The organism is Rhabdaerophilum sp. SD176 (assembly GCF_030143245.1).
GTDB lineage: Bacteria > Pseudomonadota > Alphaproteobacteria > Rhizobiales > Beijerinckiaceae > Rhabdaerophilum.
This window is the reverse complement of the sequence record NZ_JARJNS010000003.1, coordinates 112,663-170,333: the sequence shown is the minus strand read 5'-3', so window position 1 is coordinate 170,333 and position 57,671 is coordinate 112,663. Positions and strand designations below refer to the sequence as shown.

Sequence of the window (57,671 nt, the reverse complement as noted above, 5' to 3'; positions counted from 1 at the left end):
GCAAAGCTGCGCGGAGGTCGCGGCATGGCGGGAAATGTCGATCAGCCGGTTATCGGCGACACGGACCAGCGCCGGTCCATCCTGATCAGGCAGCCAGACCCGGCCGATCAGGCTGGCCTTGGCCGCATCATGTGGCATGGCGGAATGCTGGCGCAAGGCCGCATGAAGTTCCTTGGACATGGTTCATCCCCTGGGAAGTGTTGTTGTACCGAACCTAGCAACGAGGCCGCCCAGGAAGCCAGTGCCGAGAACGAGCCTGAACAGGAATTCCTCAGGATCACCCTTGCTTCGTCCGGGCGGGCGAATAAGGCTGGCGGGAACAGCAGGGCTGCGGCCCATGACAAGCGATGAGGTCATGATGATCGAAGGACACAATCTCCGCGTCGATGGCGCCCGGCTCTGGGCCAGCCTGATGGAGATGGCGAAGATTGGCGGGACAGAGAAGGGCGGGTGCAACCGTCAGGCGCTGACGGCGGTGGATGCCGAAGGCCGCGCGCTGTTCCGGGCCTGGTGCGAGCGGCTCGGTTGCACCGTCGATACAGATGGGCTCGGCTCGATGTTTGCCCGGCGCGAGGGTCTCGAGGACCTGCCGCCCGTGGTGATCGGCTCCCATCTCGACACCCAGCCCACCGGTGGCAAATTCGACGGAGTGCTCGGGGTGCTGGCCGGGCTGGAAGTGCTCCGCGTGCTGCACGAAACCGGGTTGCGTACGCGCCGGCCGATCGAACTCGTGAACTGGACCAACGAGGAGGGTTGCCGCTTCCAGCCGGCGATGCTGGCCTCGGCGGTGTTTGCAGGCCTCGCCGATCATTCCGAGACCCTCGAGGCACGGGATGCTGAGGGCATCCGGCTCGGCGATGCGATGGCCGGGATCGGGCTCGATGCCAGCCTCCCGGTCGGCGGCAGAGCGATCGCGGCCTATCTCGAGTTGCATATCGAGCAGGGGCCGATTCTCGAGGCTGAGGGCGCGGATATCGGTTTCGTCGTGACCGGGCAGGGCCTGCGCTGGTACGACGTGACCGTGACAGGCTTCGAGAGCCATGCCGGCTCGACGCCGATGCCACGCCGCAAGGACGCGCTGCTCGCTGCCCTGCCGATCATCCAGGGAATCCGGGAGATCGCCCTGTCCCATGCCCCCGCAGGACGGGGAACAGTCGGCGAGATGCGGCTGCTGCCGAATTCCCGCAATGTCATTCCGGGGCAGGTCCAGTTCTCGGTGGATGTGCGGCATCCTGAGGCCGCCATCCTCGCGCAGATGGACGAGGCTGTGCGCGCGCTGGTGGAGCGGGTCGCGGCAGAAACCGGACTTGCCATCAGCCTGACCGACATCGCCCACAGCGCGCCGGTCCCGTTCGATCCCGCCATTCTCGCCATCGTGCGGGAAGAAAGCGCCGCGATGGGGCTCAAGGGGCGCGACATTGTCTCCGGTGCCGGGCACGATGCCTGCAACATGGCCCGGACCTTCCCCAGCGCGTTGATCTTCTCGCCTTGCAAGGACGGGGTCAGCCATAACGAGGCGGAAGACATGACGCCGGCCTGGGCCGAAGCTGGCGCGAATGTGCTGCTGCGAGCCGCCCTGCGGCTCGCCAATGCGCCCTGAGCGTATCCGGCTGGCGGATTTCTGATCGCACTGCCCAAGCCTTGATCAGTCTGTCGACAGGCTATCTGCTCGCGCCGGAGACATAAGGCCCCGGTCAATTTCAGGGCCGGCAAGGCTTTGACGGGGTCGGGCGCCGGGATTCAGCGAGACCACCGGGAATACCGACGCATCGGGCGCTATATGGCATATCGGTTGCTTTTCTCCCCTGATCACAAGGCATCCATGCCGGGGAGAATGTCATGGCCATGTTCAGGAATCCGTTCGACCATCGTTTCCGGTTGTCCAGCAAGGGCTGCTCCTGCGGTCAGCATAGCAGCGAGGCGGAGCATGCTGCCGCCACCGCCGATGGGCTCGCCGCCACGTCCGACGAGGCGCTGCGCCTTCGCCGCAGCGTCGAAAATGCCGTGATGCGGGCGCTGTTCCCGGTCGACGAGCAGCGCCGGAATTTCCTGAAGGTCGTCGGGGCTTCGACGGCCTATGCGGCGATCAACACTCTGTTCCCGATTGCCGCAGCGACGGACGTGCTGGCGCAGGGCGCGCCGCTGGAGAAGAAGGATCTCAAGGTCGGGTTCATCCCGATCACCTGCGCCACGCCGATCATCATGGCCGCGCCGATGGGCTTCTACGCAAAGCAGGGACTCAATGTTGAGGTGATCAAGACCGCCGGTTGGGCTGTCGTCCGCGACAAGACACTCAACAAGGAATACGACGCCGCGCATATGCTCTCGCCAATGCCACTCGCGATCTCGCTGGGCGTCGGGTCGAATGCGATTCCCTACACGATGCCGGCAGTCGAGAACATCAACGGCCAGGCCATCACCCTGGCCATGAAGCACAAGGACAAGCGTGATCCGAAGAGCTGGAAGGGCTTCAAGTTCGCGGTGCCCTTCGACTATTCGATGCACAATTATCTGCTGCGCTATTATCTAGCGGAAGCAGGGCTCGACCCGGATACCGATGTGCAGATCCGCTCGGTGCCGCCGCCCGAGATGGTGGCCAATCTCCGCGCTGACAACATCGACGGCTTCCTCGCGCCGGACCCGGTGAACCAGCGCGCCGTGTTCGACGGCGTCGGGTTCATCCACATGCTCTCGAAGGAGATCTGGGACGGCCATCCCTGCTGCGCCTTCGCCGCCTCCAAGGAGTTCGTGACAACCTATCCGAACACCTATTCGGCCCTGCTCAAGGCGATCATCGAGGCGACCGCATTTGCCACGAAGACCGAAAACCGGAAGCAGATCGCGGAGGCCATCGCGCCAGCCAACTACCTCAACCAGCCGGTGACGGTGGTGGAACAGGTACTGACCGGGACCTATGCGGATGGCCTCGGCCAGATCAAGCGCGATGCGAAACGAATCGATTTCGACCCGTTCCCCTGGGAGAGCTTCGCCGTCTGGATCCTGACGCAGATGAAGCGCTGGGGCCAGATCAAGGGCGATGTCGACTATGCGGGTGTGGCGAAGCAAGTCTTCCTCGCGACCGATGCGACCCGCCTGATGAAAGAAGCCGGGCTGACGCCGCCGACCGCCACGACCAAGACCTTCTCGGTCATGGGCAAGGTGTTCGACCCGGCAAAGCCGGAGGAATACATCGCCTCCTTCCCGATCAAGCGGATCTGAGCCATGCGGCAGACCAGCCTCCGGCTTCGGGCCGGGATCGTCTCCCTGGCGATCCTGCTCATCTTCGGGCTCGCCTGGCATCTCGCCGTGTCGGGCACAGGCCCGGCGCAGCAGATGGACCCCGAATATGCCAAGCTGATGGGCCAGACTGCCGTGCAGGGCAAATCCGCCATGCCCGGCCCGCTCGATGTGCTGGGCAAAATCTGGAGCCACCTCAAGGAGCCGTTCTATGACCGGGGGCCGAACGACAAGGGCATTGGCATCCAGCTCACCTACTCGATCGGGCGGGTGCTGGTCGGCTATGGCCTCGCGATGCTGGTAGCCCTGCCGCTCGGCTTCCTGATCGGCATGTCGCCGCTCATGGCGCGCGCGCTTGATCCTTTCATCCAGATCATGAAGCCGGTCTCGCCGCTCGCGTGGATGCCGCTGGCGCTCTACACGATCAAGGATTCCTCGATCTCCTCGATCTTCGTCATCTTCATCTGCTCGCTCTGGCCGATGCTCATCAACACGGCGTTCGGTGTCTCGAGCGTGCGGAAGGAGTGGCTCAATGTCGCCCGCACCCTCGAGGTCGGGCCGATCCGCCGGGCCTTCACGGTGATCCTGCCGGCGGCCGCGCCGACCATCGTCACCGGGATGCGCATCTCGATCGGCATTGCCTGGCTGGTTATCGTGGCGGCGGAGATGCTCGTGGGCGGCACCGGCATCGGCTATTTCGTCTGGAACGAATGGAACAACCTGTCGATTACCAACGTGATCACCTCGATCCTCGTGATTGGCCTTGTCGGGATGATCCTCGACCAGGCCCTCGCGCGCGTGGCCCGCGCCGTTTCTTTCCCGGAGTGAACCATGAGCGCGAAGTTCATTTCCATCGAGGGAATTACGCGGCGCTTCCAGGCGCCGGATGGCGGCCAGACCACGGTATTCGAGGATATCTGGTTCGCCATCGCCCGGGGCGAATTCGTCTGCATGATCGGGCATTCCGGCTGCGGAAAGACAACCGTGCTCAACATCCTCTCGGGCCTCGACCTGCCGGATGACGGAGCGGCCATCGTCGACGGCAAGGCAATCGAAGGCCCCTCGCTCGACCGGGCGGTGATCTTCCAGAGCCACGCGCTGCTGCCCTGGCGGACCGTGCTCGGGAATGTCGCCTATGCGATCTCTTCTCGCTGGCCGAAATGGAGCCGGAGCCAGGTGGAGGAACAGGCCAAGCGCTTCATCGAGAAAGTGGGGCTGAAAGGCGCGGAGGCCAAGAAACCGGCGCAGCTTTCCGGCGGCATGAAGCAGCGCGTCGGCATTGCCCGGGCGTTGTCAATCGAACCGAAGATCCTCCTCATGGACGAGCCCTTTTCTGCACTGGACGCGCTGACGCGCGGCACACTCCAGGACGAGGTGCGCCGGATCTGCCTTGAGACCGGCCAGACTGTGTTCATGATCACCCATGATGTGGACGAGGCGATCTACCTTGCCGACAAGATCGTGCTGATGACGAACGGGCCGGAGGCCATGGTGGCGGAGATCGTCGAGAACCCGTTGCCCAAGGAGCGGGATCGCAACCAGATCCACCGCCATCCCGCCTTCTACGCGATCCGCAACCACCTGATCGATTTCCTGGTCAGCCGGTCAAAGACGTTCAAATCCGAAATCCCGGCCGATTACGACCGCCGGAAGCCGCCGGTCATCCTGCCGCAGAACCAACCACAGCCGTTGCCGCCCAGCCATGAGGCCGGGCGGAAGGTGGCCTGAATCCTCTCTTTGTCCAACAACCGGAGTCTCCCGATGAAGCGTGCCGACCTCACGGAAAAAATCCTCGACATCAAGCGTGAGAAGGGCTGGACCTGGAAATACATCACCGACGAGATCGGCGGCATGTCGCCCGTTCTCGTCGTGGGCGCCCTTCTTGGCCAGATGAAGCTGGTCAAGCCGCTGGCCAGGAAGGCTGCAATGCTGTTCGGCCTTTCGGAAGTCGAGGAGCGGATGCTCAACGAAATCCCGTATCGCGGCACCGGCACTCCCATGCCGCCGACCGATCCTCTGATCTACCGGTTCTACGAGATGGTGATGGTCAACGGCCCGGCGTGGAAGGCCCTGATCGAGGAAGAATTCGGCGACGGCATCATGTCGGCGATCGATTTCAATATCGAGATCGTGCGCGAACCGAATCCGCGCGGAGACCGCGTCAACATCACGATGAGCGGCAAGTTCCTGCCCTACAAATACTACGGCAACGAGCAGGGCATTCCGGAATACGGCTACCGGGAGGACTGACCGTCTTCGGGCGGGTGCAGGATCAGCCGGTTCCGGCGCCTCTCACGCGGCGTCCCCGGCCGATTCATCTGCATGGCGCGGGCAGGCGGTCCTCTCATGATCATGCCGGCCGAACATCCGGCGCAGCCATGACGACCGGCTCGCCCAGTGCCGCAGGTGCCAGGCACCGGCAGCCGGCCAGCCTCGCCATGACAGGGGCAGGACGAGATCGTCCAGCGGCATCTCGACGGCACCGAAGCGACGCTTGTAGTCGTAATTGCCCATCGTGAAGTCAAAGGTGCGGATGCCCCGTTTCTGCGCCTCGGCAATGGCCAATTCGGTGACGACAAGCCCCAGCGCATAATTCGCCCAAGGGCCGAATTCGTTCGCAACCCGCAGATAGACCAGTTCCGACCCAGCCTTGACCGCGAAATTCGCGGCAACCGTCTTGCCATCGACAGTCAGGACGGCCATCTGGACCTTCCCGGCCGGCAACCCCCGCTCGATCAGGCGGCGATAGAAGTCGCGGATGGCCGGCTCATCGAGGCAGTAGTCGAGTCCCTTCTTCTCGATCCGCACGCTCTGCAGGCGTTCCAGATCCGCAAGGACGCCAAGGCCCTCGGTGACGCTCTCGACCATCCGGCGTTCGGCACCGGGAACCCGGTTGAACTTGCGCCCCATCTTCTTGAGCTTCTCCCGCTTCTTCGGCGAGAGCGAGGCGAAATAAGTATTCCAGCAGGTCGGCAAGCTGAGGACCCAGCCGGAGAGCCGGTTCCTGCGGCTCGCGTGATGTCCGTGGATCGGATTGGCCATACCCCCGACGACCGGTGCAATCCGGCAGACATGCAGAAGATCCGCAGCGGGCAGTGCAGGCCGGATCAATTCCCACAGAGCGTCGCCCCGGGGCAGGCGGTTTACCGACGATCGCCGCAGCATCGGCGCGGCATAGTCGGATACGCCGAGATCAGGGCATTCCAGCATGCGGATGTTGCCCACATTCCTGCGAATCAGGGGCAGCGCCATCAGGATGGCCCCGCCCGCATCGCGGACAAGCACCAGAAAATTCTCGATCCCCGGCCGTGAGCCGAAAACGTCAAACCAGCTCGAAAGCCAGAGCCTGCTCTGGAAGGTCGAGCCTTCCAGCCCCTCGAGCAGGGCCTCGACCTCCCGGAAATTCCGGAAGCCGATCGCATCGACATCGAGAACCCCTGCCACGGCAAACTCATCGGTTGCCTCGGCCGCTACATTCGAGGGCGCCGAAACCGAGAACGTCATTTCAATCCCTTGCCACACATCGAAACCCTGCCTTCGCGGTGCGCGACACCGCTTATGCGGCATCCATTTTGAAGAAATCCCGAAAGATGTTCATGGCTCATCGAGGCAATTTCCCGATACGGTCAACAAAATCAAAATCCGGCTCTGAAATCCTGATTGAGGAGCACCTCCGGCGCTGCTCAATTCTGTGTCCGTGAAGAAGAGGAGCCATCATGCGGCCCCCTCCGTGCAGATCGACGCTGCCGCCGGCTGCAACCGGCTGGTGAGGTGATCCGCAAGGCGCAAGGCGAAGGCAATGATGGTCAGCGTCGGATTGGCCTGGCTGGATGTCGGGAAGACGGCCGAGCCGGCAATGTAGAGATTGTCCATTCCATGGACGCGGCCATCGCCGTCGACTACGCCGTCCCGGGGCGAGCGGGACATGCGCGCCGTACCGATATGGTGGCCGCCATAGGCACCCTCGCGCAGCATGGCATCCGGGATTTCCTCCTCGCGATAGGTCAGTTCGCCGAGCCGCTGATCCGCAAGGTCCCGCCGCAGCAGGTCAAGCGCGACGGAAACAGTCCGGAAGTCGAGCGGCCGATGGCGCCAATCGACGCGAGGGCGCGGCATGCCGAGCGCATCCCGCTCGTTCGACAGGGTGACCCGGCTTTCCGGGTTGGGCACCTGTTCAGCGTGGATATCGAGACTGTACACCCCGTTGCGCGGCTCGACCACGAGGGACGGGAATTTCCGCTCCGCCAATGTCCGGCGCCGGACCCAGTTCATCAGGAAGCCGGCCGTCGCGAAGGGTTCCCGCAGGACATTGCCGGCATGACGCAGGTAGCCGGAGAACCCGGGGCTTTCGCTGCCATGGAGACGCTTGGAATATTCATAGCTGATGAAAGGCTTGGCCAGATAGATGGCGGAAAGGATGCCGCGCCCGTGGGCCGGGTCCGGCAGGCGGGGATGATGCAACCGCATGACGACGTTGCCGATGCGATGCTCCCGCTGGACATCCGGCAGGAGGGACAGCCGGCGGCGGCAATAAACGCCGTCCCAGCTCCTTTCATAACCGTGCCAGATCTGCGTCCGTGCCGGATCAAACCGGACCGACCCCATGGTTCCGGCAATGTGGCAGAGGTAGTTGCGCCCGACCTGATCATGCGTATTGCCGATGCCGGACGCCTCACCGCCCTGCGACGAGAGCAGGAGACGCGGCGTTTCGAGGCCACCGGCGGCGATAACCGTCGCCTCGGCAGAAACCCGGATCTCCTGCCCCGTCAGCGTCCGCACGACCACGCCGCTGGCCCTGCCTTTCGAGGTCAGGATCTCCGTGGCATGGCCGTTCAGGAGTGCGGTGATTTTGGGGGACTGCTCGATCCGCCGGCGGTAGCGCGGGCCGAAGCGGGTCGGGCAGGAAAACCGCTCGATCGAATCCTGGCTGAAATTCGAACCGCCAAGGCCATCGATCATCGGCCGCATGCCGCCTTCAACGGCGCGAGCGGCGGAGAATTCGGGATCGCCGATCTCCGCCAGTTCCGCAGCCGCCGCGTAATGCGGAGCGATATCGTCAAACCCGATCGGCCATTCGGCTCCCTCGATCCAGTCCCGCGGTTCGAAATCGATCGGATCGAACGGCATCGCCCGGCCGCCCCAGGTCGAGGAGGATCCCCCGAACTGCCGATGGCGATATTCCGTGGTCGGGCTGTGCAGGGCCGGATCGGCCACTTCGCCGGCATAGAGAGCCTGATGGCGTGGCTCTGCCGCATGCGCGCCGCCCGCGACCAGGACGACCTCGACACCGGATTGGGCAAGACGCAAGGCCAGCGAGATCCCGGCGGGTCCGGCACCGATGATACAGACCTGCGTGGTCAGGACCCCGCTCGATCCGGGCGCCTCGGCATCGACAATCATCGCACGCGCTCCGCAGCAATCTCGCCCGAAGGATCCGCCCGGACACCGAACCGGCGCGCGTAGATTGACAGCATATCGGCCAGGAAGGCCTCCAGCGTGAACCGGGCGCGAAACCGTTCGAGGCCCTTGTCGGACAGCGATTGCTGCAGCACCGGATCCATCATCACGTCGAGCATCCGATCGGCCAGCGCCTGCCGGTCGCCGGGCGGAACGAGCAGGACTTCCCGGCCCTGCTCCAGAAACTCCGGGATCGCCCCGACCGGTGTCGTGATGACCGGCGCGCCGCAGCCCAACGCCTCGAGGATCACCAGCGGAAGCCCCTCGTGATAGGAAGGCAGGACCATCATGTCGACGCTGGAAAGCAAGCGCCGCACATCGGCCTGCCCGACCCATCCGGTGAATTCCGCCCGACCTGCCAGGCCAAGCTCTCCAGCCAGCGCCGAGTAGCGGGCCACGTCACCATGGCCGGCAACAATCGCCCGCCAGGGCGGGGCATCGCTGGGCAGGAGAGCAAGGGCGGCGAGGAAATCGGAAATGCCCTTGCGCTCGGTCAGGAGGCCCAGAAAGAGGATCATACGGGTCCGGCCGGGCTCTGCCGTGAAGGTCCGAGGCGTCGGCACGACCGGAACACCGTTACAAAGGATATCGATCTTTCCCGCATCGATCCCGAGATCACGGACCAGCCATTCCTTCCAGAGCCTGCCGAGTACGACAATCGCACTGGCCTGCCGGAAAGGGAGGCGCAGCAGCCAACGGCGGATCGCCGGGCCTTCCGCGTGGAACTCGACCAGTTCTGCCGCATGAAGATGCAAAAGGGTCGGGGCGCCAACCAAAGCGGAAGCGAGGATGATCACGCCCTTTCGGAAAGCGCTGCCCTTGTCGCCGAAATTGACGTGGACGAAAGCGAGGCTGCCGTTCAGCCGGGCCCACCAGATCGTCAGGATGGCGCGCAGGAGAAGCAGGAGCGAATAGGCCACACCCCGTTCGTCGCGCGTGACCAAAGCCTCGAACCGGAACGGGCCGTTACGGGCTGCGTCCGATTCAAGGATGTAGTCCTTGACGCGGCCCATGCCGCCGCCGACGCCGCCTCCGGGTGCAACGATGTAAATGGTCTTCACGGCTTTCCGGTCCTGGTTGATGCCGCCTTCTGCGCAGCCTTCGCCCCAGCCATGCGGCCGAAAGTAAAATCTTTCGTGCAATCCGGGGCGATACCGATGCAATTGTCGGCATTATCGTTGCGAAAAACTTGCCGGGGTCCCTGAAAGGCGAGTGCCCAGCCCATCAGCGGACCGGGGCTGTCTGCAAGGCCCGCCGGATGGCCGTGGCCATCGGCTTCTCGTTGAGGCGATCATCGAACGGAAGGGAGCGCGCCGGGAAGCGGAAGCCCCGCTCCTTCGCCACAGCCGGCTCGCGATACCATGTGTACCGGTCCGACAGGTGCCACGGAATGAGAACCTTGACGGCCCGGTTCTTCAGGACAGGCTCGAGAAAGCGCATGGTCCAGTCTGCGACCTGCTCGTCGCGCTTCGCGATCTCCTTCGGGAAGGTCAGATCCTCGATGTCGAACTCGGTGAGATAGATATCGAGTTTCCGCCGCGCGATCTCCTCAAGGAAACGCAGGAACGGGTCGATGTCGAAGGCAAGGCCCGGGCGGATATGTGCCTGCAGCCCGATGGCATCCAGTTTGACCCCCTTGTCGAGCAGCCGATCGATCAGGGGCAGCATGGCCGCCCGGACCTTGCGGCCCAACCGGTCATCCTGTTCGGTGAAGGCTTCGTTGAGCACCAGCTTCGCCAGCGGATCGACGCGCGCGAGACGCCGGAAGGCCCTCTCGATATAGGCCTCGCCCATCGCATCATACCAGGGCCCCGGCCGGAACCCGCCCGGTCGGCCGGCATCGGGCCAGAAGGGTTCGTTGACCGCATCCCAAGATTGCATGGCGCCGGCATAGCGTCCGCCGACCACATCGATATGCTCATCGAAGATCCGTTCGATCTCCCGTCCCGATTTGCCCTTCAGCCATGGGGCCGGCCAATCATTCCAGAACATGGCCGCGCCCCGGAAATACATGCCGTGAGCGCGCGCGAATTCGAGAAGTGCATCGGGCTGCGCGAAGTCGAAAGTTTCCTCGCGCGGGCGAAGATAGTCGAATTTCAATGCAAGTTCCGTCGCCAGAAGGCGCGAATGCTGCGCCTGCAGCGCACCATATTCGGGATCCTTGATCACCTCCCAAGCAGCCGCCGAGCCGAAGAGGATGCCCGCCCGCCGGGCCTCAGCCCAGAGCGGCAGGCGCTGGCCGAGCGCTGGCGCAACCGAGGCCGCGAGAGAGGCTGCCGCCCCGAGTTGCACCATCTGGCGACGATTGATCGACCGGCTGAAATCCACGCGATGCGCTCCGAGAGGGCTCCAAAAGACAGAAACCAGCCTACGGGAAATTCCCTACCTGATTGATCCGGTGGCGGCTTCATTGCGCGATTTCAGCCGGCTCCAGTGAAGATTTCCCTGCGATACCTGAAGGATTCCGGTATCGAATCATGAAAATTTTAGGAGATCGGCGGTAAGCAGCAGCCATGTTCACACCCTGCTTCCGACTGCCTCACCAAGAGGTACCCTGCTCACTTGGCCGGCCGCGATGCCCGCTCGGATCGTCCAGCCCGCCATGCTCCGTCGGAAGGCGCATGCAGCACCGAGCCGCCGGCGGAAAAGGCGGAAAAGGAACAGCGGCATGAAGGTCCTAGTGGTTGGTGCGAACGGCTTTGTCGGCCGTCACGTCGTTGATGCCCTGAAGGCTTCCGGCCTTGCCGAACCTTTCCGGGGTGTCAGGAAGGCGCGTCCGGGGGCTGCTCCGGTGCGGCTCCTCGATGCGACAGATCCTGCCTCGGCACAGGCCGCCTCCGCGGGTATGCAGGCGGTAGTCAACTGCGTGCTGGGCTCTCCCGACACGATGATCCGCAGCACCGAAGCGCTGATCGCCGCTGCGTTCCACCATGGCGTGCGCCGCTTTGTCCATCTCTCCAGCATCGCCGTCTATGGCTCGCTTGAGGGGATGATCGACGAGGATAGCCCGCAGGGCGAAGGGGTGAATGCCTATGGCGAGGCCAAGATCCGGTGCGAAGCACTTGTCCGCGCCGCCCAGGACCGAGGCCTTGAAACCATCATCCTCCGGCCCGGCCTTGTCTGCGGGCCGGAATCCCATCCATGGACCTTGCGAATCGGCCGCCTGCTCCGCCAGCGCCGCCTCGGCGATCTCGGCGCCGAAGGCGACGGCTTCGCCAACCTGATCGCGGTCGAGGATGTGGCCGCGGCGATTGCCCGTGCGCTGTTCTGCGAGGCGAGTGGCCGGAGCTACAATCTGGCCATGCCGGATCCACCGCGCTGGAACCGCTATCTGCTGGATCTCGCGAAAGGACTCGGCGCAACACCGGTCCATCGCGTGCCGGCTTATCAACTCAGGCTTGAAAGCCGGCTTGCCGTGCTGCCCCTGAAGTTCATGGAAAAACTGGCTGGCGCCAAACCGTGGCTGCCGGAAGCGATTACGCCCAGCCTCGCGAGGCTGTTCAGCTCGGATGTCCGGTTTTCCGCCGCCGCGACGGATGCCGATCTCGGATTCGAACGGACCGGCTATGAGACCATCATGGCGCAATCCATTGACTGGCTGAGGAGCGTGCGATGACGGCGCCCGTTAACGCCCCCTTTGAAGCGTTGGAACGGGAGAGCATCCGGATCGGCCCGGTATCGGTCGCGGCGCTGGCGCGCAATGAGGCGATTGCCGGCCTGCACCGGATCATCACAATCGGCAGTCACGCCAAGATCGCCTTCGCCAATGCGCATTTGGTTAACGTGGCCTATGACAACCCGGCATTGGCCAATGCGCTTGGCGAGTTCCTTGTCCTGCCGGACGGAATCGGCGTCGATATCGGCGCAAGGCTGGTGGGCGGGCGTTCGTTCCCGGCCAACCTCAACGGGACCGACCTGCTGCCCCTTCTGCTGAAGGCCGCCCCGACATCGCTGTCGGTGGCCCTGTTCGGCGGCAAACCCGGAATTGCCGAACGGGCAGCGGCCAGCCTTTCGGAGCTTACGCCACAGCATCGATATGTCGTGCTTTCAGACGGTTATGGCGGCGAGCGTCGAACCGCCGAGGTCCGACAAGAGCTGGAGGCGAACCGCGCGGACATCGTCCTGGTCGCACTCGGCAATCCGTTGCAGGAATTGTGGATCCACCAGAATTTGGGCCCCCGCCATTGCGGGCTGGCCTTCGGGGTCGGCGCCCTGTTCGACTTTCTTGCCGGCGAAGTTGTCCGGGCACCGGCTTTTGTCCGCTCGTTGCGGCTGGAATGGGCCTTCAGGCTCATGCAGGAGCCTGCCCGACTCTGGCGTCGGTATATTGTCGGCAACCCGTTGTTCCTGTGGCGGATGGTTGCCCAATCCATGCAGGCGCGATCAGGCCGATCAGGCTGAGGTTTCCCGGAGGATTTCCTCCGCCATCGCGAGATAGGCGTCGGTCGCTGCCTCGATCGAAAACAGCGAAGCGCGAGCCTGCCTCGCAGCCGGCACGCCCGGCTCCAGCAAGGCGGCATCGAGCGCGCGGGCCATGGCTTCGTGATCCCCGATCGGGACCAAGGTCCCGAACTCGCCATGGCCGAGAATCTCCGCCGGGCCCGCTGCCGCCGTGCTGACCACCGGCAAACCATGGGCGAGTGCCTCGGCGACGACATTTCCGAAGCTTTCGAGCCTCGAGGTCAGCGCAAGGACCCGCGACCGGCGATAGGCAGCTGCAGGATCCTTGAGATAGCCGGCGAACGAAACACGTCCGGCGATACCGAGGCTTGCGGCGAGACGTTCCAGTTCCGGCCGCACCGGGCCATCGCCAACGAGTTCGAGCACGGCCTCGGGGTAGCTGACCTTTGCGAAAGCACGGAGCAGGGTCGGCAGATCCTTGTCCGGATGCATGCGACCAACAAAGAGGATCTGCGGCGGTCGTACCGCCAGATCCGCAGCATCGACCGCAGGCCAGCCAACCGGCGAATAGACCGGGTTATAGATGCGGACGGTGCGCGAGGACGACGCATGGTAGCGCCGGACCAGCTCATTCCTCAGCCCGTCAGATACAGCGACCGCCCGGCCACAGAGCCGCGTGAAGATCGGCGCGCCATGATTGCCGAGCCGTGACAGCAGGCGGTTTTCGGATTCGAAAAAGCCGTGGAAGGAAATGACTGCCCGGCGGTGCCGGCCGGTCGCAAGCGCGGCCAGCATATGCTTGAGATTGGCGACACCGAGCCCGGAGAAGGAAACATCCGGCCGTTCCCTGCGCAGAAGCGCTGCCAGCCCGATGACGGCGCGGACATGCCCTGCCGGAAGCGTGACCTGCCGGATTCCGGGAGCAAGATAGTCGAGATTTTCCGTTGCTTCATAATCAACGGCGAAGATCACGTCATGGCCGCGGCGGCTTGCCTCGGAAGCCAGCAGCGCGAAGACCCGCTCCGCGCCTCCGCCCAGCAGCGCCGGCATGTAAAAGAGAAATTTACGGGATGGCATTAAACAGGCCCCGACCGGAATCCCGGCGCCCGGTCCGTCTTACCGGCGCCTGCCTGCCTGATCGCACAATTTTCATAAAATTCCCTTGCGGGGTTCGGGTGTGAACCTACTTCTCGGCATCAACTTTCCCGATTCCGGCGCCTGGCTGGACAGTCTCGTCTCACACTTGCGCGAACTCGGGCATGACGTTGCGACGGAGATTGTTCCGGGCGGCGCGGCACCGAAGCCGAAGCCGGATTGGCTGCTTCGGCTTGAACCCCACCTCTATGGCGTGGAATCCGGTGCATGGCTTGCCCCCTCCCGGCAGGGCACGCAGCCTCTGATTGATGATTCCGGTCGGCTGAGGTTCATGCTTTCGCCCGCGCCTGGTCCAGATTCGGGATTTCAGGTGACAATCGAGGATGAAGCGCTGGCTCTGCTTCCGTTGCGCCTCGCGCAGGGGCTGACGCCACGGCTGATCGTCCGAGGCCCGAATGGTCTCCGCTGGATGGCGTTGCCAGCCACAGAGCGGCCCTTCAGCGTCGCCTTCACGTTGGCTTCCTACATCCAGCGCCTTGGCTGGCTTATCCACAAGGCTGCAAGCGGGCATGAATCTGTCGAGATCCCGATTGCCGAGGTCCATCGGCCGCATTCACCGATCCGCGTGGCCGGGCGGCACTTCGTGGCCAAGGCTCTCGGGCTGGCTGCACGGCGGCGGTTCCGCCCCGACCATTGGCATGTCGGCGTCCGCCGTCGGAGGGATGAAGACGCCGGTCCTCCCCGCAACTCAGACGGCTGCCAATGGATTGCCGATGACGGACAAAGCTATCTGGCAGATCCGATCCTCTGGGAAGAGAACGGGCGGGCCTTCCTGTTCGTCGAAGTCTTCCCGTTCAGCACCATGACGGGTTTTCTCGCGGTGACCGAACTCGACAGCGAGGCAAGGCCGCTCGGCCCGCTGCGCCCGGTCCTGACGCGGAAGGGGCACCTGTCCTATCCGTTCCTGTTCCGGCATGACGGCCAGATCTACATGATCCCCGAGAATGCGGCCGAGGGCCATCTCCCGCTCTATCGCGCGGTGGAATTTCCCGATCGCTGGGAAGAATGCGCGCCCCTGCTCGGCGTTCCCCTGCAGGATGCGACGCTGTTTGCCCATGGCGGAAAGTTCTGGCTGCTGGGCAACGAGAGCCGCAGCGGCTCCAGCTGGGACTGCCTTTGCGCCTATCACGCGGATTCGCCGCTGGGCCCCTTCGTCCCGCATGCGCAGAACCCGTTGCTGATCGATGCCCGTTTCGCACGGAGCGCGGGCCCGGTCTTCCGGCATGGCGAGGATCCAATCCGCCCCGTCCAGGATTGCCTCGGTGGGTACGGGCGCGGCGTCCACTTCATGCGGATCATCCAGCTGGACCTGCATGGCTTCCGGCAGGAGCGGGTCTCCAGCCTTTTCCCCGGGGGACACGGCGCTGTCTCCGGCATCCACACCTATTGCCGCTCCACCCGGTTCGAGGCGTTCGATACACTCACGCCGGCAAGCCAGAAGCCCGCCTGAGGGAAAATCGTCCTAGTCCTTGCGGAAGACGACATTCGCTATCCAGCCGAGCAGGACAGCCATCAGGACGGTAAAGAGGCCGTATGTGACGGCCTCGTTCCGGGCTGCGTTGGCGACGAAGGCGTCAAACCCGACCTTGCGCACCACGAACCCGGCCTGTGCCGTACGGAGCGGCACGCCTTCGGAGAGAATGGAGATATTCACAAGATAGAGCCCGGTCGGCGCCTTGGCCGGCAGCACGATCCGCGCTGTGAACAGGTTCGGGCGAATCATGGTCACGCCCTTTTCGTTTTCGGTCAGCGCGCCTTCCTCCCGGCGCAGGCGCAGCAGGGCATTGCGGAAACCGAACTCGTCCCGTTCCTCGAGCTCCGGCGTCGGTGCCGGCAGGAAGTGTTCGAGCCCAAGCTTGAGGCGTTGGCGGCCATCCTCGTCGATGATCGAGGCCAGCGGCTTGGCGCTGAGGATCGAGAAATAAAGCGGCACCTTGCTGTAGCGCCGGCGGCTTTCGGTCAGCCAGATGAAGCCGAAACGCCCCTTGCGATGGAGCACGACCTCGCCGGTCGGGCCCTGAACCTGTGCCACAATATCGTAATCGCCGGTCCGGGCGATTGTCCGGGCATCGCGTTCGATATGGCCGAAAACCGTCACTTCCGCGCCGGTATAGGTTGAGGTGATGGCGACCTCTCGGGTCGAGAGAGCGAGCACAAGCTCTTCGCCCCGGGCCTGACCGGCAAGGGAAAGTGCGAGCAGCGCAAGGGCAAGCCAGCGCTTCATCGCTCGAGCTCCGTCGCGTTGATCGAGAAACGATCGGCCGGTGCAGCGACAAGATCCAGCGCGAAGCGGATGCCGACAATGAGGATGAGCATGGCAAGGAGCAGCCGGAACTGTTCACCCTTGAGGGCCTGCCCGGTCCGCGTGCCGAACTGGGCCCCGATCACCCCGCCGACAACCAGCGTCAGGGCCAGCAGCACATCGACCGCCTGCGAAAACATAGCATGGAGAAACGTGGCCACGATCATCGTAACGAGGATCTGGAACAGGCTCGTGCCGACGACGATAGAGGTCGGCACCCGGAAGAAGTAGATCAGCGCCGGGACGACGAGGAAACCGCCGCCGATGCCCAGCACGGTGCCGATGAAGCCGATGACGAGGCCGAGGCCAGCCAGCGGGATCACGCTCGTCGACATTTTCGATCGGGGGAATCGCATGGTCAGCGGCAGCTTCTCGTACCAGACGTGATCGCCCGCCTTTCGGACAGGAGCCGCCTTGCCGGATTTCTGCCGGAGCATGGCGCCGATACTCTCGACGAACATCAGGCACCCGACCGACATCAGCAGCGAGACATAGGCGAGGGTAATCACCAGGTCGAGATGGCCGAGACGCCGCATCTGGTTGAAGAAGAACACGCCGGCGAGAGTGCCGAGCAGGCCGCCGATCGTCAGCACCGTACCGAGCTTCAGGTCGAGCGCATTCCGGCGCCAGTAGGTCAGCGCACCTGTGACCGAGGAGGCTGCGATGTGGGTGGCGCTGGTGGCCACGGCAACAGGCGCGGGCACGCCTACAAAGATCAGCAGCGGCGTGAGAAGGAAGCCGCCGCCGACACCGAACAGCCCCGAAATGAACCCGATCGCTCCTCCCATGCCCAGCAGCAGGAAGAGGTTGAGCGGCAATTCGGCGATCGGCAGGTAGAGTTGCATGCGGCACCGCGTCCGGGACGCATGTCGCGCACAGGCGTCCCGGCCCCTTCTGGGTCCGGCTGACGCGAACGTCAACCGGATATGTTGGGTTCCGCCCGATCGATCAGGTGCCCTGGCGAGCCGGCTTGTCCCACTGGCCCGGATCATTCGCCGCGGCATTGGCCGGGATCGGCTTGAAGGCCTTCACCCGCTCGTTTTCCCGGCCGATCTGTTCCTTGGTCAGACGGGCGGCAATGTCATCGCGCTTCTTGCCGGCATCGGGATCCCCCTGGAGGGCCGCAAGGGCGAACCAGCGATAGGATTCCGCGAGATCCTGGTTCACGCCGAGGCCGCGGGCAAACAGGATGGCCACATTGAATTGGCTGTCCTTGATGCCGTGTTCCGCGGCCCGCTTGAACCAGAGCGCCGCTCCGGCGTAATCCGGCGCGCCATGCACGCCTTCGGCGAGGAGTACAGCGGCATTGTGCATGGCCAGCACATGGCCCTGCGCTGCGGCCCGGTCGAACCATTGGAAGGCGAGGGTCGGTTCCTTCGGCAGGACCTTGCCTTCGCGATAAAGGCTGCCGAGCCGGTATTGCGACGGGCCATGGCCCGCAAGCGCGGCCTGCTCGAACCAGCGCGCCGCCAGCTTGCCATCGCGAGCAACGCCCTTGCCGTCGGCATAGCGGACGCCGATCTCGAACCAGGCGGCATGGCTTCCCTGAAGGGCGGCGTCGCGCAGCTTGTCCTGACCCTTGAGGGCAGAAAGACCGATCAGCTCGTTGATGACCGCGCGACCGGTCTCGATCGGCTTAGCCGTCCCGTCAGCGGCAATGCTTCCCACAGTCACGGGGTCGGTCTGGGTGACGGCGCTGGTATCGGACAGGCGCTGGCCGCGCTTGTTGCCCGGCAGGGTCATCATTCCGTTGGGCTGGATCGTCGGCAGGGATTGCTGGTCGACCGGCGGCGTGCGCCGCGTTGTCGAGCCGGTATTCTGCGGATCATCCTTCGTTTCGCGGGTCTCGACATCCGCCGGCCGCGCCGGAACCTGCGCCGGAGCAGGTGTCGAGACAGCCGGTTTCGGTGGCATCGGCGCCACGATGTCCTCGCCTTGGTCCATCCGTCCCGTCAGCACCTTGAGTGCCCCGATCGAGAAGATCAGCGCGGCGAGGCCGAGGAGGATCGGCTTCCGCGCCCGTGTGATGAAGGAGGAGCCGCCGGCGGCAAGCTGCTTCGCCTTGGGGCCCTTCGTGGGCTTGGCGTCCTCGGCGAGAATGGCCTCGCTGCTGGCATGGGCAGCCTGCGCTGCCCTGCGTGCCATGGCCAGGAACTGGTTCCGGGGATCCAGTGAAGCTGCCGCAGCAGGACTGCCGGGGGCAACGCCCGGCTCGAGCGGCAGGTCGGATTCGAGGTCTGCCCGCGGTGCCGTCTCAGCCGGTCGTCCCGCTGGCTCCGGTCGCTTCGCAACGTCCATAGCGGGCTCCCGGCGCATGGGAGCCGGCGCCTCGCGCATGGCTGCCGGGTCGGGGCGCACAGGTGTTTCGGCACGCGGCGCCGCAGCGGGGCGGGGTTCGGCCTTGGCCGTCTCGAACTGCCCGAGCTTGGAAACGATGCCTTCCAGCGTACCGTGCAGCGCTTCCAGCGTGCTGCGGGTCCGGCGCTCGGCCTCGGTCTGGGCCGTCTTGAACTCGTTGAGATCCCGCTTGATCAGCAGCAGCCCTTCGGCAGCCAGCGTATCGTTCGCCTCATCGCGCGGGGCATTCCTCACGGCCTGTTCGGCCGCCTGGATGGCAGCCCGCTCGGCCATGTCCCGCATATCCTGCCGGGTCTGGTCGATCCTTGCGAAAAGATCGGAGACGCTGCGCTCGAGCGTGTCGAGCCCGGCCGGGGCACCGCCCATCTGGTCAAGCTTCTGGAAAACCCGGGCGACTTCATCCTGCAGGCGGTCAAGCGAACGCGTATCCGGTGCCTGTGCCTGAAGCTGGTCGAAGCGGGAGGAGAGGTCAGAGAGCATCGCCGCCACTTCAGGGTCAGGTGCAGTGGTCTCGCGATCCAGCTTCCCGCTGATCGTCTCCAGCGATTGCGCGATTGCATCAAGGCCGCCAAGGGTCGCATCCGGCCGGTTATCGAGGATCCGGTCGATCCGCTCGAGGCGGTCAGCAATCGCGGTCATCTGCGGCAGCGGCTGCTTGTCCGACGCCAGCTTCTTCATTTCGCGGGTCATCTCGGCAAGGCGGGTTTCCAGCCCCTTGATGCCGCTTCCGGCGAGCGTCCGGACCTGGTCGTTCAGCGCTTCGATCGCGGAGAGGACGCCCTTGTCGTCCTGGCGGTCCAGCTTCCGGCTGAGTTCGTCCAGCTTGCGCGCCATCTGGTCGGCCGGGTTCGAACGGGCTGCCTGCTCGACCATGCCGCGGACCGCCTGCAGATCGCTCGCAAGATCATCCAGCCGCTGGCCACCAACCGAATTCGCAACCAGGTCGAGGCGCTTGGAGAGATTGCCCAGTTCCTGGCCCAGCCGCTCCGAGACCCGGTTATCGGTCAGTTCACGCATGACGGCGCGAACATCCTCATTGAGGCGGCCGAGGGATTCGAGAACACGGTCCCCGTCGCCGGCCTGGGCACGGATCGCGCGTTCGGTTGTCCGCGCGAACGCATCCTCCAGAGTTGCTGCCAGACGGCCCGGTGTGAGGGCGGCAAGCGTGTTCGACAGAGTGCCGATTTCCGCGCGCAGGGCAGCGATCGAATCCGACGGTGCGTCACGCCATTCGGAGATGCGGCTTGCGAGATCATCCAGCCTTGCACGGAGGGCGTTGTCCTCCGGCCGGCGCTCCGTCCGCATTTCGTCGATGCGGCCGACCAGTGCGTTGAGTTGCTGGCTCATCGCTTCGATGGCGCTCCCGCTGACCGGGGCGGCCGGCTGCGGTCGGGCCATAGGCATGTCGCCATCCAGGCTGCGGCGACGCGCCTCGATCTCTGCAAGGGTCTGGCTAAAGGCGGGATCCGGATCCGAGGCATGGCTGGCCCGCGCCATTATGGGCGCCGAGACGGAGACCATCGGGCTCGGACGGGCCGGTGCCATCTGTTCGAGGCGGCGCTCGAAGCTGCGCAGGGCCTCAACGAGGGTATCGTCGGTCGCTCGCGAGGGCTTTTCGGGAACGCCGCCGGTCGTCTGGCGACGCTCGAGCCGCTCGATCGCCTCGACGGCGTTCTCGATCAGATCGAGAATTCGGGGCGTATCCGGCAGGGCATCCTGGCCGCGTGCCGGACCGGCAGGACGCGAGCCCTGCGCGAGCCGCTCGAGCCTTTCCCCGAGCTGGTCGGCACGGCGGGGCCGGCGGCGGGGAGCCTGCCGGTTGCGGGCGAAATAGGTGTCGTCTTCCTCGCCATCCTCGTCGAGATTGCCGGCAAGCACCTGATTGAGCCATTGCCCCACGGACATGCCGGAGCGATGAGCCGCCTCTACGGCTTGCTCCCGGATATCCGGGTCAATCCCTCGCACACTCCACGGCAATGCATTCGCCATTTCCGGACTCGCTTCCCGATGCCGCCTGCGGCAGCCCTGCCTTCAGTTCTTGGTGGCGAAGCCCGACCCGGGATGAGGGAATCAGGCTATCTCCACTCGCCGAAGCTTTTCCGGGTTATGGTAAATATCGTCTTAACCGCTGGTCCTTTTTCTGCCGGGCAGCTGACAGGGCACCGGGTCGGACGCGCTCAGTTCTCGCTTCTCCTGCTTCTCGCCGGGCTGAGGCCGTCGCGCCCCTCCTCGATGATCTCGACCAGATCCTCGCATTCCATGATCATGATCGAGAGGATGGAACGCAGCATGGCTGTATCTTCGGAATGCAGTTGCGACTTTATAAGAAATCCAAAGTCGATGATATTTTTGATGATCTCACGTTCATTAATCATGATGCACCAATAAATTAGATTATTCGGCAATTTATCAAAGTCATAACTCAGAAAATGATGCGAATTCTCGCCAATCATGCGCGATTCCATCGCCGACCCATACAATCTTAGAGTGCAGAAACGCGCAAGCGCAATTTCAACGATTAATTAGGAATTTACAACCCAGAGTAGCAATGCCAGAGTGCCCCGGGGCCAGTCCCCGGTTCGCGCTGACACCATTGCCAGACCATTCCATTGCCAGAAAGGTGCCATTATGGCCGAAATTGCACTCTCCCCGGGCGTCCATCATCTGCTCGTCAAGGGTAGACCCAGGCCCTCCGTCCGGCCGGCGCAGCAACGCGCCTCGGCAACCGAAAGCAGGGTCAGTGCCGCACTTGACCCCCCGATGGACGTTCTCCAGTTGTCAGGACTTTCGAGCACGGCACGCGACCTATTCTTGCGTCTGGATTCCTTCGGTCAGGCCAGCAAGGTTATCGGCACGGCGGAAAGGGGCATCAAGGCCCTGACGAGGCTGATCGAACCCGCCGAGGCTCTTGCACGACAGGCACTGGAGACAACCGCCACGACACCCCGGGTTCCGGAGAACACGGCGACGGTCCTGACAGGCGAGGTGGAATTCCCGGCCGCCGCCAGCATGGATTCCGCCCGGCGAGACCTGGCAGCGCGGTTCGACCAGTTGCGCGGGCAGATCGACCCGTTGGTGGAAGGTTCATGTCACAATGGCATCAACCTGCTCGATGGCGGCGCCCTCTTGTTGCGATTCGGCGATAGCAACGCGGGCACGATCACCGTGGCGGGCGTGCGGTTCGATGCCGAAGGCCTTGGCGTGAACGCCCCTGCCAATCACTGGCAATCCGATACGGACATCCTTGATTCGCTGTCCGCCCTAACGAGGACGCTGGCTCGCCTGCGCAACCAGTCCCTGGTTTTCCGGTCGGCCCTGTCTGCGATCAGAGCGCGGGGGGAATTCGCGAGGGACATGGCGGAACCGATCGAGACCGGCGCGGACCTGCTGCTCCTGCCGGACCAGAATGAGGAAGCGATCCGGCTTGTGGCGCTCACGGCCCGCCAGCAACTCGCCTCGACGGCGCTGGGCCTGGCGAAACAGGCCGAAGGGAGCGTGCTGCGCCTGTTCTGAAAGTCGGCAAAACGGGGCGAAGAAGCGGGGGCAAGGCACGGCGTTGCCCCCGTTTTTTGTCGGCATTTGCACTTTTACCTTGGTTTTGACCAGATTTCCGCGACGCTGCGCGAAAAGCCTCTTGCCAACCCGTGAGATAGTTTATATGTGAACCATATGTGCGGATCCAATACCGTGCCGGAGGAAACCCATGCCCAGCTATCGCGCCCCCACCGAAGACGTGACCTTCCTGCTCCATGATGTGTTCGGCATCGAGAAATACGGCAATCTGCCCGGCTTCTCGGACCTTTCGCCGGACATGCTCGAAGCGATTCTCTCGGAAGGCGCCAAGCTCTGCGAGGAGGTGCTGGCGCCGGTGAACCGCTCGGGTGATCTGGAAGGCTGCACGCGGCATGAAGATGGCCGCGTAACCACGCCGAAGGGCTACAAGGAAGCCTATGACGCCTATACCGGCGGCGGCTGGGTCGGGCTTTCCGCCGATCCGGAATATGGCGGACAGGGTTTGCCCTACACGGTCGGCGCCATCATGAACGAATTCGCCTCCTCCGCGAACATGGCCTTCTCGATGTATCCCGGCCTGACCATGGGCGCGATCGCCGCGCTCAACGAGCACGCCTCGCCGGAGATCAAGCGCACCTATCTGCCGAAGATGATTGACGGCAGCTGGTCCGGCACGATGAACCTCACGGAGCCCCATTGCGGCACCGATCTCGGCCTGATCAAGACCAAGGCCGTCCCGCAGGGCGATGGCACCTACAAGATTACAGGCACGAAGATCTTCATCTCCGCCGGCGAGCATGACCTTGCCGAGAACATCATCCACCTGGTGCTCGCCCGGATCGAGGGCGCACCGGAAGGCGTGAAGGGCATCTCGCTCTTCGTGGTGCCGAAATTCATGCCGCAGCCGGATGGCAGCCTTGGCGCCCGGAACCCTGTTTCCTGCGGTTCGATCGAGCACAAGATGGGCATCCACGGCAATGCCACCTGCGTCATGAATTATGACGGCGCGGTCGGCTGGCTCGTCGGCGCCGAGCATCGTGGTCTCAATGCGATGTTCGTGATGATGAATGAAGCTCGCCTCGGCGTCGCCATCCAGGGCCTTGCCCAGTCGGAAGTCGCCTATCAGAACGCTGTCGCCTATGCGAAGGACCGCCTGCAGGGCCGCGCCCTTACCGGCACGAAGGAACCGGCCAAGGCGGCGGATCCGATCATCGTGCACCCGGATGTGCGCCGCACGCTGCTCTCGATCCGTGCCTTCAACGAGGCTGCCCGCGCCTTCGTGCTCTGGACGGCGCTGAAGAGCGACGTCGCCCATCGCTCGGAGGATACCAAGGCTCGTCAGGAAGCCGACGACCATCTCGGCCTGATGACGCCGGTGCTCAAGGGCGTGCTGACCGATGTCGGCTTCGACAACGCGGTGAAGGCGCAGCAGATGTTCGGCGGCCATGGCTATGTCGAGGAATGGGGCATGAGCCAGTTCGTGCGCGATGCCCGCATCGCCATGATTTACGAAGGCGCCAATGGCATCCAGGCGCTCGACCTCGTGGGCCGTAAGCTCCCGCGCGATGGCGGCCGCGCCGTCATGACCTTCTTCAACGAGGTGCAGGGCTTCATCAAGGCGAACGAGGCCGACGAAGGCATGAAGCCGCTGCTCGGCGCGCTCGGGAAGAGCCTCGGCCATCTCCAGCAGGCCACGATGTGGTTCATGCAGAATGCCATGGCCAAGCCCGACAATGCCGGCGCCGGCTCGACCGACTACATGCATCTCTTCGGCCTCGTCGCCCTCGGCTATATGTGGGCGCTGCAGGTCAAGGCCGCGCAGGCGAAACTGGCGGAAGGCGCGAATGGCTCGACTGAGCGGCTTGAAACCAAACTGGTCCTTGCCCGCTTCTTCGCCGAGCGCATGCTGCCGGAAACCGGCGCCCAGCTCGCCCGCATCACCTCGGGCGCGGATGCGATCATGTCTCTCCCGGCCGATCGCTTCTGATCGGACCGACCTCTGGCGCGATCCTTCCCCGGAAGGATCATCCGCCCAAAACCGAACTCACCCCAAGGGAGGCCCAGGATGGCCGAAGCTTTCATCTACGATCATGTGCGGACCCCGCGCGGCAAGGGCAAGGCCGATGGCTCGCTCCACGAGGTCACGGCCGTGCGCCTGGCCGAAACGACCCTGCGCGCGGTCCAGAAGCGCAACGGGCTTGATCCGAAGCTGGTGGATGACGTCGTCCTCGGCTGCGTCGATCCGGTCGGCGAGGCCTCGGGTGACATCGCCCGTTCGGCAGCCATCGCGGCCGGCTTCGGCGAGAGCGTGCCCGGCATCCAGATCAACCGCTTCTGCGCCTCCGGGCTCGACGCGGTCGCCTTCGGAGCTGCGCAGGTCATGGCTGGGCAGAAGGACATCGTGATCGGCGGCGGCGTCGAATCCATGAGCCGCGTCGGCATGGGTGCCTCAGGCATGCTGCCGGCGGTCGATCCCAGCGTGGCCATCCCGTCCTATTTCTCGCCGCAGGGCGTCGCGGCGGACCTGATCGCCACGAAATATGGCTTCACGCGGGATGATGTCGACGCCTTCGCCGTCGAGAGCCACAAGCGCGCCGCCAAGGCCTGGGAAGAGGGTCGCTTCGGGAAATCGGTGGTTCCGGTCCGCGATGTCAACGGCCTGACCATCCTCGGCAAGGACGAGACGATCCGCCCGAATACCGACATGCAGACGCTTGGCGGCCTGAAGGCTTCCTTCGCGATGATGGGCGAGCAGGGCGGCTTCAATGCCGTCGCCATCCAGGGCCATCCGGAAGTCGAGACCATCAATCACGTCCATCATGCCGGCAATTCCTCCGGCATCGTGGATGGCGCTGCCGCGGTGCTCGTTGGCAACAAGGCCGCCGGCCGCAAGGCAGGCCTGAAGCCGCGTGCCCGGATCCGCGGCTTTGCCAGCCTCGGCTCCGATCTCGCCCTCGTGCTGACCGGCCCGGTCGACGTGACCGAGAAGCTTCTCGCCCGCACCGGCATGTCGATCAAGGATATCGACCTGATCGAGATCAACGAAGCCTTCTCGGCCGTCGTCCTGCGTTATCTCCAGGCGTTCGACCTCGACCCGGCGAAGGTCAATGTCAATGGCGGCGCCATCGCCATGGGCCATCCGCTCGGGGCGACCGGGGCGATGATCCTCGGCACGGTGATCGACGAACTCGAGCGCCGCGACCTCTCGACCGGCCTCGTCACCCTCTGCGTCGCCCATGGCATGGGCACGGCGATGATCGTCGAACGCGTCTGATCGAAACGAAAGGATTCCCCCCATGAAACTCGAGAACTTTCGTTTCGAAACAGACGCCGATGGCATCGCTCTCCTGACCTGGGACATGCCGGGCCGCTCCATGAACGTGATCACCGAAGCGGTGATGGCGGAGCTTGGCCAGGTGGTCGATCATGTCGCCGGCGCGGAAGCCATCAAGGGCTGCGTCATCGTCTCCGGCAAGGAAGCCTTTTCCGGCGGCGCCGACCTGACCATGCTGCAGGGCCTTGGCGGCGAGTTCCGCAAGCTGGCAAAGACAAAGGGCGAGGAAGAGGCGATGGCCTTCTTCTTCGAGGCCTCGTCGCGCCTGTCGCGCCTGTACCGGAAGCTGGAAACCTGCGGCAAGCCCTTCGCGGCAGCCGTCAACGGCACCTGCCTCGGCGGTGCGTTCGAACTTGCGCTGTCCTGCCATTTTCGGGTGCTCTCGGACAGCGACAAGACGCGTGTCGGCCTGCCGGAAATCAAGGTCGGGCTCTTCCCCGGCGCTGGCGGCACGCAGCGTGTCGCCCGCCTGATGCAGACCGGCGATGCCCTGCAGATGCTGTTCAAGGGTGACCAGATCAAGCCGGCCCAGGCCAAGGCCATGAATCTCGTCCATGCCGTGGTCCCGCGCGACAAGCTCGTCGAGACTGCGAAGGAATGGATCAAGGCTGGCGGTTCGGCCAAGGCCCCCTGGGATGTAGAGGGTTTCAAGAACCCGTCCAACAAGGTCCATTCGCCGGCCGGCATGATGATCTGGCCGCCGGCCAATGCGATCTACCGCCGCGAGACGCAGGACAATTACCCCGCCGCCAAGGCGATCCTGCAGGCGGTCTATGAAGGGCTGCAGGTGCCGATGGATCTCGCCCTGCGCATCGAGAGCCGCTACTTCGCGCATATCCTCCAGACGCCGGAAGCCGCGGCGATGATCCGCTCGCTCTTTATCTCCAAGGGCGAGCTGGAAAAGGGCGCACGCCGCCCCGCCAAGGTGCCGCCGCTCAAGATCAAACGCGTCGGCATTGTCGGCGCCGGCTTCATGGGCGCCGGCATCGCCTATGTCTCGGCTTTGGCCGGCCTCAACGTGGTTCTGGTGGATCGGGATCAGGAAGCCGCCGACAAGGGCAAGGCCTATTCGCACAAGCTGATGTCGGACCAGGTCATGAAGGGCCGCGCCAAGAGTGCTGACCGGGAAGCCCTGCTCGCCCGCATCAACGCGACCTCTGATTTCAACGCCCTCAAGGGCTGCGACCTCGTGGTCGAGGCCGTCTTCGAGGATCGTACCGTCAAGGCCGAGGTCATCAAGAAGGTCCAGGGGGTCATCGGCCGCCGCACGATCTTCGCCTCGAATACCTCGACCCTGCCGATTTCCTCGCTGGCTGAGAATTTCGAACGGCCGAGCCAGTTCGTCGGCATCCATTTCTTCTCGCCGGTCGAGAAGATGCTGCTGGTCGAGATCATCCTCGGCAAGCGCACGGGTGACCGGGCCCTTGCCACGGCGCTCGACTTCGTCCGCGCCATCAAGAAGACGCCGATCGTCGTCAATGATTGCCGCGGCTTCTTCGCCAATCGCTGCGTGCTGAACTATATCCGCGAAGGCCATCTGATGCTGGCCGAGGGCGTGCCCCCGGCCATGATCGAGAATATGGCCAAGAAGGCCGGCATGCCGGTCGGCCCGCTCTCGCTCAATGACGAGGTGGCCCTCGATCTCGGCTGGAAGATCCTCCAGGCGACGAAGAAGGATCTCGGCGCCGCCGCCGTGGATGCGAAACAGGAAGCCCTGCTCAAGACCATGGTCGTCGATCTGGAGCGCTTCGGCCGCAAGAACGGCAAGGGCTTCTACGACTACGCGCCCACGGGCAAGAAGCTCTGGCCCGGCCTCGCCGACCTGCAGAAGACAAAGCTCGTTGCCGATGGCATCGATCGCCAGGAAATCGTCGATCGCCTGCTCGTGGTGCAGGCCCTCGAAGCGGCCCGCACGGTCGAGGAGAAGGTCATCACCGATGTCCGCGAGGCGGATGTCGGCGCAATCCTCGGCTTCGGCTTTGCGCCCTATACCGGCGGTCCGCTCTCCTATATCGACCGCATGGGCACCAAGGCCTTCGTCGCGCTCTGCGAAAAGCTGGCCGCGAAGCATGGCGAGAGGTTCAAGCCGAACAAGTTGCTCCGCGCCATGGCCCGCAAGGGCGAGACCTTCTACGGGCGGTTCAACCCGCACAAGGCGGCCGCCTGATCGTCAGGGCCCGGTCCATACCGGGCCCTTCCTCTTTCCGGCCAATCGGGCTGCCGGTGCCTGTCGGCCGGCCCTCAGGGAACTGACGGCATGAATCTCTGGTTCCGGGTGCTCTGGCTGTTCCTCACGGCGCCCTTCCGCGCGCGGATCGAGCCGCCCTTCGGCGTCTCCCGCCTGCATTTCCGCGTCTGGCCGAACGATATCGACACCAATCTTCACATGAATAACGGCCGTTACCTGACGATTGCCGATCTCGGGCGGACCGACCTGCTTCTCCAGACCGGCCTCTGGCGGGCCGTGCTCAAGGAGGGGCTGCTGCCCATGCTCTCCGGCAGCGCCATCCGCTATCGCCGGGAGCTCAAGCCGTTCCAGAGTTTCACGCTGGAATCCCGCATCGTCTGCTGGCGGGCGACCACCTTCGTGATGGAGCATCGCTTCATCACGAAGGGCGCGGGAGGCGAGCCGATGACAGCCGCGCTCGCCCTCGTGCGTGGCGGCCTCTATTCGCGCCGCGAGCGGCAATTCGTGCCGGCCGAACGGCTGGTCCGGCTTGTTGGTTATGAGGGTGACTCGCCGGCCTTCGATCCGGAAATCGAGGCCTTCCTGACCGTGGAAGACGGGTTGAAGCGGCGTTGACCTGACCACCGATCCGGCCTTCTATGCCGTTCCTTCCGGAGAATGGCATGTCCCGCACGATCGATTATCTTTTCACGCTCATGAGCCCGTGGGCCTATCTCGGCTTCGATTTCCTGCACAGGATCGCGGCGAGGCATGATGCCGTCATCCGCTATCGCCCGGTTCTCCTGCTCAATGTTTTCAGCGAAACCGGTGGCTTGCCGCTGGCGAAGCGTCATCCTGCCCGGCAGGCCTATCGCCTTGTCGAATTGCAGCGTTGGCGGGCGATCCGCGACCTGCCTCTCGTGCTGAAACCGGCGGGCGTGCCGTTCGATCCGACATTGGCGGATTGTGTCACATTGGCGGCGGTTGCGCGCGGTCTGTCGCCGGAAGGCTATCTCCGTGCCGCACATCGCGCCATCTGGGCCCGGCAGGAGAACCTCGCCGACGAGAACACGATCATCCGGCTGCTGGCTGAAACCCGCCTGCCGGCCGACCTGCTCGATCTCGCGCGTTCCTCCACCATGCGAAGCGAATACGAGGCCAACCGGGACTGGGCTTTGGCCACCAATGTCTTCGGTGCGCCGAGCTATGTTCTGGATGGCGAGATCTTCTGGGGGCAGGACCGGCTCGACCTGCTCGAGGCGGCACTTGTGAGTGGGCGCCCGCCCTACTCGTCGACGGGCGATGCCTGATCAACCGCGGGCGAGCAACCGCTTCAACTTGGCCTGCCGCACGGCCGGGGTCTCCTTGGAATCGAGCGTGCCGAAAAACTGACCCTTGCCATCCATGAGATAGATCGAGGCCGTGTGGTCCATCGTGTAGCCGCTCGGCGTCTCGACGCGCCGATAAATGGCGCGGAACATCCTCGCCATGGCGGCGAGTTCGGCTTCATCCTTCGGAACCAGCCCGACAATCCGGGCATCGAAGGAGCCGACATAGTCCTTCAGCAGCGCCGCCGTATCCCGAGCGGGATCGACCGTCACGAAATAGACCCGGAAATCCTTCGCCGCACTGCCAAGCGCGACGAGATCATTGGTGATCTCCATCATCGAGGTCGGGCAGACATCCGGGCAATGCGTGAAGCCGAAGAACAGCGCATAGGGCTTGCCAGCCAGGTTGGCGGCGCTGATACGGCTGCCATCATGGGCGGCCAGTTCGAACGGACCGCCAATCGACGGAACGCCCGTGCCGGTCTCCTTTTCGGGGCTGAGCAGCAGGAAGAGCATCGCGCCCGTCAGGATGGCGATCGCGGCCCAGACGGTATAGCGGATCCAGCGCAGGGCGTTCATGGCAAGGTTCCTCCCGAGGGGGTTGGAAAGGGGCGACCCGGCCGGAGCCGGATCGCCGGGAGCGTCAATGCTTGTGCTGGCCGTGATCATGCCCGCCACCGCCCATGGTCTGGACGGTATAGCTCACCTCGACCGTACCGGCCTTCTCGAAGACCAGCGTTCCCTTGACCGCGTCGCCCGCCTTCAGCGGCTTCCGGAGGTCAATGAACATGACATGGTAGCCGCCTGGCTTGAGCTCGACGGTTTCTCCCGGCTTGATCTCGAGGCCCTTCTCGAGCGCGCGCATCCGCATGACATTGCCGTCCATGCGCATCTCATGAACCTCGAAGATGCCGGCAATCTCGACCGAGCCGCCGATGAGGCGATCCGGGGCTGCGCCCTTGTTGGTGATGCGCATGAAGCCGCCAGCCACCTTCGCGCCGCCCGGCGTGGCACGGCTCCACGGCGCGGTGATCTCGAGATCACCGGCCCGGATGACCTGCACTGCCGAAGCGGTCGGGGCAGCCTGCGCGCCATGGTGATGCTGGTGCTGCGCAACCTGCTGGTTCGCAGCAACGATCCGGATGCCCGGCGCCGGGAATTTCAGGGCATGTGGATCCTGCCCGCTGGCCGGGATCTCGGTCCAGCTGACCTTCGCCGTCGCGCATTCCTGGACCACCGGGATATGGACCATCTGCATGGGCGGGAGGCGATCGGTCATCCGGGCCTGGAAGACGAATTCGTCATATTGATCATCACCAAGCTGTCCGCCCGACCAGACGATCTCGGAAACGCCTTCCTTCACCTCGCGGCCATAGAGGCTGTAGGGCTTGGCATAGGTGGTCTTGGTCGTCTGCACGGTCCAGCCGGCCTTGGGCATCGGCTTCACGGCGATGACGCCTTCCGGAATCGCGACGCGGACAGTCTGCGTGGCCTGCCCGTCGCAGCCATGCGGAATGCGGATAACCGCCTTGTAGGTGCTGTTCTGTGCTGCCTGCCCGTTCTCGAACGTGGCATGGGAGAGGCCTGGCTGGGCGGAGAGGAGCAAAGGAAAGCTGGCAAGGGCCAGCAGCGCCGGACGGCGCGGGAAAATCGTCAACATGGATCTGTCCTGTTCAATAGAGGAAGGGATAAAGCGCTCAGGCGTTTCCCGGTGGTCCTCTCGAACAGGCGCGGGCCATCAGGCCCGGAAGGGGATTGGTCCAGTCCGTCGGAAGAACAGCCAAGCCAGCCGGCAGGGGGTGCTCGACAGGACAGGCCAACGGAGCAACAAAGCCTGGCAGGGCGCCGAGGCAGCATTCGAAACAATCATGCAGGGGAGCCGGAGGAAGCTCAGCCCCGTCCGGCGCCGCCATGCCCGGCAGGCACATTGCCATGGCGCCCGGGTTGCCGGCCTTGCCCAGCTTTGTCGCGAAGGCGCGTTGCTGGGCCACGCCGCCCAGCAACAGCAGCATGCAGGCCAGGACGGCCAGCGCATGGCGCAGCGGGGCGTAGGCGGATCGGGTCATCCCCCTCTCTTAGTCTCCCGGCAGATGCATCGCAAGGCAGCTCCCTGCGACCTATTCCGCCGCTCGGGGCGATTGCAATGTCAGTTGCGCGAGCAGCGCCCGCAGGCTGGGGGGGCGGATCGGCTTGTTGAGGATCTGGACATTCTCCGACGCGGCCTCCTCCCGGACCTCGGGAGACCGGTCTGCCGTAATCAGCACGGCCGGCAGGTCAGATCCGTAGCGCCAGCGCAGCCGGCGGATCGCATCGAGGCCATGGCCATCGTCCAGCTGGTAATCGACGAGCGCGATCGCCGGGATCACCTTCGCCTGCCCGGCTTTCTCCATCGCCTCGGCGGCATGGCCGGCCGTGAGGACCTGGCAGCCCCAGCCGGTCAGAAGGCGTTGCATCCCGTCAAGGATGGTCGGTTCGTTGTCGATCACCACGACATGCAACCCGACCAGCGGGGAATAGCTCGTCGCATGGGGCAGGTCCCGCTGATCCGGTTCCGGCAGGGCGACTGATTCGGGGGCCCGCGGAATCGAGACGCGGAACATGGTGCCGCGCCCCGGCCGCGATTCGAGGGAGAGATCGAGATCGAGCACCTTGACGATGCGCTCGACGATCGAGAGGCCGAGCCCGAGGCCCCGCTCGATCCGGGCGCCCTGGTCCAGGCGCTGGAACTCCTTGAAGATCGCCTTGTGCTTGCTGCTCGGAATGCCGATGCCCGTATCGCCGACCACAAGGAGTACATGCTCTCCGCGACGGCGCATGCCCACGAGGACATGCCCCTTGACGGTGTATTTGATCGCGTTCGAGACGAGGTTCTGCAGCAGCCGACGCATCAGCCGCCTGTCGCTGCGCACGACAAGGCTGCTGGGCAGGATCGTCAGACGGATCCCCTTGGCCCGGGCGATGGGATCGAATTCGATCTGCATCTGCGCCAGCAACTCGCCGATCTTGAAGCTGGTGATCTCGGGCTGCATCTTGCCGCCATCCAGCCGCGAAATCTCGAGCAGAGCCGACAGGATTTCCTCGACCGCATTCAGTGATGCGCCGACATTTTCGGCCAGTTCCGCGTTATCCTGTCCCTTGAGCGCTTCCGAGAGCGCCGCCGAATAGAGCCGCGCCGCGTTGAGTGGCTGGATGATGTCGTGGCTGGCTGCAGCGAGGAAGCGCGTCTTGGAGGCGTTGGCTTCATCCGCATCGAGCTTGGCACGCCCAAGCGCCCGGTTCGCCTGGGTCAATTCGTCGGTTCGCTGCCGGACGCGCCTTTCCAGCGTGGCATTGGCATCTTCCAGCGCCTTCTCGGCCTGCACGGCTTCGGTGATGTCAGTGTAGGTGGTGACAAGGCCACCATCCGGCAGGTGGTTCGAACGGATCTCGATCACCCGGTTCGACGGCGTCAGCCGGAGCCGCTGCGGCTCCGATTCCTGCACCAACGAGGCGATCCGCCGGGCGATGACGTCGGCACGGGGCGACTTGCCGTATAGGCCCCGCTTGGCGTTGTAGCTCACGATCTCGTCCAGCCCGACGCCGAACCGCACCAGATCGGCCGGCAGGTCGAACAGGTCCTGGAAAGCACGGTTCCAGCACATCAACCGAAGATCCTGGTCGAACACGGTGACGCCCTGGCGGGCATGATCCAGCCCATGCTGCAGCAAGGTCCGTGAATACTGGATCGCAGCCGACGCATCGTCGAGCAGCTTGAGGGCCGCTTCGGTCGAGACGTTCCGCCGCCTGAGCATCAGCGAGAGGACGAGGCGCGAGGAGGCCGCACCGATTGCCGAGGCCAGAAGCTGCTCGGCAAAGCGGATCGTATGCGCATCGGCTTCCTGCCCCGGGCTGAAAGCGAGACCGCGCTGGTCCTCGAACGACCGGAAGGCGCGGCTGGTCCGCTCCTCGCCGAGATAGCGGCCAACCGTGGTCTTGAGGTCATCGACATTGACCGCACTGCGCCAGAGCTTGAAGCCCGGCCCCGAGGTCGCCGCTTCCGGCCCCGTGAACAGGCTTGCCTGCAGGCGCTCGATCGGCGTCGGCTCGCGCAGCAGCGAGATCGTGACGAAGGCCAGCAAGTTAAGACCAAGCGAAATTCCCACACCCTGGACCAAATTGGGCAGGTGAGGACTGAGGATGCTCGATGGTGCAAGGAAGCTCAGCCCGAATGGTCCGTCCCGGACAACGTGGTGGATGAAGCCTTCCGACCCGGCAAGGGTGGGCAGGAACAGGAGGTAGAGCCAGCTGAGAAACCCGATGGCCAGCCCCGCCAGCGCCCCCTGTGCATTGGCGCGCTGCCAGAACAGGCCCCCGAAAAAGGCCGGAACAAGCTGGGCGATCGCAGCAAAGGAAAGCAATCCGATCGAGGCCAAAGCGGCCTTTTCGCTGGAGCGGTAATAAGCAAATCCGAGAAACAGGATGACGACAACCGCCACGCGGCGGATCGTCAGCACCATCTCGACCATGTCGGCGCTCGAACGAACCGTTTGCTCGCCGTCCTCCAGAGCATCCTTGGGCCGGAGATTCATCCGCCGCAGGAGGAAAGGCATGGCGAGATCATTCGATATCATGATCCCGCAGGCGACGGATTCGACAATCACCATGGCGGTAGCCGCCGAGAGCGCACCGATGAAGGCGATGAGCGCGATCCAGCCGGCATGCGCGAACTGGGGCAGGGACAGGACCATGAAGTCCCGGTCGATCCCGGTCTCGGGGAAGATCAGCCAGCCTGCCAGCGCGATGGGGATCACGAAGATGTTGATCGCCACGAGATAGGCCGGGAAGTGCCAGGCGACGCGCCTGAGATCTTCCGTGTTCCGATTCTCCACCACCATGACATGGAACTGGCGCGGCAGCAGGAAGATGGCGCAGGCAGCCAGCGCCGTGGTTGTTGTCCAGACCCACGGGTCCGGCCCTGTCGAGAGCACGCGCGCCGCCGGCGGGAATTCCCGTGCCTGCCGGAACAGGTCATCGAACCCGTTGAACATCCAGTAGACGACGAAAATTCCGACGGCGAGGAAGGCCAGCAGCTTGATCAGGGATTCAGCGGCAACCGCCAGCATCAGCCCGTCCTGATGCTCGGTCGCGTCGATATGGCGTGTGCCGAACGCGATGGCGAAGGCAGCCAGCACCACGGTCACCAGCAGCGAGACATCGCCGATCAGGCTGAAGCCCTGCGTCATCGGCACGCCCTGCTCGCGGAAGACGATGATCTCGAGCGAGGCCGAGATCGCCTTCAGCTGCAGCGCAATGTAGGGGATGGTTCCGACCACGGCGATGATCGCCACCATCCCCGCGACCTTGCTGCTTTTGCCGTAGCGGGCGCCGATGAAATCCGCCACCGAGGTGATGCGCTGGGATTTCGCAATATTGGTGATCCGGGCGATCAGCGGAAGCCCGATCAGGATCCCGATCAGCGGACCGAGATAGATCGGCAGGAAGTCGAAGCCGCTGCGCGAGGCCAGTCCGACAGAGCCGAGAAAGGTCCAGGAGGTGCAATAGACAGCAAGCGTCAGCGCATAGATGGTTGGCCGCAGGCGTCCCCGCATGAGCCAGCGGCCCCGCGTATCGCCATAATGCGCTATCGCGAACAGAGCGAACAGGTACAGCAGCGCGGCAATGAGCGCGACCCAGCCGGCGAGCATGGTTTTTCCTTGTTCCGTTGGCCGGGAAAGCAGGATTTCATGCTCTTGCCGAACCCGCAAGTCGACTCTCGGACAAGGAAGCCCTGATCTTTGCGGGGGAGAAAGCCGGGCATCCCGCCAAAATCCTTGCATGGTCAAGGTTTTGTTTCCAAGACTTGCCTGGCAGGGCCGGATATGAGCCCGGCGGGTGCGGATTCAACGGCGTGAAGGGGAATGCCATGTTGAAGGAATTCAAGGAATTTGCCCTGAAGGGCAATGTTGTCGATCTCGCCATCGGCGTGATCATTGGTGCCGCTTTCGGCAAGATTGTCGATTCCATGGTAGGTGACATTTTCATGCCGCTGATCGGCGCGATCGTCGGCGGGCTGAACTTCGACAATTACTTTCTGGCGCTCAGCAAATCCGTGACGGCCACCAACGTCGCGGATGCGGCCAAGCAGGGTGCCGTTCTCGCCTACGGCAAGTTCCTGACGGTCTCGATCAATTTCGTCATTATCGCGTGGGTGCTCTTCATGGTCGTCAAGGGCATGAACCGGCTCAAGCAGCAGCAGGCCGCCGAGGCCCCTGCCGCGCCGGCCGAGCCACCGGCCCAGGAAAAGCTGCTGATGGAAATCCGTGACCTGCTCAAGAAATAAGGGTCGCCGGCCCGCCGTGGTTGGTTGAATGCCTGCTGCTTTCGAAGCATAACGCCCCGATGATGAGTCCTTCCCTTTCTTCGGCGTACCCGATCCGGGCAAACGCCGCGCAAGCCCCGTCAAGCGGGATCGTCGAGGTCTTCGATTACGGAAGAGGCCGGCCGGGCCTCATCCCGCTCTGGGTCGGCGAGGGCGACATGCCCACGCCGGCCTCGATCACCGCGGCCGCCAGCGCCTCGCTCGCCGCGGGCGAGACCTTCTACACGTATCAGGCTGGCCTTCCGAGCCTTCGGGAAACGATTGCCACCTATCTCGGCGGCATGTACGGCACACCCGTCTCCGCCGACCGGATCTATGTCACATCCGGCGGCATGCATGCCCTGCAGATCGCGGTAACCATGGTCGCCGGCGCGGGTGACGAGGTCATCGTGCCTACGCCGGCCTGGCCCAATTTCATCGGTGCCCTGACGGTTTCCGGCGCCACTCCGCGTGAAGTGCCGATGCGCTTCGGAACGACAGGCTGGCAGCTTGATCTTGAAGCCCTTGCAGCGGCAGTCGGTCCGAAGACGCGGGCGATGGTCATCAATTCGCCAGCCAATCCAACCGGCTGGACCGCAAGCGCGGAGGAAATTCGATTCCTGATGGATCTGGCCCGCCGTCACGGTTTCTGGATCATCGCCGACGAGATCTATGGTCGATTCTATTTCGACGGCCCCCGCGCCCCGTCCTTCCGCGATGTGATGCGCGAGGATGACCGCCTGCTCTTCGTTCAGACCATGTCGAAGAACTGGGCGATGACCGGCTGGCGCCTCGGCTGGATCGAGTCACCGGCCGTCCTTGGCCCGACCATCGTGAACCTGATCCAGTATTCGAGCTCGGGCGCCCCAGTCTTTATCCAGCGCGCCGCCGAAACCGCCATCCGCGAGGGCGAGGCCCTGATCGCCGGGCAGGTGGAACGGGCGCGGAGGAACCGGCAGATCCTGCTGGAGGCCTTTTCCCGGCAGAACCGGTTTCGCATGGCGCCGCCTGCCGGGGCATTCTACCTTTTCTTCGGAATCGAAGGCGTCGGAGATACACGGCAACTCGCCTTCCGCTTGATCGACGAGGCGAATGTCGGTCTTGCCCCCGGGACGGCGTTCGGCGCCGGCGGCGAGGGCTTCCTCCGCCTGTGTTACCTCCGGAAATCGGAGGATATCGCCATGGCGGCAGACCGGCTGGTGGAGGCGGTGGCGCGGCTGTGACCGGGGTCGGTGCCCTGCCGGTCTGGGGCCGGCTGATCCTGACAATCGGCGCCGGACTGGTCGGCGGCTATGTCTTCTTTCTGCTCCGGCTGCCCGCTCCTTGGCTTTCGGGCGCCATGGTCGGTTCGGTCCTGCTCATCGTGATCGGGGTGAAGCCGGTCATGCCGGATTCGGTGCGCGATCTCGGGATGCTCTTTGCCGGAGCGTTGACCGGCAGCGCCATCACACCGGAAATGCTGCGCGCACTGGAGCGCTATCCGGTCTCGCTACTGATCCTCGCGCTGACCACATTGGCCATTGTCTTTGCCGGCCGGCTGGCGCTTGTCCGGCTTTTCGGGTGGGACCGGAACAGCGCGATGTTCGCCTCGGTGCCGGGCGCGCTCTCCGCCGTAATCGCGGCGGTATCCGAAACCCGGTCGAACATGCTGCCGATCGTTGCTGTGCAATCCTTCCGGATGTTCGTGCTGGTGGCGGTGCTGCCCAGCGCCACGCTCCTCGCCGTGCGCGAGGTCAACACCGCGCTACCGGATATTATCGGCCCGCTGCCCTTCGCCCTCATGATGGTGGTGGCGGTGCTGGTGGCCTGGCTGTTCCAGGCCTTGCGGATCATGGCGCCCTTCCTGCTGGGCGGAATGGCGGCGGCCGGGCTGCTCCATGTCACCGGCCTCATCACCGGTTCGCCACCTGTTGCAATCGTCTCATTGGCGATGGTGATCGTCGGCGTCTATGCCGGCTCCCGGTTCTCGGGGCTCGATTTCCAGACGGTGCGATCGCTCTTCCTGCCCGGCATCCTGCTGCTGGTCGTCACCGTCGCGGTCGCTGCGCTGGGAGCCCTGCTCACGGCCCGCTTTGCCAATGTGCCGCTCCCCGAAGCGCTGGTTGCCTTCGCGCCCGGTGGCCTCGAGGCCATGGTGGTGCTCGGCCTCGCGATGGGCCTGGATCCGCTCTATGTTTCCTCGCACCATGTGGCGCGTTTCGTGATGATCGCGGCCGCCCTGCCCTTCCTCGCCCGGCGAGCCGCAGGCAAGGACGCATCCTCGTAAGCCGGCCCGTGTTCGTGGCGATGTATCAAACGCGCAGCGCTTACGACACGGCAGTCATCGGCAATTCGGCAAGCCCCTCGCCCAGCATCAGGTAGACGCGGCTCCGGCTTGCCGGGAAAAGCCCGGCGATCGCAGGGTCACTCACACAGAGCGCGCCGGTGAGGGCACCGAAGGCCGGCAGGAGCAGGCGGGGTTCCGCGACAACGAAACAGCGCCGACGCTGCCGCCCTGCCCTTGTGGGCAGGCGCGCTGCAGGGTGGAGATGGCCGACAATTTCCGGATGACCATCCTCGGCCGGCTCATGCCGCAGGCGCAGCGCGCCGGGCAGTTCGATCTCGCCGGCCACCTCCCCGGGCAAGCCGGACAAGGCAGGGTCGTGATTGCCGGTGATCCAGACCAGCTTGACCGACCGGGCAAGCTCTTCCAGTTCGGCCGCAACCGGCGCCAGGCTCGCTTCCATCAGCCTCTGGCGGTGAATGCTGTCACCCAGCAACACAAGTCGCTCCGGCTGCCAGTGGTGAACAAGGACGAGCAGCCGGCGCATCGTGTCGAGGCTGTCATAGGGCGGGAGCATCTGGCCCCCGCTGGCATAGGCGAGCCCCTTGCCGAGGTGGAGATCGGCGACGACGAGAAGCCGTTCGTCCGGCAGGTAAGCCGCGCCGGCCGGCAAGAGCAGCACCTCGTGGCCGGCCAGCAGGATGCGAGCCGGAACGGGCCGTCGGGCATCGTTGCGCTGGGCGGCCTGTCTCATGCGGTTCCGAATGCCTCCCCCATCTCGTCCAGCAGGCGGGCCGCCTCGTCGGCGATCGCCTGGTCGCGGGCCTCGCCATAGACGGGCTCTTTGCCAATCTCCAGCAGGATCGGTACCGAAAGCGGCGAGACCTGCGCCAGATCATGGTGCACGATTCGCCCGCGAATCCGCATCAGAAGATCGGAGAGGCGGCGCAAATCCATGAGGCCCGTCGCCGCATCTGCGCGGGCAGCCTTCAGCAGAACATGATCCGGCTCATGCTTGCGCAGCACGTCGAAGATCAGGTCTGTCGACATGGTCACTGCCCGGGACTTCTTCTCCATGCCGGGAAAGCGCCTCTCGATCAGGCCTGCAATCACCGCGCAGGCGCGGAAGGAGCGTTTCATGAGCGCGCTCTCGTTCAGCCAGTCCTCCAGATCATCACCCAGCATATCGGGGTCCCAGAGCCGGCCGAGAAATTCCGGTTCGGCGGCGATGCGGATCGAAGGGTCACGCAGCATCCAGATCGCGATGGCATAGTCATTGGCGACGAAGCCGAGCGGCTGGAGGCTGGCGCGTTCGAGGCGGCGGGTCAGGAGCATGCCGAGCGTCTGGTGGGCAAGCCGCCCCTCGAAGGGAAACGCCGCGAGATAGTAGCGCCCGCCACGGGGGAAGGTTTCGACCAGCAGGTCTTCAGGGCCGGGCAATGCCGATTTCCCTTGCTGCAGCGCCAGCCAGGTGGCGACCTGCTCTGGCAGCCCCGCCCAGGCCGAAGGGTCGGCCAGCATCGACCGGACCCGCGCCGCCAGATGGGTCGAGAGCGGAAACTTGCCGCCATTATAGGAGGGGATCATCGGATCCTTGCCGTGCGCGCGCGTGGTTACCACACGATCCTCGACGATGCCCTCGAAACGAAGAACCTCGCCGGCAAAGACGAAGGTATCGCCAGCGGTCAGGCCTTCGGCAAAGTATTCCTCGATCTCGCCGAGCAGGCGGCCGTAACGCAGGGCACCGCCTTTCGCCGAACCGAGATGCACCTTGAGCATCGTCGATTCGACAATCGTTCCGACATTCATCCGGTAAGCCTGCGCGATCCGGGCGTTGGCGACCCGCAACCTGCCCTCGCCATCGCGCCGGATCTTGGCGAAACGATCATAGGCGCGAAGGGCATAGCCGCCATCCGTTGCGAAGCGGATCACGCGGTCGAAAGCCTCCCGTTCGAGCCCGGCATAGGGCGCCGCCGCGGTGACTTCCCGGTAGAGCGCCTCCGGATGGACCGGTTCGGCCACCGTCATGCCGAGACAATGCTGGGCCAGCACATCGAGCGCGCCCTCCCGGCTCGTTACGGCATCCTGCTCGCCGGCCCGGGCTGCCTCGATCGCGGCGTGGCATTCGAGCACCTCGAACCGGTTCGAGGGCACGAGATAGGCCTTGGAGGGCTGGTCGAGCCGGTGATTGGCACGGCCGATCCGCTGCAGCAGCCGGCTTGCGCCCTTGGGGGCGCCGACATTGATGACAAGGTCGACATCGCCCCAGTCAATGCCGAGATCGAGCGTTGAGGTGCAGACGACCGCATCAAGGCCGCCGGCCGCCATGGCCGCCTCGACCTTGCGTCGCTGCCCGACATCGAGCGAGCCATGGTGGAGGGCAATGCGGCGGTTTTCCTCGTTCAGGCCCCAGAGCGCCTGGAACACGAATTCCGCCTGCATCCGCGTATTGACGAAAACGAGGGTCAACCGGTGACGGCCGATCTCGCTGTAGATCTCCGCCATGGCGTGCCGCGCCGAATGGCCGGCCCAAGGCAGGCGCTCCTCGGTTTCGAGCAGGCGGAGATCAGCTGGAGCGGCAAGGCTGCGCGGAACCTCGACAAGATCAGCCATGGCCGGGCCACCGGCCTGATCGACCAACCAGCGACGGAGATTGTCCGGCTCCGCCACCGTGGCGGACAACCCGAAAGCAATGGCTTGCGGCGCGAGAAGGCGCAGTCGGGCAAGACCGAGAGCAAGAAGATCGCCACGTTTCCCGGGCGCCAGCGCATGCAACTCATCGACGATGATCTGCCGCAGCCCGGAAAAGACCTTCCGGGCCTCGGGATTGGCGATCATCAGTGCCACCTGCTCCGGCGTGGTGAGCAGGATCTGCGGCGGCTGGCGCATCTGGCGCTGGCGACGCGCGGCCGGCGTATCTCCGGTCCGGGCCTCGATGCGGAGCGGAAGGCCCATTTCCGCCACCGGCTCCTCGAGGTTGCGGGCAATGTCCACCGCAAGCGCCTTGAGCGGCGAGATATAGAGCGTGTGCAGCCCCTCGTTGCGCTCTGGCCCGGACAGCTCAACCAGCGTCGGCAGGAAGCCCGCGAGCGTCTTGCCGGCCCCTGTCGGTGCGATCAGCAGCGCGGAGCGGCGCGCCGAAGCCCGGGTAAGCAGCTGGGCCTGATGCCAGCGCAGGCTCCAGCCCCGGCCGGCAAACCAGTTGGCAAAAAGCGGCGGGAGAGGGGAATCAGCGGGTGACACCATCGGGCCAAGGTGGCGTGGCTGTCATGGGGCGGCAAGGAGGAAGAGCGCGCCTGGCACGGGCTTGCCGGCATCGAGGCGTGAAACGGCCTCCTCCTCGGCCAGCAGGGTGAAGCCGGCTTCCACCGCAAGGTGACGGACGAGGCCCGGCGCGTGATGGATGCGGCAATCCTCACCGACCACAACCCCTTCCCCCGGGTGGGTCTGCACCGTAAAGGCAAGAATTCCCGAGGGCGCGAGGCAGCGGCGGGCTTCCGCGAAGGCCGGCGCGAGATCGGGAACATAGCAGAAGACATCGGCAGCAATCGTCAGATCGGCACCGGCCACCGGCTGCTGTGTGAGGAAGGCAACAAGTTCGCCCGCCTGAAGCCCGGCATAGAGCCTGGTTTCGGCAGCAACAGCGACCATGCGGGGCGAGAGATCAACCCCGAAGACGAGGCCGGCCCGGCTGCCGAGAGCCCGGGCCATCAGACCCGTCCCGCAGCCGAGATCCAGCACATGCGCAAAATGCCGCTCCGGCTGATGGCGGTCCAGCGCGGCAACGAGCAGTTCGGGCGCGCGATAGGCAAGCTGGTTGACGAGGTGGCTGTCGAAACGCGGCGCGTAATCGTCGAACAGGGCTGCGACATAGGCTGCCGGCATCGCCTCGGCGACCGGCTTGCTGCCAATCTGCGCCAGCAGCATGGCAGCGCCGAGATGATCGGCTGGATCAAGCGTCAGGACGCGCTCCAGAGCCGCGCGGGCCGTTTCCTCCTCGCCGAGGGCCAGAGCGGCCCTGGCAAGGGCGAGATGCGCGGGTGGCCAATGCGGCACCAGTTCGAGGGTCTGCTCGAACAGGTCGAAAGCCGCCTGCCAGTCCTGTTCAGCCAGGGCGGCATCGCCATAGGCGTAGCGACGGTCGGCGATCATGTCGCCCGAGGAGCGGGTCGAGAAAGGTGGCGTGGCAGTCATGCCCCGTGCCTTAGGGCGTGGCCCGCGCTATGTGAAGGGCGGATACCGATCCTGGCCTCCGCTTTTCGAACCCAGCAATTCTGGAAACCGCCTTGGCGATACGCCCGGAAACCCTGCTGCATCCCCGCCCGGAAGGCCTCTATTGCCCGCCGGGGGATTTCCATATCGATCCGATGCGCCCTGTTGCGCGGGCACTGGTCACGCATGCGCATTCCGACCATGCCCGGGCCGGGCACGGCCATGTGCTGGCGACGCGCGAAACGCTGGACATCATGCGGATCCGACTCGGCGAAGGTTTCTGCGGCAGCGAGCAGGCCATGCCGTTCGGCGAGAGCCTGACCCATGGCGGGGTGCGGATCAGCTTCCATCCAGCCGGACACGTGCTGGGCTCGGCCCAGATCACCCTTGAATGGCAGGGCTGCCGGATCGTTGTCTCGGGCGATTACAAGCGCCGGCCGGACCCGACGGCCGAAGCCTTCTCCCTCCAGCCTTGCGATGTCTTCGTGACCGAAGCGACGTTCGGCCTGCCGGTATTTCGCCATCCGGATGCGCGCGACGAGGCCGGGCGGCTGCTCGCCTCGCTGGCCCGGTTTCCGGAGCGCACGCATCTCGTCGGTGCCTATTCGCTTGGCAAGGCGCAGCGGATGATCCGCCTGCTGCGCGATTGCGGCCATGACGCGCCGATCCTGCTGCATGGTGCCCTCGAGAAAGTGACGCAGTACTACGAAGCCCGGGGCATCTTGCTCGGCCCGATCGAGCCCGTGGCTGGCCGCAAGTCCCGCGATCTTTCAGGGCGGATCGTCCTCTGCCCACCCTCCGCACTGGCCGATCGCTGGTCGCGGCGCTTCCCGGATCCGGTGACAGCCGTGGCCAGCGGCTGGATGCGGATCCGGGCGCGGGCCCGACAGCGGGGCGCCGAGATTCCGATGGTGATCTCGGATCATGCCGACTGGACGGAACTTCAGGAGACGATCCTCGAGACCGGGGCGGGCGAGATCTGGGTCACGCATGGTCAGGAGGACGCGCTGGTCCATTGGTGCCAGCAGCGCGGGCTTGCAGCACGCCCGCTGCGGCTGGTCGGCTATGGCGACGAGGAGGCGGCATGAACCGCTTCGCCGCCCTGATCGAAGCTCTGGCCTTCGAGCCACGCCGCCTGGCCAAGCTGACGCTGATGGAGGAGCATTTCCGGACCGTTCCGGACCCGGATCGCGGCTATTGCCTTGCCGCCCTGTGCGGAGCGCTCGACCTGCCGGCGGCCAAGCCGGCCATGCTGCGGCAACTGATCAGCGAACGGACCGATCCGGTACTCTTTGCTCTCTCCTATGATTATGTCGGCGATCTCTCCGAGACGATCGCCCTGCTCTGGCCCGCGCCAGCCGGCGGGCCGATCCGCGACAGCGCGATCGGAGCCGTCGTCGAAACACTGCAGAAAGCCTCCCGTCGCGAGGTTGCCGGCCTTGTTGCCGGCTGGCTCGACACGCTTGACGAGCGCGGCCGCTGGGCCCTGCTGAAGCTGATGACCGGCGGGTTCCGAATCGGTGTTTCGGCCTCGCTCGCCAAGCTGGCCCTCGCGCGGTTCGGTGGGGTCGAGGCGGCGGCGATCGAGGAGATCTGGCACGGGCTCGAGCCCCCCTATGCCGGGCTCTTCGCCTGGCTGGAAGGGCGAGGGCCGCGGCCCGACCCGGGCCAGGCGCTGACCTTCCGCTCGCCCATGCTGGCCCATCCGATCGAGGACGAGGATTTCGGCCGGCTGGATCCGCGCGAATTCTCTGCCGAATGGAAGTGGGACGGCATCCGCGTGCAGGCCGCCGGGCGGCTCCGCGGTAACGCAGCCGAGATCCGCCTGTTCTCGCGCAGCGGCGACGACATCACCGCCGCCTTCCCGGATCTGGCCGGCGCGCTGCATTTCGACGGGGTGATTGACGGAGAACTCGTCGTGATGGACGGAAAGGCGGTCGCGCCCTTCTCCAGCGTCCAGCAGCGGCTCAACCGGAAGACCGTATCGGCACGGCTGATGGCCGAGTTTCCCGCGCAGCTCATCGCCTATGACTGCCTCTTTGCCGGCGAGGAGGACTTGCGAAGCCTCACGCTGGCCGAACGACGGGACAGGCTCGACGCCCTTGTCGCAGCCCATGGCGGGCGGCTCTGCGCTTCGCCGCCAATCGATTTCGACAGCTGGGAGGACCTGGCCAGGCAACGCGCGCAATCCGCGGAGCATCCCGCCATCGAGGGGGTCATGCTGAAGCGGCTGGCTTCACCCTATCTCGCCGGGCGCCCCAAGGGCCACTGGTACAAATGGAAGCGCGATCCCGGCCTCGTCGACTGCGTGCTGATGTATGCCCAACGCGGACACGGGAAGCGTTCGTCCTATTATTCCGATTTCACCTTCGGCGTCTGGGACGGGGACAGGCTGGTTCCGGTCGGGAAGGCCTATTTCGGCTTCTCCGATGCCGAACTGGTCGAGCTGGACCGCTTCGTCCGGCAGAACACGACCAACCGGTTCGGCCCCGTGCGCGAGGTGGTGCATGAAGCCCGGACGGGACTGGTGCTCGAGATCGCCTTCGAGGGGCTGCAGGCCTCGACGCGGCACAAATCCGGCATTGCGATGCGCTTCCCGAGAATCCATCGCATCCGCTGGGACAAGCCGCCAGCGGAGGCTGACCACCTCACGACGCTTCAGGTGACGCTGGCGCGGGCGCCTGCACACCCGGCCGTGCCGGACGCCTGACCAGCGCCTCTACCATCCGGACGAGCGTGGCCACCGCAAGCAACAGAGCGGCGCCCAGTTGCACCCAGAGCAGGAAATCCATGGGCATGGTGCCGATCTGCCCACCGAACAGCGCCATGCCGGTCGCCAGGCCAACCACCGCGAGCCGCCCGTAGGCCAGCCGCGCCGAAGGCAAGGCACGCGGCCGCATCAGCCGGAAGAGGATCCGCTCGGAAAGGCCCGTCGCGACCACCTGGACCAGCACCAGAAACCCGATCAGGGAGAGCCAGGCTGGCAGGACGGTCCAGACATGGCCGATCAGGACCGGCCAGCCGAGCGAAACAGCCAGTGCCGGCAAGGCGAGACCGTCATCGAACCGCAGGGCATCGACCGGTAAAGGCGTGCGCGGTGTTCCGGTGCCGCAGGCGAGAGCGACGCCGAGCGGATCGTCCGGTTGGCTTCCGCAGGTTGTCAGCCAGCCCTTGAGGCCCGGATCGAACACGAAGCCGGGCCATTGCCCCGGCGCCGTGGTACGGAGGGTTTCGATGATGCCCGCGCGGATCTGCCAGTCGGCGACGAGCATCACGCCGCAGAGGAGCCCGGCAAGGACGATCGCAATCGCGCCGCTGGCCACCCTGCCACGCCGGGCGGGCAGCAGCGCCAGTGCCTGGCCCGATGCGGCGCCGAAGACGAGGCCCGTCAATGCCGCCTGCACACGCGTCCAGGAGGGGGATGCCAGACCCTCAAGCAGAGCCGGGATGAGCGCGATCCGGCCCTTCACCCCCTCAAGGTTCAGGCCGGTCTCCGAGAGTTGCGGCACAAGGCGCAGCATTTCCACGGCTGCCGGAAGCAGGCCCATGACGAGCGTCAGGGCCACGGCGACGAGGGCCAGCCGCCCGAGCCCCGCCATGCCGCCCAGAACGAGCAATGCGCCGGTGACGAGAGCGAGGTTGGTCATCTGCGTCGGATCGGAGCCAAGGAGAACCGGGCTCCAGAGCAGGCGGGAGCGTTCCCATATGAACAGCGCGCCAGCAATGACGAGCACGAGCAGGGCGAGGCCGGCGAGCTTCCGTGCCCCGCTCCCACCCGCGAGGGGATCGCGGTCAGCGGGGTCCTTGGGCGGTTGCCTGAAATTGCGCCAGGGCCGTGTCCCGGCCAGCAGCAAGCCGGCGATCCAGCCCAGCAGGACCAGCAGGAGAAGCGCAGACGGCTCCGGCGAATGGCGGAAAAGCGAGAACCCGGTCAGGAGCAGGGTTGCTGCGAGGCAGGTGGCCGTCAATGGCGCTCCGCGCTCATGACCGATCACGAAACGGCCCAGCCGGCTCGTCATGTTGAGCAGCGCCAGCGCAACCGCCGCAAGTCCCATCAGCGCATAGCTTCCGGATACGGCAAGCGAGGCCGGCATCCCCATCCGTTCCGTGAGCATCAGGATGCCGAGGCCCGCCAGGGCAAGTGCGAAAATCAGGGCCGTCGACATGGAAGGCGATCACCTGGCTCCCGACGGGAGAAACGGGAATGGACACTGCTTTCGTTCTAATGGACGAGCCATGTCGCTTGCAAATAGAGAACGTTGTCGGCCATCATCAGCCCAGAAGACAGGATGCGGTACGCCGATATGCGCCAAGCCGTGCAATGAACGGGACGGAACCATGACACAGGCAGTTCAGGACCATGGTAGGGGCACGATTATCGTCGCCGACGATCATCCATTGTTCCGCGGCGCACTGAAACAGGCCTTGTCCGGGATCTTCGCCGAACTCTCCGTGATCGAGGCCGGAACGCTGGAAGAAACGGTGCAGGCGCTGTCGGGGCAAGGGGATATCGATCTTGTCCTGCTCGACCTGAAAATGCCCGGTGTCAGCGGGTTTTCCGGCCTGACCTTTCTGCGGTCGCAACACCCTGCGGTTCCGATCATTGTGGTGTCCGGCGTCGACGATTCGGCGACGATCCGTACCTGCATGGAGTTCGGCGCGGCGGGATACATCCCGAAGACGACGCCGATCGAGGTGATGAACAAGGCGATCCGCATGGTTTTGACCGGCGGCACCTGGACGCCGCCGGATATTCCGCTCGGCGAACTGGCGGACAAGGAAACCGGAGACCTGATCCGGCGCCTTGCCAGCCTGACCCCCCAGCAGATGCGCGTCCTGACGATGCTTTCGGAAGGGCTGCTGAACAAGCAGATCGCCTACGAGCTTTCCGTCTCCGAGGCGACGGTGAAGGCCCATGTCTCGGCAATCCTGATGAAGCTGGGCGTGGAGAGCCGGACGCAAGCGGTCATCGCAGCCTCCAAGCTCGATATTCCTGGCTGAGCGCGGCTTCAGGCCTCAGCCCAGGTTGCCGCATTGCGGCCGACCAGTTGCCCGATCCCGGCGACCCGTTCGCGCTCGACGGCCCGCAGCAAGGCCGTCTTGATCTCGCCGATCAGCCCCGGCCCCTGATAGATCAGCGCGGAATAAAGCTGGATCGCATCGGCTCCCGCCGCGATCTTCGCCACAGCATCCTCACCGCTGGCGATCCCGCCAACGCCAATCAATGGAAACTGCTTTTCCACACGCAGGAAGGTCTTTGCCAGGATGATGGTCGAGAACCGAAACAGCGGCTTGCCGGACAGTCCGCCGGTCTCCTTCGCGAGCGCCTTCTCCACCAGCGAGTCGGGACGCGCAACAGTGGTGTTGGAGACGATCATGGCGTCGATCCCCCGGGCGCGGGCCACTGCGATGATGTCATCAAGCTGGGTTTCGTCGAGATCCGGTGCGATCTTGAGGAAAATCCGGGTCGTCAGCCCAAGGCGGGCGCGCAGGTCGAGCACGCGCGCAAGAAGGTCGTCCAGAAAGGCGCGTCCCTGAAGGTCGCGCAGGCCAGGCGTGTTCGGCGAGGACACATTGAGCGTAACGAATTCGGCCAGCGGACCGATGCCTTCGACCAGGGCGAGATAATCGGCGATGCGGTCGGCGCTTTCCTTGTTCGCCCCGAGATTGACCCCGAGCACGCCCTGCCGGCGACGCGCGGAAAGCCGCCCGGCAATGACCTTCATCCCGTCGCTGTTCAATCCGTAGCGGTTGATCACCGCGCCATCGGCCGGCAGCCGGAACACGCGCGGCTTCGGATTGCCGGGCTGGGGCAGCAGCGTCACGCCGCCCACCTCGACAAAGCCGAAGCCGAGGCGCATCAACGCATCGGGGACGCGGGCATGTTTGTCGAGGCCAGGGGCAATGCCGACCGGGTTGGGCAGGTCAAGCCCCGCCAAGGTGCACCGCAGGCGCGGATCGTCGGCCGGCGGCGCGGGCAGTGGCATCCTTTCCAGTGCGGCCACTGTCCAGTCATGGGCTGTTTCGGGGTCAAGCGCCCGGATCAGGGGTTGGATCAGGGGGAAAAGCCCGGGAAACATCGTCATCCATCCTTCGCGCCCGCAGGCGGCTGCCATTCGGGGGTGCCATCCTCGCGCCAGACCAGCGGAGCGACCCACCGAACCGCCGCGCGCGGCAAGGATGCAAAGAGATGCGGGAACAAGGCCCCGCCGCGCGACGGCTCTGCCTTCAATGCGGTGCCAAGCATAATCGTGTCAACCGCAACGATCCGGAGCCCGGACATGCCACCAAAGTGCCGCATCGCCGTTTCGGCCAGCTGGTCGGCGTAGGAAAAATGAATGTAGCCATCAGCCAGATCGACCGGAGCTCCCGCAAATGATCCATCGGCCTCGAACTGGCGCCATTGATCTTCAGTCATGATCTTGAAAATGGTAGTCTGCATCACTGTTTTCAGCTTTCACGACATTGCAACGTTTGATTATCACCGTGTTTAAACCATTGCTCCATAACATTTAATTGCAGATGGCCGCCAAAGTTGCTACCCCCTTCGGCAACCCATACGGATTTCCCCTTACCATGCTCACCCATGCTCAAATCTGGGCCGCGATCGATGCCCTGGCCAAACGCCAGGGATTGTCCGCGTCCAGCCTGGCCAAGAAGGCCGGGCTCGATCCGACGACGTTCAACCGCTCCAAACGCCAGAATGCCGATGGCCAGTTGCGCTGGCCATCGACAGAATCCATCGCCAAGGTCCTCGGGGCGACGACGACCAGCATCGATGACTTTCTCGGCCTGCTGACCCAGACCGAATGGCCCTCGCGCCGCGTTGCCTATCGCCTGCTGGACGAGACACTGGCCGGCTCTCTCGATCCGACCGGTCGCCCGCTGCATGCGGGCTGGGACGAGATCGCCTTTCCCTCTCCGGTCGACGGCGTGCTCTATGCGCTGGAAATCCACAGCAGCGCCTATGCGCCGGTCTATCGCAAGGGCGATGTCATCATCGTGGCGCCCGAGGCGGAGACGCGCCGCCATGACCGGGTGCTGATCATCGACCAGGGCGGAGCGGCGGATCTCGGTGTTCTGGGCCATGCCAGCGCGACCCATCTCCATTACACGCCGTTCCGCGACGACGTGCCTGTGGCCCGGCCCAGCCACGAGATCCGGCACGTCTCGCGGATTGTCTGGGCCAGCCAGTAACGATCAGGCGCCGCGGGTGTCCAGAAAACGCTGGTGCTCGGCGATCAGATCGCCACGGAGGGCCTTTTCGATCAGGATGGTTGTGTTCGAGAGGCCATAGATTGCCGCGAATGAACCGAAGCGAGGCCCGCGCTCCTCGCCCAGAAGGATCTGGTAAATCGCGCTGAACCAGGCATTGGAGACACCCGGGCGCTCGACCGTCGCGCCCTTGGCCTTGAGGTCCTGGTAGCGCGGCTCGGCCCGGGCAACGTCATAGGCCGCTTCCTGGATTGCCTCCCCGCCAGCATCGGCTGGCAGGGCGCGAAGCTTGCCCAGCAAGGCCCGCAGGGCCCCAGCCTCCACGTCGTCGGCAGACTTGTAGGCCTTCTTGGGCTTCACGAAATCCCGGAAATAGCGGATCGCATAACCGACGAGGTTGTCGAGGCGCGGATGGGTTGCCGGCGAGGCGCCGGGCGCATAACGCTGCAGGAAACCCCACAAAACGGCCTTGTCCTCGGCGTTGGCCACGGCAACGAGGTTCAGGAGCAGCCCGAAGCTGACCTGCGTGCCAGGCTGGTCAATGCCATGGCCGATCCGCTCCGGTGCCGGCGGATTGCCGCCATGGATATGCCAGACCGGGTTGCCGAGGCGGTTCTTCTCGTCCTGACGGCCGAACGCGTCGAGAAAGCTGAGATATTCGTCCACGGCACGCGGGATGACATCGAAATAGAGCTTCTTGGCCTCGCGAGGGCGCTGGAACATGTAGAGCGCGAGGCTCTCGGGCGAGGCATAGGTGAGCCATTCGTCGATGGTCAGGCCGTTCCCTTTCGACTTGGAGATCTTTTGCCCCTTCTCGTCGAGGAAGAGCTCGTAGTTGAAGCCTTCCGGCGCCTCGCCATCCAACGCGCGGACGATCTCGCCGGACAGCTTGACACTGTCGATCAGGTCCTTGCCGGCCATCTCGTAATCGACATCCAGCGCCACCCAGCGCATCGCCCAGTCCGGCTTCCATTGCAGCTTGGCATGCCCGCCGGTCACGGGCGTCTCGAAGGCCTTGCCGGTTGCGGGATCGCGCCAGACAATCGTGCCGGCATCCAGCTTCCGCTCCTCGATCGGTACCTGCATCACATGCCCGGTTTCCGGATGGATGGGCAGGAAGGGCGAATAGGTGGCGGCCCGCTCCTCGCGCAGCGACGGGATCATGATCGCCATGATCGCTTCGTAGCGCTCGAGCATGAGCAGCAAGGTGCTGTCGAAGGCGCCGGAGCGATACCATTCGGTCGAGGAACGGAACTCGTACTCGAAACCGAACTGGTCAAGGAAGGCACAGAGCCGTGCATTGTTGTGGTGGCCGAAGCTCTCATGCGTGCCGAAGGGATCCGGAACCTTCGTCAGCGGAAGGTTCAGCGCTTTCGCCAGCATCTCCTTGTTCGGCACATTGTCCGGAACCTTGCGCAGGCCGTCCATGTCGTCGGAATAAGCGATGAGCCGGGTCGGGATCTCGCCGCCGGTCAGCGTCTCGAAGGCCCGGCGGACCATGGTTGTCCGCGCCACCTCGCCGAAAGTGCCGATATGGGGCAGGCCGGACGGGCCATAGCCGGTCTCGAACAGGACGGCCTGCTTGCCCGATTTCGCGAAGCCGCCACGACGCTCGAGCCGGGCGACCAGCTTGCGCGCTTCCTCGAAAGGCCAGGCGGCCGAATTCTGCGCGGCATCGCGGTAGGCGAGGAGGTGGGACATCGGAGTTTCCATCGGAATTCAGGGTCTTGACGAGCGGATCTGGTTAGTGGCCCGCGACCGGTGCGTCAATCAATAGAAAGGCATCGGAAAATGCTTGAGGAGCAGCTTGGCATAGCGTCCGTCGCGGATCAGGCGCCAGAGCGCATAATCCACCGCACCACGGAGCGTGGTATTGCCCTGCCGGAAGACGAGGCCTGCCCCCTCGCCGAAGAAGCGGCTTTCGAGGATGGGGCCGCCATAGAAGCGGCAGCAGGCCAGCGAACTGGATCCATTCAGCCAAAAGGACAGGGCGATCCCGTCGCCGAAGACAAGATCGACCTCGCCGCGCCGGACGGCTTCGAGCGCCGGTTCGAGCCGGTCGTGGCGCTGCAGCCGGATACCCGGGAAAAACGCATTGAGGAAGGCCTCGTGCGCGCTTCCGCCGATGACAGCAACCGAACGCCCGGCAAGTTGCCGGAAGTCGCCATCGGCCGGCAGCGTGCCGGACCGGACAACAAACCGCGCCGGTACGCGATGCGTGGGCAGCGACATCTCGAAGCGCTGGCGCAACTCGGGCGTAATGCGGTGCGCGGCGATAACGGCATCCGCCTCGCCCGCTTCCAGGGCCGGCAGGAGGAGATCCCATCGGCGCGTCTGGATCGTGCAGGGCACGGCGAGTTCCGAGCAGATCGCCCGGGCGAGATCGACATGGAACCCGACCAGCGCCCCGTCACGGCCGAGATAGTTGAACGGCGGATAATCCTCTTCCGTCACGAAGCGGATCGTGGCGCCGCGCGGCAGGTCGCGCCGCTCGATACGGCGGTCCGGGTCGATGACCAGCGGCACGATGACCGGCGGTGCAGCGGCAGAGGTGCTTTGGGCCGCAATCGGAGAGGCCCCGCCAAGCACGAGCATCGCGGCGAGGAACAGGACCATGCCGGCCCCTCCCCGTCTTCCGTGCGGGGAATTCGACGCAGCGGAAGCGCGTTCGGCATTCATTCAGGCTGGGCTCGCTTTAGGTCGGCGGCGCAGGGTGACCGAGCTTTCCTCGGGATGCAACGGCCTTTCTCCGATTTGGGAGGTTGCCATGCTGACACTTTTGCGACAGGAAGCTTGCGTCATCTCGCAAGTGCGAAACAAGCCGGGGAACGATCATGACGAAGTGGGTCTATACGTTCGGGGATGGGCAGGCCGAAGGCAATTCAGGCCTCAAGAACCTCCTCGGCGGAAAAGGCGCCAATCTGGCGGAGATGTGCAATCTCGGCCTGCCGGTGCCACCGGGCTTCACGATTTCTACCGAGGTCTGCACCGCGTTTTACGAGAATGACCGGCGCTATCCTCTGGATCTTGCCGCCCAGGTCGATGCCGCGCTCCGGCATGTCGGCACCCTGACCGGCCGCATCTTCGGCGATGCGAGCAACCCGCTTCTCGTCTCCGTCCGCTCAGGCGCACGCGCCTCGATGCCGGGGATGATGGACACGGTGCTTAACCTCGGCCTGAACGATGTCACGGTCGAAGCCATGGCGAGCCTCGCGAGCAATCCGCGCTTCGCCTGGGACAGCTATCGCCGTTTCATCACGATGTATTCGAATGTCGTGCTCGATCTCGATCATCACAATTTTGAGGATATTCTCGAGGAGTTCAAGGATTCCAAGGGTTTCACCCTCGATACCGAACTGTCTGCCGAGGACTGGAAGCAGATTGTCGGCGCCTATAAGAATTGCGTTCAGGAGAAGCTGGGCCGGCCCTTCCCGCAGGATCCCCACGAGCAGCTCTGGGGTGCGATCGGCGCCGTGTTCGGCAGCTGGATGAATGCCCGCGCGATCAAGTATCGCGAGTTGCACAGCATCCCGGAGAGCTGGGGCACCGCCGTCAACGTACAGGCGATGGTGTTCGGCAATATGGGTGAAACCTCGGCCACGGGTGTCGCCTTCACGCGCAATCCGTCGAATGGTGCCAAGGAACTCTACGGCGAATTCCTGCTGAATGCGCAGGGCGAGGATGTCGTTGCCGGCATCCGGACGCCGCAGGACATTACCGAGGCGGCACGGATCGCGGCCGGATCGACCAAGCCTTCGCTCGAAATGTCGCTGCCGGAAGCCTATGCCGAGCTGGTCCGGATCTACGGGCTGCTTGAAAAACACTATCGCGACATGCAGGACCTCGAATTCACGGTCCAGCAGGGCAAACTCTGGATGCTCCAGACCCGCAACGGCAAGCGCACCGCCAAGGCGGCCCTGCGCATTGCAGTCGACCTGGCCAATGAGGGTCTGATCACCCGCGAGGAAGCGATCCAGCGGATCGATCCGGCGGCGCTCGACCAGCTTCTCCACCCGACGATCGATCCGAACGCGACGCGCGTGGTTCTCTCAACGGGCCTGCCGGCCTCGCCGGGTGCCGCGACGGGCGCCATCGTTTTCACCTCGGAAGAGGCAGAACAGGCGGTCAAGGAGAAGCGCAAGGTCATCCTCGTCCGCGTAGAGACCAGCCCGGAGGACATCCACGGCATGCATGCGGCCGAAGGCATCCTGACGACGCGCGGCGGCATGACCAGCCACGCGGCGGTCGTGGCGCGCGGCATGGGCAAGCCCTGCGTGTCCGGGGCGGGCGCCATCCGGATCGACATGGTTTCCGGCACGATGACCGCTGGCGGACGCGTGCTGAAGCGCGGCGACTTCATTACCATCGACGGCTCGAACGGGCAGGTCCTGCTAGGCGAGATCGCGATGCTGCAGCCGGAACTGTCGGGCGAGTTCGGCACGCTGATGGGCTGGGCCGATGCGTTCCGGCGCCTGAGGATCCGCACCAACGCGGAAACGCCGCTCGATGCGCGCACGGCCGTCAAATTCGGAGCGGAAGGCATCGGGCTCTGCCGCACCGAGCACATGTTCTTCGATGGCGACCGTATCATCGCCATGCGCGAAATGATCCTCGCGGATGACGAGAAGGGTCGTCGCACCGCGCTGGACAAGCTCCTGCCGATGCAGCGTTCGGACTTTGTCGAGCTGTTCGAGATCATGCGTGGCCTGCCGGTGACGATCCGCCTGCTCGACCCGCCGCTCCACGAATTCCTGCCGCATGAAGCCCGGGAAATCCAGGAAGTGGCGGAGGCCATGGGCACCAATGCCGAGAAGCTGCGGCTCAGGGCACTGGAACTCAAGGAATCGAACCCGATGCTCGGCTTCCGGGGTTGCCGCCTCGCCGTTGCCTATCCGGAAATCGCCGAAATGCAGGCCCGTGCCATCTTCGAGGCCGCGATCGAAGCCGGGCGCAAGTCCGGCGCGCCGGTCACACCGGAAATCATGGTGCCGCTGGTCATGACCAAAGCCGAACTCGACCTCGTCAAGGCGCGGATCGACGCGATGGCGAAGATGGTCGGCGAGGAGCAGGGCGTTGAACTGAACTACTCGGTCGGCACCATGATCGAGCTGCCGCGTGCGGCACTGAAGGCCGGAGACATTGCGAAGTCGGCCGAGTTCTTCTCCTTCGGCACCAATGACCTGACCCAGACAACGCTCGGCATCAGCCGTGACGATGCCGGTTCGTTCCTCGGATCGTACAAGGCCCGCAACATCCTCACCGAGGACCCGTTCGTGACCCTCGATCAGGAAGGTGTCGGCGAACTCGTCCAGCTTGCAGCGGAGCGTGGCCGCCGCACGCGGCCGGACATCAAGCTCGGGCTCTGCGGCGAACATGGTGGCGACCCCGCCTCGATCGCCTTCTGCGAGAGCGTCGGGCTCGATTACGTTTCCTGCTCACCGTTCCGCGTGCCGATCGCCCGGCTTGCCGCCGCGCAGGCCGCCCTCGGCAAGGTGACGAAGGCAGAGGGCTGAAGATCTTCGGAAAGGATTAACCTTTCCGCTTAAGCCCTCCTGAACCCCGAGCGACGATCATGGCCCCCGGGACAGGATTTTCGCTTGCCTGGCATCCCTGAGCCACAGGGATCCAGCGGGAACGGGGTAGCCGTGGCGCAACACGACGCAGCAAGGCCACATCGCAAGACACGGACGCGAGCCATTCCCGCGGCCGGGCGGATTGCCGTCGCACGGAGCGCGGCGCTGCTCGCGCCGTGGAGCCTTGCCGGCGCGCTGCTGGTCTCGTTCACGGCCTCGGCCGGCCAGGGAACACTCCATCTCGACAAGATCTTCAAGCGCTCGACGATGATCGAACCGCACCGTGTGACGTTGCTCCCGCCGCGACTGTCGGTCCTGACACTGCACCGGGAACGAACCGGTCCGGCGCTCGATCCAGAGGCGCCGCTGCCTTCATCGCTGGCCGCGCATATCCGCAAGGTTGACCTCTCGCGCGAGTTCGAGCGCCAGCCTGAAATCGGCGTGCCATTGCTGTTCCTGGTCGACCCGGCACTCCTGCCGAAGGCAAAGCTGGAAGAAGCCGTGTCGATGGAGCGGGCAAGCCAGGCGCTGATGGCGCGGCTGGGACGGTTCGACATCCGCAGCAGCACGCCCGGCAGCAGCAGTGCGGGCGGTTCCCTCACGGCACCGCAGGGCGGGCTGTCGCCGCAGAAACTTTCGCTCAGCCGCCCGGATGGCTCGACGCCGCCGGTCAACCGTGCCGTTGCGCTGGCATCGGTTACACCGGCGCCGGTCGAGCCCGAGATCATTGCCGCCGCCGCGATGCGCATTCCCGCCTTTGCTCATGTCCATTCGGACCCGAGCGGCCGTGCTGCCGTCACTGCACGGCTCACGGTCGGGCCGAACTATCTCGGCCTGATCGATCCGGAGAGCCGCAAGCGGGAGCATCGCTGCCTGGCCGAAGCGATCTATTTCGAAAGCCGTTCGGAGCCGGAAGAGGGACAGGCGGCGGTGGCGCAGGTCGTGCTCAACCGGGTCAAAAGTGGCCTCTATCCCAGTTCCGTGTGCGGTGTCGTCTACCAGAACCGCCATCGCTACAAGGCCTGCCAGTTCACCTTTGCCTGCGAGGGAAAATCGCTGGCGATCCAGGAGCCGGAAGCATGGGAAAGGGCGCAGACCATTGCGCGGGCGGTCATGGAAGGCACGCAATACAACGAGAGTGTCGGCCATTCGACCCATTACCATGCCACCTATGTCGCACCGTACTGGTCCCGCCGGTTGAAGCGGACCGACCGCATCGGCCGGCATATCTTCTATCGCCTCAGGCCGGGCCAGACCTGATCCGCGCGTGTGTTTCGTAAATATTCATCGTAAACGGGCCAAGAATTTACCGTTAATTCTCGAATATCACCGATTCACATGCCAGATGATTGAGTGCGAGCCTCTTCTGCTTCATAATTGAAGAAGAATATAGGGGGTCCCATGCGTCATCTTCTTGCCTCTTCGATGTTTGCCGTGCTGCTCATGGCTAATCCGGCTGCGGCCGGCGGCGATTGCGGCGGCGCCTGCTACAAGCGTGTCCATCACCCGCCGGTCTATGGCACCGTCGCGGAGACCGTCGAGGTCCGGCCGGCCCGGACGATCGCGCGGCATGTGCCGCCTGTCTATGGCTCGACCCACGAAACCGTGGTGATCCGCCCGGCGCAGCATGTGCAGCGCGTCATTCCCGCCCAGTACCATACCGTTGCCGAGACCGTGATGGTCGCGCCGGCCCGCAAGGTCTGGCAGGTCACGCGTGATGGCTGGGGCCGGGAGATCGGCTGCTGGGTGACTGTCCCGGCACAATATGCCACCCAGCACCGGCAGGTCATGGTCAGCCCGGAACGGGTGGTCTATGACACCATCCCCGCTGTCCACGGCACGCGGGAGCGCACCGTGCTGGTTCGCCCGGGCTATGTCTCGCACGAGACGATTCCCGGCGAATATGCGACGCGCCACCGCCATGTGCAGGTCTCGCCGGGCTATTCGGGCTGGAAGCGCCTGCACTGACCGGCCAGCTGGTCAGGCCATCGCGATATCGAGCCCCAGGTCAAGGACCGGGGCGGAATGCGTGAGCGCCCCGACCGAGATCAGATCAACACCGGTGGCGGCGATCCCCGCCACCGTCTCGAGCGAAACGCCGCCCGAGGCCTCGGCCAGCATGGCGGGCCGCCGCGCCCGGATCCGGCCAACCGCCTCGCGCAGCCGCTCCGGCCCCATATTGTCGAGCAGCACGACATCCGCGCCCTCGGCCAGAACCTCGTCAAGCTGTTCCAGCGTATCGACCTCGATCTCGATCTTCACGAGATGGCCACCCCCGCGTTTCGCAGCCTGCAGGGCCGGGATGATGCCACCAGCCACAGCGACGTGGTTGTCCTTGATCAGGATGGCATCGAACAGGCCGAAGCGATGGTTGCGGCCGCCGCCGCAGGCCACCGCATGCTTCTCGAAGGCGCGCAATCCCGGCGTGGTCTTGCGGGTGCAGACGATCGAGGCCTGCGTACTGGCAATGCTACGGACATAATCTGCGGTCAACGTCGCCACGCCGGACAGGCGCCCGACAAAATTAAGGGCCGTGCGCTCCGCCGCGAGAATGGCGCGCGCGTCCCCCGTCACCGAGAGAACCGGCTGCCCCGGCGCGAGGACGGCGCCATCATCCACGGCGAAGGTTACGACCAGTTTCTCATCAAGCTGCCGGAACGCCTCGGCGGCCAGCGCCATGCCGGCGACGATACCCGGCTTGCGGGCCACCATCGCCAGCCGCGCCTGCTGCCCCTTCGGAATGCAGACCCGTGACGTGATGTCGCCGGCGAGGCCGAGATCTTCCGCAAGAGCGAGCCGGACAGCATCCTGCACGAGAT

Annotated in this window: 46 protein-coding genes (2 of these 46 only partly in view); 24 read left to right on the top strand and 22 right to left on the bottom strand. The window is 64.8% G+C overall.

Annotated elements, in window-relative coordinates:
* A protein-coding gene (locus tag P0652_RS07565) for a fumarylacetoacetate hydrolase family protein (RefSeq protein WP_502947485.1) crosses the window boundary here: on the bottom strand, positions 1 to 180 show its beginning. It extends 1,008 nt beyond the left edge of the window; the window shows 180 of its 1,188 coding nt (coding positions 1–180); its start codon is at positions 178 to 180; its stop codon lies beyond the left edge, outside the window.
* A gap of 157 nt (positions 181 to 337) precedes the next feature.
* Between P0652_RS07565 and P0652_RS07560 the strand changes: the two genes are divergently transcribed.
* The 5 genes from P0652_RS07560 to cynS all read left to right on the top strand — a co-directional run bounded on the left by P0652_RS07560 (position 338) and on the right by cynS (position 5,487).
* Positions 338 to 1,600 carry a Zn-dependent hydrolase gene (locus P0652_RS07560; RefSeq protein WP_502947484.1) on the top strand — a complete coding sequence of 421 codons (1,263 nt, stop codon included), beginning with the start codon at positions 338 to 340 and terminating at the stop codon, positions 1,598 to 1,600.
* A gap of 239 nt (positions 1,601 to 1,839) precedes the next feature.
* Entirely contained in the window at positions 1,840 to 3,219 is a 1,380-nt protein-coding gene (locus P0652_RS07555; protein ID WP_284178180.1) for a CmpA/NrtA family ABC transporter substrate-binding protein, read from the top strand.
* Positions 3,220 to 3,222: 3 nt separating this feature from the next.
* Positions 3,223 to 4,065, top strand: coding sequence for a nitrate ABC transporter permease (gene ntrB, locus P0652_RS07550; RefSeq protein WP_284178179.1), 843 nt, complete (start codon positions 3,223 to 3,225; stop codon positions 4,063 to 4,065).
* 3 nt (positions 4,066 to 4,068) lie between these two features.
* Positions 4,069 to 4,965, top strand: coding sequence for an ABC transporter ATP-binding protein (locus P0652_RS07545; RefSeq protein WP_284178178.1), 897 nt, complete (start codon positions 4,069 to 4,071; stop codon positions 4,963 to 4,965).
* 33 nt (positions 4,966 to 4,998) lie between these two features.
* Positions 4,999 to 5,487: a cyanase gene (gene cynS, locus P0652_RS07540; protein ID WP_284178177.1), complete on the top strand. Its 489-nt coding sequence runs from the start codon at positions 4,999 to 5,001 to the stop codon at positions 5,485 to 5,487.
* A gap of 42 nt (positions 5,488 to 5,529) precedes the next feature.
* Here the strand turns inward: cynS and P0652_RS07535 are convergent, their stop codons facing one another.
* From P0652_RS07535 to P0652_RS07520, 4 genes are all read right to left on the bottom strand, one after another.
* Positions 5,530 to 6,741 (bottom strand): GNAT family N-acetyltransferase, encoded by a 1,212-nt coding sequence (locus P0652_RS07535; RefSeq protein ID WP_284178176.1) that lies wholly within the window; start codon positions 6,739 to 6,741, stop codon positions 5,530 to 5,532.
* A gap of 210 nt (positions 6,742 to 6,951) precedes the next feature.
* Complete coding sequence (locus tag P0652_RS07530) at positions 6,952 to 8,637, bottom strand: FAD-dependent oxidoreductase (protein WP_284178175.1); 1,686 nt, start codon at positions 8,635 to 8,637, stop codon at positions 6,952 to 6,954.
* Positions 8,634 to 9,755, bottom strand: coding sequence for a glycosyltransferase family 4 protein (locus P0652_RS07525; RefSeq protein ID WP_284178174.1), 1,122 nt, complete (start codon positions 9,753 to 9,755; stop codon positions 8,634 to 8,636). Before P0652_RS07525 ends, P0652_RS07530 begins: the two co-directional genes overlap by 4 nt.
* Positions 9,756 to 9,918: 163 nt before the next feature.
* Positions 9,919 to 11,022 (bottom strand): endo-1,4-beta-xylanase, encoded by a 1,104-nt coding sequence (locus tag P0652_RS07520; protein ID WP_284178173.1) that lies wholly within the window; start codon positions 11,020 to 11,022, stop codon positions 9,919 to 9,921.
* 340 nt (positions 11,023 to 11,362) lie between these two features.
* Between P0652_RS07520 and P0652_RS07515 the strand changes: the two genes are divergently transcribed.
* Positions 11,363 to 12,310 carry an NAD-dependent epimerase/dehydratase family protein gene (locus P0652_RS07515; RefSeq protein ID WP_284178172.1) on the top strand — a complete coding sequence of 316 codons (948 nt, stop codon included), beginning with the start codon at positions 11,363 to 11,365 and terminating at the stop codon, positions 12,308 to 12,310.
* Positions 12,307 to 13,095, top strand: a complete 789-nt coding sequence (locus P0652_RS07510) for a WecB/TagA/CpsF family glycosyltransferase (protein ID WP_284178171.1) — start codon at positions 12,307 to 12,309, stop codon at positions 13,093 to 13,095. The genes P0652_RS07515 and P0652_RS07510 overlap by 4 nt, the downstream gene beginning before the upstream one ends.
* Here P0652_RS07510 and P0652_RS07505 read toward each other — a convergent pair.
* The gene (locus tag P0652_RS07505; RefSeq protein ID WP_284178170.1) at positions 13,087 to 14,172 is read right to left on the bottom strand and encodes a glycosyltransferase; all 1,086 of its coding nucleotides are present in this window, start codon (positions 14,170 to 14,172) and stop codon (positions 13,087 to 13,089) included. The genes P0652_RS07510 and P0652_RS07505 overlap by 9 nt on opposite strands.
* 100 nt (positions 14,173 to 14,272) lie before the next feature.
* Between P0652_RS07505 and P0652_RS07500 the strand changes: the two genes are divergently transcribed.
* Positions 14,273 to 15,700 (top strand): glucosamine inositolphosphorylceramide transferase family protein, encoded by a 1,428-nt coding sequence (locus P0652_RS07500; protein WP_284178169.1) that lies wholly within the window; start codon positions 14,273 to 14,275, stop codon positions 15,698 to 15,700.
* A gap of 12 nt (positions 15,701 to 15,712) precedes the next feature.
* Here P0652_RS07500 and P0652_RS07495 read toward each other — a convergent pair whose 3' ends face one another.
* From P0652_RS07495 to P0652_RS07485, 3 genes are all read right to left on the bottom strand, one after another.
* The gene (locus tag P0652_RS07495) at positions 15,713 to 16,474 is read right to left on the bottom strand and encodes a TIGR02186 family protein (RefSeq protein ID WP_284178168.1); all 762 of its coding nucleotides are present in this window, start codon (positions 16,472 to 16,474) and stop codon (positions 15,713 to 15,715) included.
* The gene (locus P0652_RS07490) at positions 16,471 to 17,397 is read right to left on the bottom strand and encodes a sulfite exporter TauE/SafE family protein (protein WP_284178167.1); all 927 of its coding nucleotides are present in this window, start codon (positions 17,395 to 17,397) and stop codon (positions 16,471 to 16,473) included. The genes P0652_RS07495 and P0652_RS07490 overlap by 4 nt, the downstream gene beginning before the upstream one ends.
* Positions 17,398 to 17,500: 103 nt before the next feature.
* A complete protein-coding gene (locus tag P0652_RS07485; RefSeq protein ID WP_284178166.1) occupies positions 17,501 to 20,899 on the bottom strand; it encodes an SEL1-like repeat protein in 3,399 nt (1,132 codons plus the stop codon).
* Between the two features lie 822 nt (positions 20,900 to 21,721).
* Here P0652_RS07485 and P0652_RS07480 point away from each other — a divergent pair.
* From P0652_RS07480 to P0652_RS07455, 6 genes are all read left to right on the top strand, one after another.
* Positions 21,722 to 22,423 carry a hypothetical protein gene (locus tag P0652_RS07480; RefSeq protein ID WP_284178165.1) on the top strand — a complete coding sequence of 234 codons (702 nt, stop codon included), beginning with the start codon at positions 21,722 to 21,724 and terminating at the stop codon, positions 22,421 to 22,423.
* Between the two features lie 190 nt (positions 22,424 to 22,613).
* Positions 22,614 to 24,410, top strand: a complete 1,797-nt coding sequence (locus tag P0652_RS07475) for an acyl-CoA dehydrogenase C-terminal domain-containing protein (RefSeq protein ID WP_284178164.1) — start codon at positions 22,614 to 22,616, stop codon at positions 24,408 to 24,410.
* 78 nt (positions 24,411 to 24,488) lie between these two features.
* The gene (locus P0652_RS07470; protein WP_284178163.1) at positions 24,489 to 25,697 is read left to right on the top strand and encodes an acetyl-CoA C-acetyltransferase; all 1,209 of its coding nucleotides are present in this window, start codon (positions 24,489 to 24,491) and stop codon (positions 25,695 to 25,697) included.
* 22 nt (positions 25,698 to 25,719) lie between these two features.
* Complete coding sequence (locus P0652_RS07465) at positions 25,720 to 27,924, top strand: 3-hydroxyacyl-CoA dehydrogenase NAD-binding domain-containing protein (RefSeq protein ID WP_284178162.1); 2,205 nt, start codon at positions 25,720 to 25,722, stop codon at positions 27,922 to 27,924.
* Between the two features lie 90 nt (positions 27,925 to 28,014).
* Positions 28,015 to 28,560, top strand: a complete 546-nt coding sequence (locus P0652_RS07460) for a thioesterase family protein (RefSeq protein WP_284178161.1) — start codon at positions 28,015 to 28,017, stop codon at positions 28,558 to 28,560.
* A 47-nt stretch (positions 28,561 to 28,607) separates the two neighbouring features.
* On the top strand, positions 28,608 to 29,234 hold the full coding sequence (locus tag P0652_RS07455; protein ID WP_284178160.1) for a 2-hydroxychromene-2-carboxylate isomerase: 627 nt from the start codon (positions 28,608 to 28,610) through the stop codon (positions 29,232 to 29,234).
* Here P0652_RS07455 and P0652_RS07450 read toward each other — a convergent pair whose 3' ends face one another.
* The 4 genes from P0652_RS07450 to P0652_RS07435 form a co-directional block, all read right to left on the bottom strand.
* A complete protein-coding gene (locus P0652_RS07450) occupies positions 29,235 to 29,831 on the bottom strand; it encodes an SCO family protein (protein WP_284178159.1) in 597 nt (198 codons plus the stop codon). It abuts the gene before it with no gap.
* 64 nt (positions 29,832 to 29,895) lie between these two features.
* A complete protein-coding gene (locus P0652_RS07445; protein WP_284178158.1) occupies positions 29,896 to 30,912 on the bottom strand; it encodes a DUF1775 domain-containing protein in 1,017 nt (338 codons plus the stop codon).
* Between the two features lie 37 nt (positions 30,913 to 30,949).
* Positions 30,950 to 31,318: a hypothetical protein gene (locus tag P0652_RS07440; protein WP_284178157.1), complete on the bottom strand. Its 369-nt coding sequence runs from the start codon at positions 31,316 to 31,318 to the stop codon at positions 30,950 to 30,952.
* Positions 31,319 to 31,369: 51 nt separating this feature from the next.
* Positions 31,370 to 34,936 carry a hybrid sensor histidine kinase/response regulator gene (locus P0652_RS07435; RefSeq protein ID WP_284178156.1) on the bottom strand — a complete coding sequence of 1,189 codons (3,567 nt, stop codon included), beginning with the start codon at positions 34,934 to 34,936 and terminating at the stop codon, positions 31,370 to 31,372.
* Positions 34,937 to 35,154: 218 nt separating this feature from the next.
* Between P0652_RS07435 and mscL the strand changes: the two genes are divergently transcribed.
* The 3 genes from mscL to P0652_RS07420 are packed head-to-tail and all read left to right on the top strand — an operon-like array spanning position 35,155 to position 37,855.
* A complete protein-coding gene (gene mscL / locus P0652_RS07430) occupies positions 35,155 to 35,571 on the top strand; it encodes a large conductance mechanosensitive channel protein MscL (RefSeq protein WP_284178155.1) in 417 nt (138 codons plus the stop codon).
* Positions 35,572 to 35,630: 59 nt separating this feature from the next.
* Positions 35,631 to 36,812, top strand: coding sequence for a pyridoxal phosphate-dependent aminotransferase (locus P0652_RS07425; RefSeq protein ID WP_284178154.1), 1,182 nt, complete (start codon positions 35,631 to 35,633; stop codon positions 36,810 to 36,812).
* The gene (locus P0652_RS07420; protein ID WP_284178153.1) at positions 36,809 to 37,855 is read left to right on the top strand and encodes an AbrB family transcriptional regulator; all 1,047 of its coding nucleotides are present in this window, start codon (positions 36,809 to 36,811) and stop codon (positions 37,853 to 37,855) included. Before P0652_RS07425 ends, P0652_RS07420 begins: the two co-directional genes overlap by 4 nt.
* Positions 37,856 to 37,895: 40 nt before the next feature.
* On the opposite strand, the gene pdeM is transcribed toward P0652_RS07420, so the two are convergent.
* The 3 genes from pdeM to P0652_RS07405 are packed head-to-tail and all read right to left on the bottom strand — an operon-like array spanning position 37,896 to position 42,046.
* On the bottom strand, positions 37,896 to 38,606 hold the full coding sequence (pdeM, locus tag P0652_RS07415; protein WP_284178152.1) for a ligase-associated DNA damage response endonuclease PdeM: 711 nt from the start codon (positions 38,604 to 38,606) through the stop codon (positions 37,896 to 37,898).
* Positions 38,603 to 41,098, bottom strand: a complete 2,496-nt coding sequence (locus tag P0652_RS07410; RefSeq protein WP_284178151.1) for a ligase-associated DNA damage response DEXH box helicase — start codon at positions 41,096 to 41,098, stop codon at positions 38,603 to 38,605. The genes pdeM and P0652_RS07410 overlap by 4 nt, the downstream gene beginning before the upstream one ends.
* Positions 41,099 to 41,119: 21 nt before the next feature.
* Entirely contained in the window at positions 41,120 to 42,046 is a 927-nt protein-coding gene (locus P0652_RS07405) for a methyltransferase domain-containing protein (RefSeq protein ID WP_284178150.1), read from the bottom strand.
* 98 nt (positions 42,047 to 42,144) lie between these two features.
* On the opposite strand from P0652_RS07405, the gene P0652_RS07400 reads away from it, so the two are divergent.
* Entirely contained in the window at positions 42,145 to 43,152 is a 1,008-nt protein-coding gene (locus tag P0652_RS07400) for a ligase-associated DNA damage response exonuclease (RefSeq protein WP_284178563.1), read from the top strand.
* A complete protein-coding gene (locus tag P0652_RS07395; protein WP_284178149.1) occupies positions 43,149 to 44,774 on the top strand; it encodes a cisplatin damage response ATP-dependent DNA ligase in 1,626 nt (541 codons plus the stop codon). Before P0652_RS07400 ends, P0652_RS07395 begins: the two co-directional genes overlap by 4 nt.
* Here the strand turns inward: P0652_RS07395 and P0652_RS07390 are convergent.
* Complete coding sequence (locus tag P0652_RS07390) at positions 44,713 to 46,230, bottom strand: hypothetical protein (protein ID WP_284178148.1); 1,518 nt, start codon at positions 46,228 to 46,230, stop codon at positions 44,713 to 44,715. The two genes, P0652_RS07395 and P0652_RS07390, sit on opposite strands and share 62 nt — an antisense overlap.
* A 172-nt stretch (positions 46,231 to 46,402) precedes the next feature.
* Here P0652_RS07390 and P0652_RS07385 point away from each other — a divergent pair, with 172 nt between their 5' ends.
* Positions 46,403 to 47,065: a response regulator gene (locus tag P0652_RS07385; RefSeq protein ID WP_284178147.1), complete on the top strand. Its 663-nt coding sequence runs from the start codon at positions 46,403 to 46,405 to the stop codon at positions 47,063 to 47,065.
* An 8-nt stretch (positions 47,066 to 47,073) separates the two neighbouring features.
* Here P0652_RS07385 and P0652_RS07380 read toward each other — a convergent pair whose 3' ends face one another.
* Together P0652_RS07380 and P0652_RS07375 are read right to left on the bottom strand one after the other, a co-directional pair.
* Positions 47,074 to 48,144 (bottom strand): quinone-dependent dihydroorotate dehydrogenase, encoded by a 1,071-nt coding sequence (locus tag P0652_RS07380; RefSeq protein ID WP_284178561.1) that lies wholly within the window; start codon positions 48,142 to 48,144, stop codon positions 47,074 to 47,076.
* A gap of 2 nt (positions 48,145 to 48,146) precedes the next feature.
* Positions 48,147 to 48,506, bottom strand: a complete 360-nt coding sequence (locus tag P0652_RS07375) for a DUF952 domain-containing protein (RefSeq protein ID WP_284178146.1) — start codon at positions 48,504 to 48,506, stop codon at positions 48,147 to 48,149.
* Between the two features lie 134 nt (positions 48,507 to 48,640).
* On the opposite strand from P0652_RS07375, the gene P0652_RS07370 reads away from it, so the two are divergent.
* The gene (locus tag P0652_RS07370; RefSeq protein WP_284178145.1) at positions 48,641 to 49,261 is read left to right on the top strand and encodes a S24 family peptidase; all 621 of its coding nucleotides are present in this window, start codon (positions 48,641 to 48,643) and stop codon (positions 49,259 to 49,261) included.
* A 3-nt stretch (positions 49,262 to 49,264) separates the two neighbouring features.
* Here the strand turns inward: P0652_RS07370 and P0652_RS07365 are convergent, their stop codons facing one another.
* Complete coding sequence (locus P0652_RS07365; protein WP_284178144.1) at positions 49,265 to 50,980, bottom strand: lysine--tRNA ligase; 1,716 nt, start codon at positions 50,978 to 50,980, stop codon at positions 49,265 to 49,267.
* Positions 50,981 to 51,049: 69 nt separating this feature from the next.
* The gene (locus tag P0652_RS07360; protein ID WP_284178143.1) at positions 51,050 to 51,895 is read right to left on the bottom strand and encodes a transporter substrate-binding domain-containing protein; all 846 of its coding nucleotides are present in this window, start codon (positions 51,893 to 51,895) and stop codon (positions 51,050 to 51,052) included.
* 218 nt (positions 51,896 to 52,113) lie between these two features.
* Between P0652_RS07360 and ppdK the strand changes: the two genes are divergently transcribed.
* The 3 genes from ppdK to P0652_RS07345 all read left to right on the top strand — a co-directional run bounded on the left by ppdK (position 52,114) and on the right by P0652_RS07345 (position 56,820).
* Positions 52,114 to 54,792, top strand: a complete 2,679-nt coding sequence (gene ppdK / locus P0652_RS07355; protein ID WP_284178142.1) for a pyruvate, phosphate dikinase — start codon at positions 52,114 to 52,116, stop codon at positions 54,790 to 54,792.
* Positions 54,793 to 54,924: 132 nt separating this feature from the next.
* Entirely contained in the window at positions 54,925 to 56,112 is a 1,188-nt protein-coding gene (locus P0652_RS07350) for a cell wall hydrolase (RefSeq protein WP_284178141.1), read from the top strand.
* 141 nt (positions 56,113 to 56,253) lie between these two features.
* The gene (locus tag P0652_RS07345) at positions 56,254 to 56,820 is read left to right on the top strand and encodes a hypothetical protein (RefSeq protein WP_284178140.1); all 567 of its coding nucleotides are present in this window, start codon (positions 56,254 to 56,256) and stop codon (positions 56,818 to 56,820) included.
* Positions 56,821 to 56,832: 12 nt separating this feature from the next.
* On the opposite strand, the gene nadC is transcribed toward P0652_RS07345, so the two are convergent.
* Positions 56,833 to 57,671, bottom strand: partial view of a carboxylating nicotinate-nucleotide diphosphorylase gene (nadC, locus tag P0652_RS07340; protein ID WP_284178139.1) — the 3' portion only. It continues 34 nt past the right edge of the window; the window shows 839 of its 873 coding nt (coding positions 35–873); its start codon lies beyond the right edge, outside the window — the gene reads right to left on this strand; it ends in the stop codon at positions 56,833 to 56,835.

What these genes read in the sequence shown, in the direction of transcription:
- P0652_RS07560 (WP_502947484.1), top strand. Translation starts at nt 338, where the DNA reads ATGACAAGCGATGAGGTCATGATGATCGAAGGACACAATCTCCGCGTC.
- P0652_RS07445 (WP_284178158.1), bottom strand. Translation starts at nt 30,912, where the DNA reads ATGTTGACGATTTTCCCGCGCCGTCCGGCGCTGCTGGCCCTTGCCAGC.
- P0652_RS07405 (WP_284178150.1), bottom strand. Translation starts at nt 42,046, where the DNA reads ATGACTGCCACGCCACCTTTCTCGACCCGCTCCTCGGGCGACATGATC.
- P0652_RS07495 (WP_284178168.1), bottom strand. Translation starts at nt 16,474, where the DNA reads ATGAAGCGCTGGCTTGCCCTTGCGCTGCTCGCACTTTCCCTTGCCGGT.
- P0652_RS07470 (WP_284178163.1), top strand. Translation starts at nt 24,489, where the DNA reads ATGGCCGAAGCTTTCATCTACGATCATGTGCGGACCCCGCGCGGCAAG.
- P0652_RS07555 (WP_284178180.1), top strand. Translation starts at nt 1,840, where the DNA reads ATGGCCATGTTCAGGAATCCGTTCGACCATCGTTTCCGGTTGTCCAGC.
- P0652_RS07475 (WP_284178164.1), top strand. Translation starts at nt 22,614, where the DNA reads ATGCCCAGCTATCGCGCCCCCACCGAAGACGTGACCTTCCTGCTCCAT.
- pdeM (WP_284178152.1), bottom strand. Translation starts at nt 38,606, where the DNA reads ATGAGACAGGCCGCCCAGCGCAACGATGCCCGACGGCCCGTTCCGGCT.
- P0652_RS07385 (WP_284178147.1), top strand. Translation starts at nt 46,403, where the DNA reads ATGACACAGGCAGTTCAGGACCATGGTAGGGGCACGATTATCGTCGCC.
- P0652_RS07450 (WP_284178159.1), bottom strand. Translation starts at nt 29,831, where the DNA reads ATGAACGCCCTGCGCTGGATCCGCTATACCGTCTGGGCCGCGATCGCC.
- P0652_RS07435 (WP_284178156.1), bottom strand. Translation starts at nt 34,936, where the DNA reads ATGCTCGCCGGCTGGGTCGCGCTCATTGCCGCGCTGCTGTACCTGTTC.
- P0652_RS07390 (WP_284178148.1), bottom strand. Translation starts at nt 46,230, where the DNA reads ATGTCGACGGCCCTGATTTTCGCACTTGCCCTGGCGGGCCTCGGCATC.
- P0652_RS07465 (WP_284178162.1), top strand. Translation starts at nt 25,720, where the DNA reads ATGAAACTCGAGAACTTTCGTTTCGAAACAGACGCCGATGGCATCGCT.
- cynS (WP_284178177.1), top strand. Translation starts at nt 4,999, where the DNA reads ATGAAGCGTGCCGACCTCACGGAAAAAATCCTCGACATCAAGCGTGAG.
- ntrB (WP_284178179.1), top strand. Translation starts at nt 3,223, where the DNA reads ATGCGGCAGACCAGCCTCCGGCTTCGGGCCGGGATCGTCTCCCTGGCG.
- P0652_RS07485 (WP_284178166.1), bottom strand. Translation starts at nt 20,899, where the DNA reads ATGGCGAATGCATTGCCGTGGAGTGTGCGAGGGATTGACCCGGATATC.
- P0652_RS07455 (WP_284178160.1), top strand. Translation starts at nt 28,608, where the DNA reads ATGTCCCGCACGATCGATTATCTTTTCACGCTCATGAGCCCGTGGGCC.
- P0652_RS07345 (WP_284178140.1), top strand. Translation starts at nt 56,254, where the DNA reads ATGCGTCATCTTCTTGCCTCTTCGATGTTTGCCGTGCTGCTCATGGCT.
- P0652_RS07440 (WP_284178157.1), bottom strand. Translation starts at nt 31,318, where the DNA reads ATGACCCGATCCGCCTACGCCCCGCTGCGCCATGCGCTGGCCGTCCTG.
- P0652_RS07360 (WP_284178143.1), bottom strand. Translation starts at nt 51,895, where the DNA reads ATGGTCCTGTTCCTCGCCGCGATGCTCGTGCTTGGCGGGGCCTCTCCG.
- P0652_RS07365 (WP_284178144.1), bottom strand. Translation starts at nt 50,980, where the DNA reads ATGTCCCACCTCCTCGCCTACCGCGATGCCGCGCAGAATTCGGCCGCC.
- P0652_RS07410 (WP_284178151.1), bottom strand. Translation starts at nt 41,098, where the DNA reads ATGGTGTCACCCGCTGATTCCCCTCTCCCGCCGCTTTTTGCCAACTGG.
- P0652_RS07545 (WP_284178178.1), top strand. Translation starts at nt 4,069, where the DNA reads ATGAGCGCGAAGTTCATTTCCATCGAGGGAATTACGCGGCGCTTCCAG.
- ppdK (WP_284178142.1), top strand. Translation starts at nt 52,114, where the DNA reads ATGACGAAGTGGGTCTATACGTTCGGGGATGGGCAGGCCGAAGGCAAT.
- P0652_RS07530 (WP_284178175.1), bottom strand. Translation starts at nt 8,637, where the DNA reads ATGATTGTCGATGCCGAGGCGCCCGGATCGAGCGGGGTCCTGACCACG.
- P0652_RS07380 (WP_284178561.1), bottom strand. Translation starts at nt 48,144, where the DNA reads ATGTTTCCCGGGCTTTTCCCCCTGATCCAACCCCTGATCCGGGCGCTT.
- P0652_RS07510 (WP_284178171.1), top strand. Translation starts at nt 12,307, where the DNA reads ATGACGGCGCCCGTTAACGCCCCCTTTGAAGCGTTGGAACGGGAGAGC.
- P0652_RS07425 (WP_284178154.1), top strand. Translation starts at nt 35,631, where the DNA reads ATGATGAGTCCTTCCCTTTCTTCGGCGTACCCGATCCGGGCAAACGCC.
- mscL (WP_284178155.1), top strand. Translation starts at nt 35,155, where the DNA reads ATGTTGAAGGAATTCAAGGAATTTGCCCTGAAGGGCAATGTTGTCGAT.
- P0652_RS07490 (WP_284178167.1), bottom strand. Translation starts at nt 17,397, where the DNA reads ATGCAACTCTACCTGCCGATCGCCGAATTGCCGCTCAACCTCTTCCTG.
- P0652_RS07515 (WP_284178172.1), top strand. Translation starts at nt 11,363, where the DNA reads ATGAAGGTCCTAGTGGTTGGTGCGAACGGCTTTGTCGGCCGTCACGTC.
- P0652_RS07505 (WP_284178170.1), bottom strand. Translation starts at nt 14,172, where the DNA reads ATGCCATCCCGTAAATTTCTCTTTTACATGCCGGCGCTGCTGGGCGGA.
- P0652_RS07395 (WP_284178149.1), top strand. Translation starts at nt 43,149, where the DNA reads ATGAACCGCTTCGCCGCCCTGATCGAAGCTCTGGCCTTCGAGCCACGC.
- P0652_RS07370 (WP_284178145.1), top strand. Translation starts at nt 48,641, where the DNA reads ATGCTCACCCATGCTCAAATCTGGGCCGCGATCGATGCCCTGGCCAAA.
- P0652_RS07460 (WP_284178161.1), top strand. Translation starts at nt 28,015, where the DNA reads ATGAATCTCTGGTTCCGGGTGCTCTGGCTGTTCCTCACGGCGCCCTTC.
- P0652_RS07375 (WP_284178146.1), bottom strand. Translation starts at nt 48,506, where the DNA reads ATGCAGACTACCATTTTCAAGATCATGACTGAAGATCAATGGCGCCAG.
- P0652_RS07535 (WP_284178176.1), bottom strand. Translation starts at nt 6,741, where the DNA reads ATGACGTTCTCGGTTTCGGCGCCCTCGAATGTAGCGGCCGAGGCAACC.